The following is a 57,671-nucleotide window of genomic DNA, read 5'->3' as shown; positions in this document are numbered from 1 at the left end:
TTTCAGCAAAGATGAAGCCTTTGATTTTTTGACGGCTTTTTTCGACGTCGAGATGGACCGTTCCCGAATTGAAGATATCGAAGAACGCTTTTTGAATGAGCAAGTTTTGATAATCATCACGGCTTTCAAGAACGACACGCGCACTCGTTGCTTCTGTCTCATCGAGGAAGGAATAAAACGACTTCATCAGATGGGCGAAGGCAACGACATACGGATCCTTCGGTGTCGAGAAGAAGTCTTGTAGCTTCTGTTTATCGACTTCGACGCTGACGATCGTACAATCGATATCAACTAAAAATTCCGGCAAGGCGATCCAGAAATGACGTAACATATCGATCGTGATGCCATCTTCTTTACCATAAGGATGCTCAGCTTTTAAAATTTCCTTCAGATGAAGGGGAATATGCGGATCTTCAAAAACTTTTGCCTTAAAATCCATCAAACGTTGACGAAGCGGACTTGGTTCACCGGTCTCGTCTGAATCGATGGCATATTTATATTCCATCAAGACACCCGTTAAATTGAATTGTGTATTACCCTTCGGTGTCCCAGTTTCGTCGACGAACATGATGTATTTCTTCGGGGCAGGGGTCGAATTCTTAGGAAATCCTTTGACGTCAACGCCTTTGACGTTCGATTGTACCCGTTTGTTCAAATGAATCTCCTCCAATTGCACAATAATTACACAGTCTTTTCGAAAGAAATGCTCTTGATGCCACTTTACACGCTAGGCGGCTGAAAAGCCATAGCCTGATAAGTGAAACCGTAGAAACATTCTCTCGTATGATTAGGTGTTCGACTTAAGGAAGATAATTCCTGTTTTTAAATTGTTATTCTTCACCATTCATTAAGCGATCGATATAACGAACGGATTTAATCGTTTCATTGAAGCGTTTCAGACTCGTTTTCGGCTGAAATGCTTGGACGGAAATTTGCTTCAGTTGATCAACGGCGCTTTCGACCATGCTAGGTCGTAAGTAAGGACTATCTTGGGCATTCGTTTGCCACTGTGCAATCAGTTGATCCGCTCGTTCAACGAACGGTACGACGTCTCGATTGAAGTCATATTCGGTTCCGGAACGTCCTTCTTGATAAATACGTTCAATCTCTTGTAATAACGGTTCAATTGTCATTTGTTTTTAACTACTCCTCTCGGCCGATACGGTACAATCACATATCATGGTACAATAAACGCGATAGGAGGGGAATCGTTTTGAATTACCCGAATGGGAAAAAATTTCAAAAGCCACTCGAGTCGCATGGAACCCGAATCAAGAAGGCGCGATCAACCGATTCCACCTTTTCGAATCGAGGGATGACGCTCGAAAAATTATTGAATGAAAGTAATACGTTTTACCTGACTCATAATCGGGCAATCATTCACAAGAAACCCACTCCGTTACAAATCGTCCAAGTTGATTATCCGAAACGGTCGGCAGCGGTCGTCAAGGAAGCCTATTTCAAGCAACCGTCGACGACGGACTATAACGGTGTTTATCGCGGAAAATATATTGATTTCGAAGCGAAGGAGACGACGAATAAAACGTCCTTCCCGATAAAAAATTTTCACCCCCATCAAATCGCACACATGCGTCAATGTGTCGAACATGGAGGAATTTGTTTTGTCATCATTCGTTTCAGTCTGTATAATGTGCAATATGTGCTTTCAGTCGAGCACGTGTTCCCCTGGTGGGATCAGCTAGAAAGCGGACGAAAATCAATTCCGCTGACGGTCATTGAACGAGACGGTATCAAAGTCGAGACTGGCGCGTACCCTGCCATCGATTATTTAAAGGCAGTGGACGAACTATATTTCAATTCAGACACTTTTTGATTGAAGGAGAAGGATAGCATATGGAAAGAAGTCGTGTCGCACGTCGTGAAGAGACGAAGTCATCTGAGAAAAAGATGAAACGGACGAAACGTCCCCAAAAGAAAAAGTCAGGTGGAGGTTCCGGTGGGAAAGGTCCACTTTGGAAAAAGTTATTGCTGATCGCTACCGGATTATTCATCGTCATGATGTTAGTCGGAGGTGGATTTGCCGCTTACGCGATTGCTACGGCACCTGAGCTCGATGAGACAGAACTTCGAGATGCTTTGCCACTGAAAATCTATGCGAGCAATAAGGAAGAGATTACGAAAGGCGGAACGAGTCGAGAATACGTGTCAATCGATGAAGTACCGGAAGTCGTTAAAGACGCATTCATCTCGATCGAGGACCGTCGTTTCTATCAGCACAACGGAATCGATTTCCGTCGTCTGGGCGGAGCCATCATCGCGAACGTGACGGATGGTTTCGGATCGGAAGGAGCGTCGACGATCACACAACAGGTCGTCAAACAATCATTCCTTAGCTTCGATAAAACGGTCACGCGGAAAGTCCAAGAACAATGGCTCGCAATCCGATTAGAGCAGGACTATACAAAAGATCAAATTTTAGAGATGTACTTGAACAAAAACTACTATGGTCAAAACTCGTTTGGGATTCAGACGGCTTCAAAAGCTTACTTCAACAAATCAGTTGATAAGTTGAATTATGCGGAAGCCGCGATGCTCGCAGGACTGCCGCAACGTCCGACCGCATACGATCCAATTAAAGGAGATCCAAAACTGACGAAATGGCGCCAGACACAAGTTCTCGATGCGATGTTGACGACAGGCGTCATCTCACAAGCGCAACGAGACAAGGCAGTCAAACAACCGATCTCAAAATTAATCAATCCGGCGCCAAAGTCGACGAAGGATGAATCGTACGACAGCGTCATCTTCGATATGGTATCAAAAGAGTTAGAAGATGATTTTGGTTTAGAAGGAAAAGACATCTACGGTCAAGGGTTGAAGATCTATACTTCGATCGATAAACCGATGCACGACTATATGAATGAAGCGATCAAGAAAGACCAAATCGTTCAGTTACCGGAATATGCGGAAACAGCTGCGACAGCGGTCAACACGCAAACTGGAGAAATCCTTGCGGTCGTTGATGGTAAAAATCCAGGTAAAGGCACAGCGCGACGAAACTTTGCGAATGAACCGCATCAACCGGGATCGTCCGCAAAACCATTCTTCGCTTACGGACCAGCGATCGAAAATGATAAGTGGTCGACTGCGAAACAATTGACGGATAAACCGACAGAAGTCAACGGAAAAGAGATTGGTAACTATTACGATGGATACCGTGGCACGAATACGATCCGCCACTGGTTAAAAATTTCGGCAAACACACCGGCCATCCAAACGTATCAAGAAATCGGCGGTGATTCAGTTGAGGCGTTCGCTGAAAAATCTGGCTTAAAGATGAAAGACGATGAGTCGATTTCGCCTGCGTATGCGATTGGTGGGATGAAACACGGTTTCAATACGACACAGATGGCAGGAGCGTATGCCACACTTGGTAATGGTGGCGATTATATCAAGCCACACGTCATCAAATCGATTGAGTATAGTGATGGATCGAAAATCAAATCACCAATCAAATCGAAAAAGGCAATGGAAGACTATACAGCGTATATGTTGACGGACATGTTGCGTGACGTCTTAAAACCAGGTGGTACGTTCCCGAGTGCTGGATTGTCATTTGATGCAGCCGGTAAGACAGGAACGACGAATGCCTATAAAGATGTCTGGTTCGCAGGATATACATCGGATGTCTCAATCAGTGTCTGGACTGGGACGACGAAATCCGGAAACAACAATGGAGCCGGACTTAGCGGTCCGTACAACAGTACGATGGCACAGCAAATCTGGAAAGACTTCATCACGAAGACACGTGATCGTACGCCAGCACCATTTGAACAACCTAGTTCTGTCCTCAGTATCGGAAACGAATTGTACGTGAAAGGGACGAAGGAACCTGTCGTTGAAAAAAAGACGGTACCCGCTCCGACTGGATTACAAGCATCTTACGATGAAGACACAAAGAGCGGTGAACTGACTTGGAACTATAACGATGCTGCGCTTCGTGCCAATGGGTATGACGATGTATCGTTTGAAGTGACGATGACAGATGCTGACGGTGAATCATCAACGATAGGTACGAGCACGACGAATCGAATTGCCATCAATGGTTTGAAACCAGGACGGTCAACGTTCCAAGTCGTAGCGAAAGCGTCTGGAGAGGAATCAGGTCCGGTCTCGACGACGGTAACGGTTACCGATCCTGAAGCAGAAGAACCGACGACGGATGAACCATCGACGGATGAACCAACGACGGATGAACCGGCGACGGACGAACCATCGACAGATGAACCGACAACGGATGAACCGGCAACGGACGAGCCGACGACGGATGAACCAACGACGGACGAACCAGCGACGGATGAACCAACAACGGACGAACCGACAACGGATGAACCGGCAACGGACGAGCCAACGACGGACGAACCAGCAACAGATGCACCGAATTCGAATGATGGAGCAAACGCGCAAAATAATTCGAATGGTTCGACGGAACGAAACAACAATCCGAATAACAGTGGAGATGACTCTGAAGATTAATAAAGGAGCGTCACTTGTAAAGTAGACAAGACCAAAGACGAGTAGTTCGTTCTTTGGTCTTGCCTCTTTTTTTGTATAATGAGAAGTGGAAGGAAGTGAAGGCATGCAAGCGAAACAAACGCTCGTTGCATTTCTCGAAGAATTGAAACAGGACCGCTCGTTCATGGAGCGGATTACGTATATGAAAACGATGGAAGCGACAGCTGGGCGCTATGTCGATTTTCCAGAACGACTCCCGGAGCGTTTACGACAAGCCCTTCGCACACGTGGGATCACGCAATTGTACCGTCACCAAGGGTTAGCGTTTGAACGTGTACAAGCGGGAGAATCGACGGTCATCGTCACACCGACTGCCTCCGGAAAGACCTATTGTTTTAACTTACCGGTCTTATCGCACCTGCTCGAGCATCCGAATGCGCGGGCATTGTATCTCTATCCGACAAAGGCCCTCGCACAGGATCAAAATAGTGAATTACTTGAACTGATCGATCAATTAGAGGCACCGATCCGATGTTTTACCTATGACGGAGATACGTCACCGACGATTCGAACAAAAGTACGAAAAGCTGGTAATATCGTCATCACGAATCCGGATATGCTACATTCAGGCATCCTACCACACCATACGAAATGGATCGAACTGTTCGAGAACTTAAAGTATATCGTCATCGATGAGCTTCACACATATCGTGGTGTGTTTGGTAGTCATGTCGCCAATGTCATTCGTCGCCTGCGACGGATTTGTCGGTATTATGGTAGTGATCCCGTCTTCATCATGACGAGTGCGACGATTGCTAATCCGCAGGAACTAGCCGAACGCCTGACGGAAAAAACAGTCGGTTTGATTGATGACAACGGTGCGCCGACTGGTAGAAAACATTTTCTCGTCTATCAACCACCGATCGTCAACGCACAACTCGGCATTCGACGTTCAGCGACGCTTGAGACGAAACAACTGGCGATGCGCTTCATCAAGAAAAAGTTCCAAACGATTGTCTTTGCACGGTCACGCGTTCGCGTTGAAGTCTTACTGACGTATCTACGAAGCATCTATCCGCATGAGCTCGGTCCGCGATCGATCGAAGGGTACCGGGGCGGTTATTTACCGAGTGAGCGTCGCGATATCGAACGACGGTTACGTCAAGGAGAGATCACCGGTATCGTCTCGACGAACGCTCTCGAACTTGGTGTCGACATCGGTCAACTGCAAGTCTGTATCATGAATGGTTATCCGGGAACGATTGCTTCGCTTTGGCAACAAGCAGGACGCGCGGGACGTCGACAAGATGATGCGTTAATCATTCTTGTCGCTTCTTCCGGTATGCTCGATCAATATGTCGCAGAACGACCAGAGTTGTTCTTGAATCAATCCCCGGAAGCAGCCCGACTTGATCCAGATAATCTGATCATTGCCGTCGATCACGTCAAATGTGCAGCGTTTGAACTGCCTTTTACGAAAGGAGAATCATTTGGAACGCTCGAGACGGAAGATATCCTCGAATACTTAGTCGAAGAGCGTGTCCTGCACGAACGTAGCGATCGATTTTATTGGATGAACGATGCGTTTCCAGCTCATGGAATATCGCTTCGGTCGAGTGATCAAGAGAACGTCATCATCGTCGATCAGACCGAGGTACCGAATCGAGTCATCGGTGAAATGGACACCTTTAGTGCGATGACGTTGTTACATGACGAGGCCATTTATCTTCACGGAGCTGATCAATACCAAGTTGAGCATTTGGATTTTGAAGAGAAAAAAGCGTTCGTCCGTGCCGTGGACGTCGATTATTATACGGATGCTAATTTTTCAGTCGATCTTTCCGTGCTCGAAGAAGATGAACAGTATGCAGAGGGAGAATATAGTGTTGCGCGCGGTGATGTCAGCGTCCGGGGGATGGCGACGATGTTTAAGAAGATTAAGTTCGGTACGCATGAGAACATCGGGTCAGGTCCAATTCACTTACCGGAACGAGAAATTCATACGACAGGTGTCTGGTTCACGTTACCCGATCACGCACGCTCTTCGACAGAGCTCGAACAAGTATTAGAAGGGATTGCGAATAGTCTCAGACGTGTCGCGCCGCTTTATTTGATGTGTGATGCCAGTGATGTCTTCGTCGTGCCACAAGTCAAGGCGACACACACGCAACAGCCGACTGTTTATCTATATGATCGTTATCCTGGAGGTGTCGGTCTCGCGGAGTCGATTTATAAGCAACGCGGTGTCATGTTGCGTGCCGCCCGTGATTCGATCGTCACATGCCCGTGTCAGGACGGTTGTCCTGCTTGTATCGGTATGGTTGGCGTAGCAGACGAAAAAGAACGAACGATTCAGTTGTTAGCAGAAATGGAGAAGGAACTATCATGAAAAATCGTCTTAGACGTATGCTGAAATCTACATCAGACGCCGCACCGGAGGATCAAGTGTCTTCCGCTCCTGAAGTGGAGACGCTGAAAACACCAATCGGGTGGACTGACGAACAGCAAGCCTGGATTGATCGTGGGGCCGATATCTTGACGTTCGAAGAAGAGTGGATTGTCAGGATCGACAAGCGATATGCATTAACAGATCGACATGGAGACCGAAGCTTTGCTGAAGTGTATGAGTCCTTACAATTGCCGCATCCGCCGCTTGCGTTAGATGTCCCGCTCGAGCAAGTCATTTTCTTTGATACAGAGACGACAGGATTACGAGGAACCGGAACGACGATCTTTTTACTCGGGTTCGCGCGCTTTGAGCAGGGCGGATTGCTGATGCGACAATATTTCTTACCGCATCCGCACTTTGAAGCTGCCTTTTACCATCACTTCCTGCACGATATCGGAGATGATGTCCGCTTTGTGACCTATAACGGGAAAAGTTTTGATTGGCCGCAAATCAAGACACGTCATGTCTTCGTTCGGGAACGTGTTCCGCGTTTGCCGAAAGTCGGTCATCTCGATTTACTTCATGTCGCGCGACGAATCTTTAAAGGAATGTATGATTCCTATCGATTGACAGCGATGGAAGAGCGAATCGGATTTGAACGGGAAGGGGATTTACCTGGATTTTTGGCACCGATGCATTACTTTCAGTACGTCGAACACCAGCATCCGGATATCATGACAGGGGTCTTGCAACATCATCTGGATGATTGTCTGACGCTTGTCGGACTCTATGATGCGTGCAACCGACTCGTCACACATCGAGCAGAGGCGCCTTCCCCGATTCAAGAAAACATCGCGATTTGGCTGGCAGATCTCGGAATTCATGAAGGATCACACGCTCATTTTCAACAAGTCAAAGAACTATCAGCAGATGGATGGTTGCGCCAAGGATATTTGCATAAAAAAATGAAGAACCATGAACAAGCTCGAGAGTGTTTCTTGAAGAGCGACAGTTATTTAGGGTATGTTGAGCTTGCGAAGTGGGCAGAGCACATTGCAAAAGATCCAGTGCTTGCTTATGATTATACGGAACGAGCACGACAACACGTCGAGCGACATCATTGGTTGATTACTAAAAAAGAACGAATCTTAGCAGAGCTGGATCATCGAGGACGTCGGTTGAAAAGGAAGTGTGACGTGTGAAAGTTGTCGCCATCACAGGATACAAACCCAATGAACTAGGTATCTTTGATCAAAAACACCCTGGTATCCGGGTATTAAAGGCAGCATATCGTGAGCGAATGATTCGCTTAATTGAGGATCGAGGCACAGAGTGGTTTATCACGAATGCCTCACCGGGTTGCGAAATCTGGGCATGCGAGGTCGTGCTTGAATTAAAGGAAGAGTATCCCCATATTCGTCTCGGTATTCTTTTGCCTTTCTTGGAACAGGAAGCACGCTGGAAAGAGCCAGTTCAAGCGCAGTACCTTTCCATTCTTGAACAAGCTGACTTCGTCGAAGCAATCAGCCAGAAACCGTATACGGATCCATCGCAGTTACGTAATAAAACCGAGTTTATGATTCAAAAAAGCCAAGGATTATTGTCGGTTTTTGATGAAGAACATGGAGGATCAGCGAAATTTTTAGTAGAGCGTGCTAGAATAGAAATGGAACAATCCGATTATCAGTTGTTTTTAATTACACAAGATGATTTATCTTGGCTCGAACAAGAATTACAATACAATGATCAGTGGGAGTGAAGAGGATGTATAAGCCATTGTTGACAGCGGACGATATTTACAAAAAGGAATTCAAAACCGGCCTCCGTGGCTATGTCATCGAAGATGTCGATGGATATTTGGATCAAATCATTAAAGATTATGAAGGATTCGAACGTGAGATCGAACGTCTGAAGAAAGAGAACGAGGCGTTAAAACAAGCACCAGCTCAACCGGTAAAACGTGAAGAGCGCCGCGTCGAGCAAGCGGAGCCACAAGTATCAAGTTCATCGAACTATGACATGTTACGTCGTATTTCAAATCTAGAGAAGGCCGTTTTCGGACGTCCGCACCAAGATTGACGCATCAAAAAAGACATTTCTGTCAGATCAGAAGTGTCTTTTTTATTTCCTTCTTTTTGAAAGAATCGTCATCTGAATGAAAACGGTGTTAAGATAACTAATAATACATACTACAAAGGATGATGAACCATGTTACAAGTCATGACTGCTTTTGTTCCTCAACCACCGCGCCGTCGTTTTTTTGCAAGCAAACAAGTGAGTACGACGACGAGTGAAACGGATGCACTCTGTAATGAAATCCGTCATGTTTGCCGTTTTGATTGGATGTTGTTTGATCGGATTCGTCTTTCTGACACGATAGTCATTCCTTTTGCGCTGATCGGACCAAAAGGATTGTTCCTCGTGTTACAAAACGATGCGGTCGTAGAATGGATGACGGAGGAATCTTGCCATGTCATGGATGCTGAGCATGGAAGAAAAGTGTTTGCACCTCATCCCATCCATCAGTCGAAACAAATCGTTCAAGCGGTTCGAAAAACGCTAAAAAAAAAAGGGATCATCATTCCGATTCATGGCATTACACTTTTTCCGAATGCACCACAGATGCGGACGGAACGAATTAAATTCCCGACGGGGCACAGCTTTAAAGATGTGCGGGCGTTCATCATCTCAAAGAAATCCTCCCCTGTTCAAGAGCAAGAACGAAAAAAAGTTGCGTTTTATCTCGCGCAACAACAGGAATGAACAAAGGCAGTGAAGCGCCCGCTTCACTGCCTTTTCGTTTGAATTCATCGTCTTGGTCGAGACGCAAGAATGTCTTCAGCTTGATCCAAGTCTTCTTTCAAGACATACACCGCTACGCGATCATCCAAGTCTTTACTAAAACGTCGGAATAAAAACGAAGTTTTGATGCCGCGTTCGACTCGAATCTCTAAGTCAGCTGCTTCAAGTCGCGCAGCGTCCTTTAATAAATCTTCTCCTTTTTCACCAAATGCTTCCCCGATCAGTGACCATCGAAGGTTTTCCTTCGTTCGTCTGCTGACGATGACGAGAAATGCAATGACTAAAAAAATGATTAAAACCGTTCGAACTAGCTGTATATCCATCTTTGCCTTCACCTCACCTACTATCATACCGAGTTAACGCGCATAAAGTAAACGTTCAACATAGCGGGCGAACGATTTACTTTTCAAACCTTGTTGGCGATACGCGATATAACCGTCAGGGCGTATTAAATATAATCCGGATTGCTTGATGCCAAAGCGTCGTGCCAGTTCACCGCCTTGATCGACGACACCATCCTCTTTAAGGGATTGATGGATCGGTACTGTCTCAAATAGATCGGGATAGGTATAGGCGAGTTCCTTGAATGGCTCAAGAAGATCATCGGTTGCATTTTTTGGTAAGAACAGTAGTAATAAGAAATTCCGATCGGCACGACGTAACAATAGTTCGTTCTTTTTCGTCCGCGGGTGAACGACTTCACTGTAAGGCATCGGTTCGCCTGGTTTTGGTGTCAATGGACTAAAGTGTCCTTGTGTGACGAAGGTCGAACTCGCTGGGTAGTGGCTGTTAAGCTGTGCAATTCGGTTCGTCACGAAATGATGTAAGGGTGCGATCTTGAGACTATTTCGAATGACTTTTTCCTGCAAGGGCAATAAAAAAGGAATATTGATTTGCAAGAGTTCCGTTGCAAGATTGGTTGATCGTAAAATCCCTTGTGCCGCTTCTCGACGTTCGACGCTGTAAGAATCAAGTAATGGAAAACTCGCCTTGAACTGATGGACACACCATAGTTTCCAAGCGAGGTTCATCGCATCAGCAATTCCGGTATTCATTCCTTGACCACCGACGGGTGAATTGATGTGTGCTGCATCCCCAATCAAATAAATCCGGTGGTGACCGAATTTCTCGATAATCCGATTATGGACGCGAAACATGGAATACCAATGGACTTTTTTGAGCTCAAACGGTACTTTGGCTCGATTTTGTAAAAAGTCATCAATCGCTTTTTGGTCGGTCGGAACAGGTCCGCTCGTTAGATTGCCGGTAATCCGGAACAAGTTCGACTGGAGAGGGAATGACTCGATAACGCCATGATCAGAGAAAAAGATATGAACTTCCTCAGAAGAGAGCGGCCAGTCGACCTCGATGTCAGCCAGTGCCCACGATTCTTTAAACGACTTCCCGCTGAACGGAAGCCCGAGCTCACGACGGACGAAACTGTTTGCACCATCTGCTCCGATGATGAAGGAAGCGTCGACCGTCTCTGTTTCTCCTTTATGTTGTAAGGATGCTGTAACGAATGTTGGAAATTGAGCAAACCCTGTTAATTCTGTTTCGCGCTCGACTACGTGTCCATATTTGGCGAGTTGCGCTTCAAGAATCCGTTCGGTCTCACTTTGAGGCAACAGCGTGACGAACGGAAAAGGTGTATTCAAATCCGTAAAATCAAGTTTTGCCTGCCATGCACCATTGACATAGAGGTTTCCTTGATTGATTTTGATTGCATTCTCCATCAAGTCTTCTGCAACACCAAGCCTTGCGAACAACTCCAGAGAACGCGCTTGAATCCCGATCGCTTTTGAGACGACGGATGGTCCGCTTGCACGTTCGACGATGCGAAAGGATAATCCATAGCGTGAGAGTGCGAGTGCGAGTGTTAAACCGGTTGGTCCGGCACCGATAATGAGGACATCTAATTTTTTATTCACGGATAACCCCCCTTAATTTACATCTTAGCCAAAACTCGTTACCATTAAACTATTGATGACACGCTTGACGTGTGAAAGGATGAAACTTGTGAACGAACAACTTTTTACGACAGAACGATTGATTGCGAATTTTAAAGAATATATCCGTCAGAATGAGGCACATCTGACGAAACGACATGCGTTAAACGCCTATTACAAGACGGTAGCAGGATCGATTTTATCGGACCGGATTGCTAAGAATGCGGATCTCATCGTCCGTATGCGCCATCTGGAAGAGGCGTACCAACACGTTGCACAAGAAGGGCGATGAAACAGGTGAACTTAGCCGATATCCGAAAGCATTACGTAGATTCTGAAGAACGTTTACCTCGTCATGCGGCAGCTGTACTCGTTCCGTTAGTCGAACAGAATGGCGAAGTCTATTTGTTATTTCAAGTACGAGCTAAGACATTACGTTCGCAACCAGGTGAAATCGCTTTTCCGGGTGGTCGGATCGATGGCGGTGAATTACCGAAAGCAGCGGCTGTCCGCGAAACGGTTGAAGAATTAAATGTCAGTGCTTCTGAAATCGAAGTGATTGGAACGCTTGAACCACTCGTGACACCGAACCGGTCGATCATTTACCCGTATCTTGGTATTCTCCATGCGACAGACTTTAATCCTTCGCCGGCTGAAGTCGATCATGTGTTTCTCGTGTCATTAACGGAATTGATGACTTCAAAGCCGATTAAAGGAGATATGGAGTGGCGGATTCGCCCTGGTAAGGAAGTGCCGACCGAACGAATGGCGAATCGAGAAGCCTATCTGGATCGTACGTATACAGTCACGGAGCATTTTTATGAGCACGGGGACTATCTGATTTGGGGACTAACTGCTAAAATCTTGCGCCAGTTCTTAGCTCAATTGACGCGTGACTAGCTTTTTCGGTCGTTATTTTATATGATTAACTGTAATTGAACGTGTCAGGAGATGAGTCAAATGGAAGAAACAGAAGAGTTATTCGATTATATCGTTGGCGATATGGTAAAAACGAAAGAAGGCTGGGTGGCGGAAGTAACGGCAGTATTGACAAATACGGTCGTTGGTGATGTATCCCACACGAAAAACTTTGAGGCACTCGGCTTAGAGTTTGAAAAACAAGTTTTATTAAAGTCAGAGATTGAATTGCTAGAGCGCAAAACAAAATAATACATGAAAGCACACCACATAATTGGTTTGCTCAGACTTAAGACAAAGCGTAATTTTTCTCTTAACGAGAAAGATTGCGCTTTTTTGTTCATCTCGAATCGTTTTCCTGGGACAAGCATTTCGCCGCTTCACTTCGTTGCAGGGTCGCTCCTGCTTGTTTTTCTCTAGGAAGAGATTTCGATTGAACAAAACGCTTCTCGCCTCTTTCTTTCGGTATAAAAAAGTAGAAACGAAGAAGGAGGAAGACTTCCCATAATGGGTAAAAGAGATCACCATCATCGATTAAAACATACCACCATCATATTGGAACAACTGGTTCCGCAGGACCATCTTGTTTGCAAACTCAGCACACCACATAATTGGTATGTTTTTTTTATGTTCATCCAGCGAACTGAATAATAATGAAATCCTACATTCTTTTGATTTTTGAAGAATTGGACAAAATGACTGAAAACATCGAAAAGATACATTTATTACAAAAGAGTAACGAAGATTAATTCGTAACAGAACGGTTACAAAATATAAAAACGTTGATACACAACGATTGAGAGCGTTTTTTGTAAGCGTGTAACCATTTCGTTACTTTTTGACAGATATATTTCAATTCATGGTGTTCGCTTTTCAAACTATTTGTCACCGTGATACGTTGTGCGGGTCGTAAAACGGCGAGAAAGGTTGGCATCAACATGAAACGAACATCATTCCTTTTATCCCTTTGTTTAGCGGGATTCATATTTATTCTTTTGCCGCATCACGAAGCGTCGGCAGCACAAATCGGGATCGGTACGGAGAAAACGATCGTACAAAATCCATTAGAGATGAAGCGTCAAGCTGCGCAAGAGAAGCGTGAACAAGCAGAGGCGAAAAAACAAGCGCGTCTAAAAGCCTTGGCTAAGCAAAAAGCAGAAGCAGAGCAAAAAGCAAAAGCAGTACAAGAAGCCAAAAAGGAAACACGACAGGTAAAGAAACAAAGTCGAACACAAGCAAACGCTGACCGTTCCACAAAGCGTACGGAAACGTTTGAGACGACAGCATATACGACGAATCCAGAAAACAATGGAAGCCGTTTGTATAATGGTCGTGCCTTAACGGCATCTGGTTATGACGTCACGAATACGATTACATACGAAGGACGTCGCATCGTTGCTGTCGATCCATCGGTCGTACCGCTTGGAACTAAGGTACATGTAGAAGGTTTCGGCGATGCGATTGCGCTCGATACAGGTGGTGCGATTCGAGGAAAAATCATGGATCTTCTTGTCGGTTCAAAACAAGAAGCTTTAGAATGGGGTCGCCGTCATGTCACGGTGACGTTCGAGTAAGAGGCGTATATGGGTAGGCGATGGATAGTTTCCATCGTCTTTTTTGTTTTGATGAAGAATATAATAACGATCTGTTCGATGTTGGATTTAGAAAACAGGGGAAAGAGTGGACGGAATAGGTTTTAGAATGTCCAAGAAAGGGGAATTTTACAAAGATAATAAACCGGGAAACGAGGGATGGTTCGTGATTGAATTCAAGGATGTCGGCAAAACGTATGCAGACGGAACAAAGGCAGTGCAACACGTGAATTTTACGGTTGAACAAGGCGAGATTTTTTGTTTGATCGGTCCTTCAGGATGCGGTAAAACAACGACGATGAAAATGGTTAATCGATTGATTGATCATACGGAAGGACAAATTTGGATCGATGGTGAACCGATCATGTCGATCAATGAACATGAACTTCGTCGGCGAATTGGCTACGTCTTACAACAGATTGCCCTCTTTCCACATATGACGATTGAGGAGAACGTCAGCGTCGTACCTGAGTTATTGAAGTGGAATAAGGAGAAAGTAGTACAACGGGTCGATGAATTATTTCGGTTGACTGGGTTAAACACCTCACTTAAGAAAAAATATCCAAGTGAACTCTCTGGTGGACAGCAACAACGTGTCGGGGTTATGCGGGCACTCGCAGCAGAACAAGACGTCATCTTGATGGACGAACCATTTTCTGCGCTTGATCCCATTTCACGGGAACAATTACAAAATGATTTGTTGCATCTAAACGAAGAGCTTGGTAAAACAATTTTGTTCGTCACGCATGACATGAATGAAGCGTTGAAACTAGGGAGTCGCATCTGTCTGATGAACGCTGGAGAGATTGCTTTCATCGGTACGAAGGACGAGGTACTAGCAAGTAACGATCCGTTCGTTCAAGAATTCATGCGTCAAGTCAGGGGGAGTGTCGAATGAATGGATTGATCGAAACGTATCAAGACCGGAAGACTGAATTGCTTCAAGCGTTGATCGAACATATCCAATTATCTGTCATCTCCTTGCTCATTGCCTGTGTGATCGCTATTCCACTTGGGATTTACTTATCACGTAACAAGCGTTTGAGCGAGTGGTCGATTGGTGTGACCTCAGTCATCCAAACGATTCCATCACTCGCATTACTCGGCTTGATGATACCGCTTGTCGGGATCGGTACAGTCCCGTCGATCATTGCACTTGTCTTATATTCCTTATTACCAATCGTTCGTAATACCTACACGGGTCTTGCCGAAGTCGATCCTTCGATCAAGGAAGCAGCACGAGCGTGTGGGATGACTCCGATGCAGAGCCTTTGGAAAGTCGAGCTCCCACTAGCTTTACCTGTCATGATGGCTGGGATTCGAACAGCAATGGTACTGATCATTGGTACAGCGACGATTGCCGCCCTGATCGGTGCTGGGGGATTAGGCTCCATCATTCTCCTCGGGATTGACCGCAATGATAACTATCTATTATTGCTGGGTGCGATTCCAGCAGCACTGCTCGCACTTTTATTTGATGGATTGTTACGTCAAACGGAAGTAGCGACACGTAAACGACAAACAGCACGTCTCGTGACGGCAGTCGTATTGATGGTCGCGATCGTCGCCGCACCATTTGCGTTCGGGCGTAGTGAACGACCAGATCTCGTCGTCGCCGGAAAACTAGGTGTAGAACCGGAAATTTTAATGAATATGTATAAGATTGTCATCGAAGATGAAACGGACTTGACGGTGCAAGTCAAACCAAACTTCGGGAAGACGACGTTTGTCTACAAGGCGCTCGAGTCAGGTGATATCGATGCGTATCCAGAGTTCACAGGAACGGTGCTCGCTAGTTTGACGAATGAAAAACCGAAGTCGAATGATGCAAAAGAAGTGTACGAACAAGCAAAAGCCGGTCTTGAAAAACAAGAGTTAGCCTTGCTACCACCGATGAACTATAACAATACCTATGCTGTAGCTGTTCCAAAGAAATTAGCAGAACGCTACGATTTGAAGACGATCTCTGATTTAAAACAGGTCGCGAATCAGTTGACGGCTGGATTCACGTTAGAATTTAAGGATCGACAGGATGGGTATAAAGGGATTCAAGATAAATATGATGTCAACTTCCAGAAGGTCGTCACGATGGAGCCGAAATTGCGTTATAAAGCAATCGAATCAGGTGAGATCGATGTCATTGATGCCTATTCGACAGATCCGGAGATTGCGAAATACGACATGGTCGTCTTAAAAGATGATCAGCAACTATTCCCTCCATACGAAGGAGCTCCTCTTCTGCGACAAGAGACGATCGAGGAGTATCCAGAAGTAAAACAAGCACTTGAGCAATTGTCAGGTAAAATTTCAGATGAAGAGATGTCAAAAATGAATGAAGCTGTCGCATACGGCGGGAAGACGGCGAATGAGGTCGCTCGTGATTACCTGAAGAAGGAAGGCGTCATTCAATGAAACTTTTACTGATCAGTAACCCGTCAGCTGGGACAAACGGCACGGGGTTACTTGGAGAAGTCATCGAACCATTAAGTACATTATTCGATGAAATCGTCATCAAGAATACGAAGCAAGCTGGAGATGCGATGCAATTTGCGGAGGAGTCGTCCGCATTTGATGCGGTCGTCGTCATCGGCGGAGATGGAACGGTTTTCGAGACAATCAACGGGGTCGCAAAACTGGATGATCGCCCGATACTCGGCATCATTCCTGGAGGGACCTGTAACGACTTCGCTCGAACGCTTGGTTTACCGATGGCTCCTCGGCTTGCTGCGGAAGCGATCGCGATGCAACACGTTGTTCAGGTCGATCTCGGACAAGTCGAAAATAGCTATTTCTTGAATTTTCTTGGTGTCGGTCTTGTCGCAGAGGCATCGATTGGCATCGATACAGAAGAAAAAGCACGTCTCGGGAAGATGGGATATTATCTATCGACGATTCGCTCAAGTCTAGAAGCACAACCATTCGAATATGAATTAATTTTAGATGAAGGTCGTCACATGACCGGCGAAGCGGTTCTCATTCTTGCGGCAAACGGAGAATCACTCGGTGGAATCGAGACGAACTTATCAGATGGAGCCTATAATGACGGGAAACTTGATTTAGTGATCGTCGATGAAGTAAACTTGACAACCATTCGAGATGTGATCCTTCAAAAAATTGGTCTTGCTAATGATCCTTCCTTTATACATATCTTGACGAGTGGTTTTCAGCTGAAAACAAAAGATGCAAAAGTCATTGATACAGATGGTGAGAAAGCCATCCATACGCCGGTTACAGTTAAAGTGTTGCCGGAGTACCTGCGCATGTATGGAGGCACACAATAATAAATTACGAATGAAGAGAAGGTCGTCATAAAAAACGACCTTCTTTTTTATATTTCAGTACATATATGCGGTTATGCTTTGACGCTTTAAAGAAAATATTTGATAAAGGATGACTTTCACAGATTCTTTCTGTACAATGAAAAAGTATTTTGAAAAGGAGGTGAAGCACCATGAAAGGAAACGCATGGGCTTCAAAAATTGGATTTATTTTAGCAGCAGCGGGATCTGCGATTGGTCTGGGGGCCATCTGGAAATTCCCGTACACGACTGGAACGAACGGAGGAGGCGCCTTTTTACTCTTGTTCCTCGTGTTTACTTTGCTACTTGGACTACCTGTTTTGATTGCCGAATTTTTAATCGGTCGTACGAGTGGAAAAACGGCACTTCAAGCGTTCTCGGCACTTGGTCATAAGAAGTTCACATTCATTGGTGTACTTGGTGTCATCGCCTGCTTCTTGTTGCTGTCTTTCTACAGCGTCATTGGCGGATGGGTCTTAATTTATACCATTCTTGGGTTTACTGGTCGTTTAACGACGATGAATAGTGGTTCACTTGGTGAACTGTTCGGAACGATTTCCGCCTCACCGTTATATGTCATTTCAGGGCAATTGATTTTCCTCGCTTTGACATGTTGGATCGTCTTACGTGGTGTTCAATCCGGTATTGAAAAAATGAGTAAAATCATGATGCCATTATTATTCGTGTGCTTCATCATCCTTGTCGTTCGATCATTGACACTTGATGGTGCAATGGAAGGTGTTAAATTCTTCATACAGCCTGATTTTTCGGTCCTCAACCGAACTTCTGTCCTGAGTGCGCTTGGCCAAGCGTTCTTCTCCTTATCGCTCGGTGTATCGGCGATGCTGACGTATGCTTCCTACATGAAGGAACGTGGCGAGATTAATCGTTCCGCCGCATGGATCGTCGCGATGAATGTCGCCGTCTCATTATTAGCTGGATTCGCGATTTTCCCAGCTGTTTTTGCTTCGGGTCTTGACCCTGCAGAAGGACCGGCATTGCTTTTCATCGTATTGCCGACTGTTTTCAGTCAGATCCAGTTTGGCTCGGTGTTCTTGACACTGTTCTTCCTTCTATTTGCTTTCGCATCGATCACTTCATCGATCGCTATGCTTGAAGTCGTTGTTGCTTCATTAACGGATCGTAAGGAAAATGCGACATCGCGTGATAAAAAGCGGACGACATGGCTTGCGACACTTGCGATTGCGATCGTCGGAATTCCGTCCGCACTCTCGTTCGGTATGTTGAGTGATACTCAATTCATGGGGAAAACGTTCTTTGACAGCGTTGATTTCCTTGTCTCGAATATTTTAATGCCGATTGGTGCTTTACTGATTTCGATTTTTGCTGGGTACAAGCTCGATCGTGCTCTTGTCGAACAGGAACTCGTGACGAGTCCATTCATGAAAAAAATCGTACCTGTGTGGCGTGTGAGTGTTTGTTACTTGAGTCCAATCGCGATTTTGATCATCCTTGTATGGCCATTATTCGGATAATTGATTACTTTTTTAGGTAGTCGACAATTTTGTCGACTACCTTATTTGTTGTCAAAAGAATCATGCGAAAGAAAGAACGAATAGTTCATTCTTCGGTCTGATGCGATATTTTTAAAAGTATGTTGAAATATAAATACACGAGGCGTAACATTTCGGAAAAACGGGAAACTTTTTGTTAGACGTTACGTAATGTTAAAATAAAGACACGTAAACCTGATAGAAGAATCAGTACGAAGGAAGAGGGGATGACATGAAGTCTTCATGGTGGATATTTGGTTCCATCGGTATGATGTTCGTATTTCTACAATTGGCCGATACGTTCAACTTCTCGGGAATCTTCATCGCTCTTGGTTTGTGGTTCATTTGGAGCGGTTATCGAACAAAACCAGGTCGACGATATCGGACAGAACGGAAATCGACCGAAATCAAGCGGAAAAATGTGAAAAAGAAATTACTACTTGATGACGAAGATGAGTTCGTCGGAAGTGTCATTTTAAAACCGGAACGGGCGACACGCCGATTTGAAGAGACGGATGATTTAGAACTTCAAGTATTGCAACGGACGATCGAAGAAGGATTCACAAAAATCCAGACGTACGATCAAATCGTTCCCTCGATTCGAGATGGTGAAATCAGAAGTGAGATGCGGATCGTCTCACGGGAAGCACATGTATTGTTCGAGGAGTTATATGAAAGTCCACGCGACGTCAAAAAAGTTCGGGACTTCTTTACGTTCTATCTGGATTCCTTATTGTCGATTTCAGAAAAATATGCCGATTTGGAACGCCGTGGCGCTCAAGTTCAATTGGATACGAAAAATCAATTGATTTCGAACTTGAAAATGATCGGACAAAAATTAAAGCAACAACAAACCTTGTTGCTTGAAGGGGATACCGTTGATTTAGAACGGGAACTCTTGACGATTGAAAAGGTGTTGACGCAAGAGACTGAACAACGAAAACAGGAGGAGAGTTACCGACATGACCCATTCTGATAAAGATACATGGCAACAATGGCCTGATGAGCAAGATCAACCGACGATTTCTGATCCGTCGGTCGACTTAAACGTAGCGGAGACACCGCCCAAAATGCCGGCTCGCCCTGTCGAAGAAATGATTCCTTCGGATGTTCCGGCAGAACAACGACAAAAGATTGAACGTCTACTGCAGGTGATCGATCTACAAAAAACGGATGCCGTCATGCAATTCGGGGCGCCCGTCCAGCGTGAACTATCACAATTCTCTGATCAAGTCTTAAGTGAAGTGAAGATGAAGGACGGCGGGGAAGCAGGGAAATTGCTGAGTGACTTAATGCAGCGTGTCCGCCAAATGGATCCAGATACGCTTCAAGAAAAAAAGAGCTTCTGGTCGAACGTGCCGGTCATCGGTCGGGCGAAGAAAAAAGCGGAAACGTATTTCTTGCAATACGAGAAAATGAGCGCTTATCTCGAAGAAGTCGTACACAATCTTGATCGATCAAAATTTGGATTGATGAAGGACATCACGTTACTCGATCAAATGTATCAAAAGAACAAGCGTTATTTCGAAGAATTAAACGTCTATATTGCAGCTGGCGAGACGAAAATCGCTCACGTTCGTCAACATGAAATCGAACCGTTACGAACGGAAGTCGAGGTATCGCGGGATCAAACGAAGTTACAGGAATTGAATGACTTGATTCAATTGACGGATCGTTTTGAAAAGAAAATCCATGATTTAAAATTATCCCGAACGATTAGCTTGCAGATGGCACCGCAAATTCGTGTCATTCAACAAAATAACCAAATTCTAGCGGAAAAAATTGAATCAGCAGTCGTCAATACGATTCCACTTTGGAAGAACCAAGTTGTCCTATCTTTGAGTCTGTCGCGTCAAAAAGCAGCGCTTGAAATGCAGAAGGATGTCACCAATACGACGAACCAGTTACTTGAGCAAAATTCGAAGTTGCTGAAGGAATCGTCGATTGAAATTGCGGAAGAAAACGAAAAAGGTATCGTATCCGTTGAATCGTTAAAAGTGGCGCACCAAAACTTGATCGAGACACTGGATGAGACATTACGCATTCAACAAGAAGGAAAACAAAAGCGCCGCGACGCAGAGCATGAACTAGAGCGAATGGAGAATGAATTGAAACAAAAAGTCATCGAAGTCGCCTCAAAAAGCAGAGAATTACCGAATCGACCATACTAAGGAACACGACATTTCGTGTTCCTTTCCTTCATGAAAGGAGAGTTTGAATGAATAATGAAGAGAAGCAGTTGAAATGGGATACGACATGGTTATTATTCGCACGGATGATGGCAGACCGTCATTCAAAATGTGCCTCAAAATCCGTTGCCTGTGTCATCGTCAAAGATGAAAAGCCAATTTCAATCGGAATAAACGGAACACCTAGTCAGCATGTGAATTGCAACGAAATTTACTTAAAGCAAGATGGTATTCTCTATACATCGCGTCCTGATCACCCGATTGTTGAAGAATTGATTGAACGAAACGGGATTCTCTTTTATCGGTGCGAAAATCAGGAAGAACACCATGAATGGTCGAAGCAACATGAGATTCATGCTGAAATCAACGCGCTCGGTAAGCTAGCAGCTGATTCGACGAGCGCTCGTCATGCAACAGCTTATGTCACACATAGTCCGTGTCATGCGTGTAGTTTAGCGCTCATCGCTTCTAAAATCGATCGTGTCGTTTATTCGACAGGTTATGAATATGGGGACGGATTGAATCTCATGCGACAAAGTGGAATCGAAGTCATCCACTTGCCACTCGCAAACGAATATTTTCTTGAAAAAATTTAACGAAAAAGGGTTGTAAACGCTTCCATTGCATTGTATGATGAAATCAAGCATTGCCATGGTAATTATTCACTCTTCCATTCGGACTGATTTTCAATCGAAAATCGGTCCACTTTTTTTTAGAAAAGAATTGACAGACCTTGGATAGTTTGGCATGATGACTATAGAATATGACGAAGCGGAACGCCGCATTTTCATACAAAACCAATCAAGGAGCTGGAATGCCAGGTCGTTGAATGAAAAATCCTGACTCACATGAGTCAGGATTTTTTTTATGGATGAACAAGTGTCGCTTCCTTGAGGCGTTTAGCACGGATTGCACATTTTGTGGCGACCGCACCTGAAAGGATCGTCATGAATCGCTGACAGAGGATGTCTGGTTGCGATTGATGTAAGAATAGTTGATGTAATAGTCGGTTGAAGGCGGCGTCTAGCGAAGACAAGTGCCGTTTGATTGCAGTGGGAGACATATCTTGAATTTCCTCTGCTTGATAGCCGGCATCACTTTGGAAAGCAGAGAGGATGAGAAGCTCTGTTTGCGCATCAGCCAACGTTAGCCCTTGTTCTTGGACATAATGACAAACCTCACGCAATTCATGAATCAACAAATGTTCCAAAGCATACGACGTATGCATTTGATATGGATCGTACAACTGGGCAGCTTGCCGAATTTGATCGCGGGTCACGATTTCGGATACCGTCCATTGATCGAGTGTGCCAACAGCTTCACTATATAGTTGAGTAAGTGGTCGAATCATCGTTTCTCCTCCTTAAGCATAAAATGGACTTCCAGTTTCATCATAATTCATTTAGAAAACGCTTACAATATCTGTTTACTAGTAGTCGTGATGAAATCGTGTCTGCTATGATATGAGTGAAGAAAAAGGAGTGAGATGACGTGATTCAATTATTCAAAGCACTTCCGGAAGTGACGATGCTTTCTTATGGAAATGATACTTTTTCCATCCATCAATCGAATCAACCGATTGGACTTTCGATAGAGACGCTTGTTTCGGGTGAACGAATCGAAGAAGTGTTACTCGTTGCCTCGGGTGAAATCCGCACAGGTCAAACCGGACGAGAGTGGCTGCAGTTCACGTTCAATTCGCCCGCTGGATCTTGTAAGGGGAAACAGTGGATCAATCAAGGAACGGCAGAAGAAGCACTTCGTCCATATCTCGAAACACGAATCGTTCGGGTCGAGGCAAAGGTAGAGGAATATCCGCCGCAATCCGGAAACAAGTCATTGACAGTTCAGCGCGTCACTCCGATTCATGACGCCTCACCGACGCAGTTCCTACCACAATTACCAGCAGATGAATCGCTTGAAACGTATCGTGATCAGTTGCTTGGACTAGTCGGTCAACTTGATTCTCCTTACCAAGAAATCGCGCTCTCGATTCTGCGACAGTACTGGGCGGATTTTTCAACACGACCGGCTGCGCTGTTTCATCACCATGCCTATATCGGTGGGTTGCTGAAACATACTGCTTGTATGATGACGATTGGTCGAGGAATTTGTGATAGTGAACAACCATACTTGACGCTACTCAAATGTATTCAAGAAGCAGAAGCCGATCATAAAAATGAACTCTTCCAAGCAGCTGAACGAGAGATACGTCAATTTTCTTGGGATGACAGTTTTGATGCCCTCTATCAAGCGGCAAAAGGGATTGCTCTGTTAGATCAACGACCGAATCCGAATGAGTTGTTGCTCGGTATTTTATTGCACGACATCGGAAAGCTATGGGAGTATACGCATGCGGGTGCATCGACAGATCGTTTTTCAAGACTGTTGCACGTAACAGAAGAAGAGGAAGAACTGGCGGGTATTGCGCTTGATCCGGACGGTGTATTGATGGGTCATATGCCGTATGGTTGTTTTGTTCTCGAACAAACACTTCGAGAAGAAGATATCCGATTACCGCGTGCTGTTTATCACCGTCTCATGCATATGGTATTATCACACCATGGTAAACGCGAGTGGGGATCAAGTGTTACGCCGCAAACGACAGATGCTTGGTATCTTCATGCGATTGATCTACTCGATGCACGAAAAGAAAAATGGCGTCAGCAACAAGGACGCTAAGGAGTGAAATCATGCAAGACAAAATACGTACGACTGTCATTACTGGTTTTTTAGGTGCCGGTAAAACTACGCTACTCAATCATCTCGTTTCTCAACCGACAGAAAAGTTTGCCTTGCTCGTCAATGAAGTAGGTTCTGTTCATATTGATGAAGCATTGATTGAACGAAGTGACGAAGAGATGATCGAATTGACGAATGGTTGCATTTGTTGTTCGATTCGCGGTGATTTACGGGATGCGTTGCTACGGATCGCAAAACGCCGTCGAGATGGGGAGTTATCGTTTGATCGATTATTGATTGAGACAACAGGCGTTGCGGATCCAGGGCCGATTCTACAGACATTCTACTTTGAGCCGGCTGTTGAACAGTCCTATCAGATTTCCAGTGTCGCCACGGTCATCGATGCGTATCACTTGGAACGTCAACTGACGTTCCAAGAAAATGTGAAACAAATCGGCTTTGCTGACGTCCTGATCTTGAATAAAATGGATTTGATTGACAAGTCAAAGCGCGAATCGTTGTCCGCTTTACTGCGCGAACGAAATCCTTCTGCAGCTATCATTGAAACGGAACAGGCTCAACTTGAATCGGACCGACTGTTTGAAACGTTCCATTTTCCAAAAGAAGAGCAAGTACGACTCAGTCAACAAACGGATCAGATTCATCAATCGGTTGAGGATTTCACGGCATTGACGATTGTCGAGGAACGACCCTTGAACCGAAATCGATTTGGAATGGTCCTACGTGAGGTGTTAGAAGCGTATGCGGAAGATCTCTATCGCTATAAAGGAATCATTCATTTTGCAGATACGGATCGAAAGGTCATTTTACAAGGTACTGGCATGATTTATGGCACAGCAATCAGAGAACCATTTAGCGAACAACCAAAGACGACGCTCGTCTTCATTGGGAAAGGGCTAGATGAACAAGCGATACGAAAAGGAATCGAGGCGGCAATTGAACATGGTTGAACTTTATTTTGACGGTACGGTCCGTCCTTCAAATGATGAAGCGGCGGTTGGGCTTTTCAGTAAAAATTCCGAGGGCGAAGTCACGGAAAAAATGTATCAAATTCAAGCGATCAATAATCATGAAGCAGAATTTATTGCTTTTGATAAAGCCGTCGAGTGGGCGCACGAACTGATTGCACAAGGCGAGAGCGTCATTTCGTTTCGGACGGATTCAGAAGCCGTTGCACTCGCAGTCGAACGCGAATTCGTCAAGAACAAACGAACGCAGACGATTTTTGATCCTGCCTTTGCGCGTTATCAACTCTTACCACTCGCTTTCGTGAAGTGGATTCCACGGTCGGAGAACAAAGCAGATCGTGTCGCACGAGAGGCGTTACGATTATACGAAGCATGATTGACGACAAACACCCCTATCCTCACGGTAGGGGTGTTTGTTCATGTTCGATGCGCTCGATCAGAATTTGGTCGACGCGTCGTCCGTCTAAATCAACGACTTCAAACCGGTACGGTCCAATTTCGACAGTACTCCCACGGGAGGGGACATCACCTAACGTATATAGAATCAAACCAGCAACCGTATGATAGGCGTTCAACTGTTCACCGGGTAAGTCTTCTGTATAACCGAGCGTCCGCTTTAAATCATCGATGTGCAATAGACCATCCGCTAGGAAGGAGCCATCCTTTCGCATGACGAGTTCCGGTTCTTCCTCAACGCTTGAAATTTCGCCAACGAATGCTTCGAGGATGTCGAATAAGGTAATCATGCCGAGGAAACCACCGTATTCATCGAGAACAAATGCGATTGATACCGTCTCTTTGCGCATCCGTTCAAGCAAGACGGTTGCTTTTAATTGACGGGGAACGATCAGCGGTGATTGAATCAGCCGTTCAAGTTCTTGAACAGGTCGTTCCGTTGATAGCACCTCTTTCGCATCGATGAAACCGACGAAGTGATCCAAGTCACCATGACCAACCGGTAAGTTTCGATGTCGCGCTTGCCGGAGCTCTTGTAAGATCGTATCGGAGTCATCCGCTAAGTCAATCCATTCGGTAACGGTACGCGGCTCCATCAGTTCGTACGCGTACAAATCATGAAAATCAAACACACGAGAGACTTGCTCCGCTTCAGACCGATTGAAGGTTCCCTCTTGCGTACCACGAATCAGTAATTGCCGGACTTCGTCTTCCGTCTCGTCTTCTGTTTGCAGTCGATCCAGACCAATCAAACGGAAGATGGAACTCGTTGACTTACTTAGAACCCAAATGAATGGTCGAAGCATAATCGAGAAAAAACGCATCGGTGGGGCAAGCCACATCGTGACCCGTTCTGGACTGACAAGGGCGACACGCTTAGGAACGAGTTCACCGATGACGAGTGAAATATAGGTGATGATCGTTACGACTAGAATATAGCCGATCGTACTGGCATAAGGGGCGAGCCACGCGAATTGAGCAAGCCACTTGATGACAGGACCAGAGAGCGCGGCACCACCGAATGCACCATTGACGATTCCAATTAACGTGATGCCGACTTGAACAGTCGATAACAAATCAGTTGGTCGATCAAGTAACTCTAACGCAACATGGGCTGACTTTTTGCCATCATTCGCTGCTCTCTCTAATTTGGACCGTTTTGAGGAAAGCAAAGCGAGTTCGGTCATCGCAAATATACCGTTCGCCAGAATCAATAATAAAACAATTATTAAATTTATTAACCACATGAAATCTTCACTCCTTTTCGATAATAAACTATTCCCCAAAACTGTCTCCCTCATTCCCATTCTGCGAGCTTTCCGGTAAACTAGAAGAGAAGTAATCAAAAGGGGGAATTTGTTTATGGAATACCGTGTAGAACGTGACACGATGGGGGAAATTCGTGTACCGGAAGCGCAGGAGTGGGGCGCACAAACACAACGTAGTCTAGAAAACTTTAAGATCGGAACGGAAAAAATGCCGATTGAAGTCATTCGTGCCTTTGCAGTCCTGAAAAAAGGAGCGGCGCTTGCGAACCGCGACTTAGGCGTGCTTGAGGCAGAAAAAGCAGGTGTCATCGCTGAAGTATGTGACGAGATCATCGCGGGGAAATTCGATGATGAGTTTCCGCTTGTCGTTTGGCAAACGGGTTCAGGTACACAGTCAAATATGAACGTCAACGAAGTGATCGCTCGGGTCGCGACACGCAAGTTGAAAGAACAAGGCAGTGAGACGACGATTCATCCGAATGATGACGTCAACAAATCACAAAGTTCAAATGATACATATCCGACAGCGATGCATTTAGCGGCGAAGACAGTCTTGTTGGAATCACTATTCCCAGCAATCGATGCTTTGCATGCGACACTTGACGAAAAAGCGAACGCGTTTGCAGATATCGTCAAGATCGGACGGACACACTTGCAAGATGCTACACCCATCACACTCGGTCAAGAAATCAGCGGTTGGGTCCGGATGCTTGCACTTTCGAAGCAAATGATCGAACGGACGCTTGATCCGTTAACGGAATTAGCAATCGGCGGTACGGCTGTTGGAACGGGCATCAACGCACATCCGGACTTCGGTGATTTGGCTGCGCAAAAGATGAGTGAAGAAACGGGATATGAATTCACGAGTGCGGAAAACAAATTCCACGCCCTAACAAGCCACGATCAACTCGTCTTTACGCATGGTGCGGTCAAAGCGTTAGCGATGGACGCGATGAAGATCGCAAACGACGTTCGCTGGCTCGCATCAGGTCCACGAGCAGGGATCGGCGAAATCACGATTCCAGAAAATGAGCCAGGAAGCTCAATCATGCCTGGGAAAGTCAATCCGACTCAAAGTGAAGCGTTGACGATGGTCGCTGCGCAAGTCCTTGGAAACGATGCGACAATTGGTTTTGCTGCAAGTCAAGGAAACTTCGAACTAAACGTCTTCAAGCCGGTCATTATGTATAACTTCATACAATCCGTTCGCTTACTGACAGACGCCTTGCATTCGTTCAATGACCACTGTGCGATCGGAATCGAACCAGAACAATCTGTCATCGCTGAGAACGTCGAACGTTCGTTGATGCTTGTCACTGCACTCAACCCGCACATTGGATATGAGAATGCGGCGAAAATTGCAAAGGCAGCGCATCAATCCGGGTCAACTTTAAAAGAAGCAGCACTTGCGACTGGTCTACTAACAGAAGAACAATATGATCAATGGATTGTACCAGCAGATATGGTCCGTCCGAACTTAAAAGCGTGAGTTGAAAAAGCGGGGGAATTCCCTCGCTTTCTCTTTATCCGAGGACGATTCTTCGGATGTATGGAAAGAGAGGGGATTGGATGGAACGGAGTCGAAAACGGATAGAAAAACAACTGCAACAGACGATCATCATGGTGGAGACGTTACTTCGGATGCCGACCGTGCCACGGACAGAATTACTCGCATTAGCAAGCTGGCTTGAAGGGCTCGGGAGAGAGGAACTGTTTAAAGGACTTGCCGATCAAGTGAGTCGGGAAAAAGCGACGTGGGAACAAATGAATGCGGTCATCACGCAGCCGATCGTTAAAGAATTACTGCGGCCAATCGTCGATCAGTTGTCGGAACGCTCACGCGCCAATCGGATTCGAAAAGAATTGGTCGTCACTGTGACAAGACGTTTTCTTGAGAATATCAAATGGAAGAAATTACTCGAACAGGAGCGCTATATGTCACGATTCTTCAGTTCGGTGGAAGACACGTTGTCGATATCACATGATATTGCTATGGATGCTGTCATCATCGACCATGCATCTATCGCGGAATCCTTAGAGTTGACTCAAAAACTGATCAAACAAATGGAGTCAGCATTCGTTCCCGTCATCATCGTAGGTCCGAACCGGTCTGACATTCGTCAAGTCAGCTATGAGATGGGAGCCGATGACTACTGGGATGAGACAGTGACGAATGAAGAACGACATGTTCGTCTAGCGAGACTATTACGAAAATTAAGGGTCGTATCTTCGACGATCTTGGTCGATGAACTGACGGGAGCTTATAACCGGAAATACCTCCAAAATGCCTTTGATCGTCGCGTAGCACGTCTCGAACGTGAACAGCGGACATTTGGGTTAGCGATTTTTGATATCGATCATTTTAAGCGGATCAATGATTTACATGGACATCCAACGGGGGATTTGGTCCTCTCCGAACTAGCTACCGTCGTTCAACAAGCCGCTCGTCTCGATGATGAATTCATTCGTTTCGGTGGTGAGGAATTCATCTTATTGTTTTCAGCAGAAACAGTACCGCAAGCAGTTGCGAGTATGAATAAAATTCGCGAGCGTGTCGAGCGCCATATTTTTGCGAACGGATTAAAAGTAACAGTTTCGATTGGTCTCTCCCTTGCTTTTGATCTCCACACATCCTTGGCGCAAGCAACAGCAGAGGCAGATGAAGCTCTGTATCAAGCGAAACGTAATGGTCGTAATCAAGTGGTGTCCTATTCGACAGCGATATCGATCGAAAAAATACCAGTCTATATCCGTGTCGAGGAAGGATTCCTTAAACAGGTACATACGCTTGATATGCCGAATCATCCGAAATACCATATTGAGGTGATTCCGCTAGATGATCAACGGACGTCGCCAATACAATTGGCGATTCTTTCACTCGATCAGTTAGCAAGCGAGAACTTTGTACGATTAGAGGAGTGGAGACAACAACGGGAATCGATCATTGATGCTTTGGTCGTGACAAATCAAGAAAACGATCGTTTAGCTAATGCGCTATCATGCGGTGCGACGGACTATATCATGACCTCACAGTTCGATTCTGATATGGAGGAATGGATTGCTGAATGGATCATGCAAATTCCTTAAAAAAACAGCCACATTCGTCCGTCATACGGAGCAATGTGGCTGTTTTTTAGTTACTGATCATATCGACGAATGATGAACGGATAATCGTTTCCCTCGACCGCATCATAATGTGTTTCGGAAGTAATCTGAAATGAAGATGGGATTTCGGGATAATGTACATCTCCAGAAAGAACCGTATCAATTTCAGTGACATACAGGCGGCGAGCAAGAGGAAGCGTTTGAGCAAACAACTCTCCACCACCAATCAAAAAGACTTCTTCTTCTGAATCGACGTATGGTTGTAAAGCAGATAGATCATGCCATACCGTTACACCTTCGGCTGCAAACGTCTGATCGCGCGTAATGACGATGTTCTCTCGACCGGGCAACGGTCGTCCGATAGATTCGAACGTCTTTCGTCCCATGATGATCGGTTTGCCAATCGTCGTACGCTTGAAGTGAGCTAAATCAGCTGGAAGGTGCCAAGGCATCGCATTGTCACGACCGATGACATGATTTTTTGTATACGCTACGATATGTGTGATCATACGGCTACCACACCTTTAATGTGCGGATCAGGATCATAGCCTTCAATGATGATGTCTTCGAAGCGGAAGTCTTCGATACGATCGACTGTTCGAGCGAAGCGCAGCGTCGGTAATTTTTTCGGGGTACGCGTCAACTGAAGATTGACTTGTTCCACATGGTTCGAATAGATATGAGCGTCACCGAGCGTATGAACGAAGTCTCCGACTTCAAGTCCACACACATGAGCAATCATATGTGTCAGTAACGCATAAGATGCAATATTGAATGGTACGCCTAAGAAAACGTCAGCTGAACGTTGATACAATTGGCATGATAGTTTTCCGTCAGCGACATAAAATTGGAACAAGAGATGACAGGGCGGTAAAGCCATCTCATCGACTTGTCCAGGATTCCAAGCACTGACGATCAAACGACGAGAATCCGGATTCGTCTTAATCTGTTCAATGACTTGTGCCAGCTGATCGACCGTCGTGCCATCTGGACGTGGAAAAGAGCGCCATTGTGCTCCGTAAACAGGACCTAGATCTCCGTTCTCATCTGCCCATTCGTTCCAAATCCGCACACCATTTTCCTGTAGATAACGAATATTCGTATCACCCGAGATGAACCAAATCAACTCATGGATGATCGACTTCATATGTAACTTTTTCGTCGTAATGAGAGGAAAGCCATCTTGAAGGGAGAAGCGCATTTGGTGACCAAACACGCTGAGCGTCCCCGTTCCCGTCCGGTCTTCCTTTTTTGTTCCGTGTTCCAAAATGTGTTCGCAAAGTGCATGATATTGTTCCATCGGATGACAGCTCCTTTTCAAAAAATCCAAATTTCATTGTACCATAAATTAAGATTTTGAGGATGTCGGTAAATGTCTTGCGAATAGATAACGGAATAAGCCAAAGAGCGGAATCACGTCTTGCCACTTTAATGACTGTGCATTCCGAAGACGAATGCGCCGGAGCAAATAGACTTGTAGAATGTAGAATAATAACAAATCGACGGTCATCGTTCGAACGAATTGATTGGTCTCAAAGTAGATGCGGAATATACTCCAATCAGACCGAGCAAGAGCAATCCAAAGCAATAATGTCGTCACGACGCTAAGTAAGGCGACGACGGTCGGAATCCACCCGCGACGACGAAAAGGAAGAAACGTTTTCCTTGGAATAGCGAGGGCGACATAAGGCATCAACACGAAGGCACCTAAGAAGAACGATCCAATACTTGCGACGAGCGGTCCGGGGCGCATGAATCGTTTCTCATCTAGAAATAGTAAAAAGAAAGCGAACGGATAAATACCGAGTAAGGCAAATAAACTTAACGCGGATGTATCAAATTGACTTTGGTCGAAACGTAAAAACGAAATCAAGAAACCTTCTGGAAAGACACGATTATTTCCAAATAATAAGATGAAGACAATAGCAATCGCCCAGACAAGGAAGAGCAAATATCGACGATACATTTGTCCACACTCCTTTCTCATACCTTTCTTTCCCATCATCTTGGATGTAGTAAACACTTGTATTTCATATTTCATGATATCAAATATGTTAAGGTTCTTGCTTGAGCACCTCTCATGGACATGTTAAGATGACGTTGTGATAATTGAAAGCGCTTTTACAAATTGATGCAATCGTTTGCTCAATATGTAGCACGTTACGTACATAAAAGAGGAGAGTGTTGAGGATGGAACGTAAATGGTGGCATAATAGTGTCGTTTATCAAATTTACCCACGTAGTTATAATGATTCGAATGGGGACGGGATCGGTGATTTGAACGGAATCATCGAAAAGTTGGATTATTTGAAGACGCTTGGTATCGACGTCATTTGGCTAAGTCCTGTCTATGATTCACCGAACGATGATAATGGCTATGATATCCGTGATTATGAAGCCATCATGAAGGAATTCGGGACGATGGATGATTTTGATCGTCTTCTAGATGAGGCACATGCACGAGATATCAAAATCGTTATGGACCTTGTCATCAATCATTCGTCAGATGAACATCAGTGGTTCGCGGAATCGCGTCAAAGCAAGGACAATCCATATCGGGATTATTATATGTGGCGCCCGGCAAATCCAGACGGTTCTCTACCAAACAACTGGGGGTCGATTTTCTCTGGACCTGCCTGGGAATATGATGAAACAACGAATGAATACTATCTTCACTTATTCTCGAAGAAGCAGCCTGACTTGAACTGGGAAAATGAGCAGATGCGTCACGATGTGTACGGGATGATTCGTCGCTGGTTGGATCGAGGGATTGATGGTTTCCGAATGGACGTCATCAACTTGATTTCGAAGACACCTGGCTTACCAGATGCGACGGTCCATCCAGGAGCACTGTATGGAGATGGTGGAGAACATTATATCAACGGACCACGTGTCCATGAGTTTTTACACGAGATGAACGAAGCTTCCTTCGGTAAATACGATGTCCTGACAGTCGGTGAGATGCCAGGAGCGACGACGGATGATGCCATTCTTTACACGGATCCGGCACGTAAAGAGGTCAACATGGTCTTTACGTTCGAACATATGGATCTTGATTCAGGTCCGAACGGGAAATGGGACGTCATTCCATTTGATTTACTCAAACTCAAGCAAAACTTCACCAAATGGCAGACGGCCTTACATGAGACGGGGTGGAACTCGCTCTATTGGAACAACCACGATCAACCCCGCGTCGTCAGTCGATTCGGAAATGACACGACGTACCGCGTCGAGTCAGCTAAAATGCTTGCTACATTGTTGCATTTGTTAAAAGGGACGCCATATATCTATCAAGGCGAGGAAATCGGCATGACGAACGTCGCTTTTGAAGACATCGCGGACTATGAAGATATCGAAATTCGGAACATGTGGAAAGAACGTACGGAACAAGGGGCATCACCGGCTGAACTACTACGTTCCATCCATATCAAAGGACGCGACAATGCGCGGACACCGATGCAGTGGGATGCGTCGGAGAACGCTGGTTTCTCAACGGGAACACCATGGTTGAAGGTCAATCCGAACTATCCGGAAATCAACGTCGAACAGGCGCTTGCAGATGAGCAATCCATCTTTTATTACTATCAACAGTTGATTCGTCTACGACATGACCATGAGCTCGTCGTCTATGGTCGCTATGAACTCTTACTCGAAGATCATCCAAAAGTATACGCCTATTCACGAACGCTTGAAGGGGAGACATGGTATGTCTACTGTTCGTTTGCGGATCATGATGTGAATATTCCGTCTACGCATGATAAGTCAGACCGCGTCATCGGAAACTATGAGGAGTCCGTTGTTACCGATGAACTAACGCTTCGACCTTATGAAGCCGTCGTCTTCCGTACGTTTGACGCATAAATTGTTTCGATAAAAAATGGCATTGCCCTTACATATGTAGGGGCAATGCCATTTTAATCATTAAGAAGGGATCGTTCTGATTTCGCGATCTGTTTCACTTGTGAAATGATTTTTTCACGATCAGTTGTTGTCGAATTGAGATGGATACCGTACAACCGCCCAGGACCGGAAGGCTTCTCATGCAATAAAAACCCTTCGATGCATAGTGGCACTTGTCCTTCAATCAATGAGAATTCAACGACGATTTTCATTGATTTGAGGAGTGGAAGTTTTAGTTCTGTGCTGATTGCTAGTCCGTTCGGTGAGATATTATGAATCTTCATCAACCCTTTCGGTGTACGCTGTTCATCTTTGAGCAAGTAAAATTCACCAATTATAGGAGTCTTCAGCGTATATCGAAACGGTTCATTGCGTTTGATTTTCATGTAGGCACCTCCAATCCCATTATCCGACAATTTCGTCAAGTCTTCTAGTTTTTTAGGTCATGCGGCAGCGTCTGTCGATTGTTTCGTTGGGTGGATACGTTTTGCTAAATACATGAATGGTGTCGCGAACCAAGCGACAACGAATTTTGCGAGATACGTCGTAATGAAGATTTGCCACCATATGGAGAAGGGCATATCGTGGAAGGCGATCGCACAAAACGTCAATGTATCAAGCAATTGACTTAATACAGTTGACCCTGTCGTCCGTAACCAAAGCTTCCGTTCGCCTGTCTTCTGACGGATCTTTGAATAAATAAAGACATCGAATAGTTGCGAGACAAGATAAGCGGCAAGACTACCAACAGCAATCCATGGTAAGAGTCCGAACAATAAATGCAAGGAATCGGATGTTTCGAGTGCAGCCTTATCAGCAAGTGGTGTATATAAGAGACTGAACTGCATCAGGACGGTCGTCGTGATGAGGGAGAAGAACCCCATATAGACGCCTTTACGAGCGACTTGCTTTCCGTATTTTTCATTGAGGATATCTGTCGCTAGATAACAACTGCCATATACGACGTTCCCTAACGTAAAGACGAAACCAAAAATATCGACGGTTTGTGTGACTTGGATGTTTGCAAGGATTGTTGCGATGGCAATCCACATCAATAATCCTGTCTTACCAAATAAATAATAACTGAAAATCAATAATCCCATCGTTAAAAAAATGGAAGGGATCCATAACCATTCGTTCATGAGATGTACTCCTTTCTGTTCATACAGATGAAAATTGTACGCTGAAATTCATCAACTGTCAAAGGTGATGAAGCGATAAGGGCATTAAAAAAAGACCATGAGTTTCATGGTCTTTCGGATGTTCTTTAGCCCATTCGTTGCAGAGAGTACCGACGACGTCTTCCTTTGACGTAATAGTTCTCTGTCGACGTAAAATCATTCGCTTCCAAAATGCGTTTTGCAAACGAAGCGTGTGGTGATTGTTCAAGGACACGCGCGCGTACTTCGTGACGATCTAGTACCCCGGAATACGTCAATGCTTCAGCAACTGCTTGAGTAGCTAGACCCCGACGCGTATAGGGATCAAACACCATGAAGTCGAGTTGGAAGTAGTGACCCATTTTTAAGAGCAGAACCCGCCCCACGATCGTATCTGCTTCAACGATATCAAAGTAATAATCTTCAGGATAACTGTGCTCGACGGAATCAAAAGCCCGCTCTTCTCCAAGCTCATGGTCATACCCTTTGATTTCTTGCGGAGTCAGTCCATATGCTTGCTCGCCATACTTCAAGAAATGATCATACTCAGCTTGATCGACATGACGTAATGTTCGACGTCTCAATTCCATCACAAAATCCTCCCTCATCCCAATTGATGCTTCGTTTACATTATAGCGATACCCTCCGTGCAATTGCAAAAATTAACTGGAATCGATCCGCAGGAAGAAATCTAAAAAAAGTCATTCTGTAATCATCTTGTGATTGTTTTAATTACCTCGGAATATGGTAAAGTAATGATGTAGACAACTGCATACTGGAAGGGGCTGGAAAACGTGTTCACAGAACGTGACGGAATCAAATTGCGTCTAGAGCAAATCGAACGATTGTATTCGGACTTGAATCGTGAAGCGAAACAATTGACGGAACGCTTACGCCAATTAGATGAACAAGGGGATGAAGTTCAACATGATCTTTCCCTTAATAAAGAAGACCGCGATCATTTGAAATCAAGCATTGATGAGACGCTTCAGTCACTCATGAAGCGGACGACGGTCGATGCAAAAGTCGAACAGGAAAAGCAAGAAGACCTGATTTCGAAAAAAGCATTGATTGAAGATATCGAAGGATTATTGAAGAAAAAGAAATGAGCTAGCTCCGGCTAGCTTATTTTTTTGTGGAGGAACACATTATGAAACCAACCATTGGACTGACGACATGTCTTCGTCCGACTGACGACGTGCATCATCGTGTGAAGCAGTTGTTAGCGGATGAGACGATACATTTTATCTACGTCGTGCGTCAGAAAAAAAGCATAGAACACTTGCAACAGGAGACAGGATTACCGGTGCTTGTCGTCGATAAACAACGGCTTGATTTATATCCACTAGGCGAGGCGACATCGTTCTTTTTCCATCCTTCGAGTGCGGTGTTTCGCATCAAACAAATTGATGCAGGAGGAGGCGATCCTCTCGTTGCGATCGGACGCTTATCGGAAGGGATGCGTGTGCTTGACTGCACACTTGGTCTTGGAGCAGATGCCATCGTCATGAGTCATGCCATCGGAGAGCGAGGTCAGATTACCGGCTTAGAAAGTCGGGTTGAGACAGCATTTGTCGTCAAGAACGGATTAAAACGGTGGGAAGAATCCTACGAACCGATCAATCAAGCGATGCGACGAATTGAAGTGAGAGTCAAACACCATCTCGCCTATTTGAAAGAATGTCCGGATAATTCCTTTGATGTCATCTACTTTGATCCTATGTTCGAACAGACCGTCGAAGAATCGACGCATCTCGATGCTTTACGAACGCTTGCGAATTATGAAGCTTTATCCGAGGAAGCGATGGTGGAGGCGAAGCGTGTGGCACGTCAGCGCATCGTGTTAAAAGCACATTATGAGAGTCCCTTGTTTGAACGGTTTGGGTTTGAACGAACTAAGCGAAAGACGTCGAAGTTGCATTATGGCGTGATTGAACTGTAAGTCAAAAAAAGACCTCTGCCGATGTTTCGGCAGAGGTCTTACTTGTTATTTGCTGATTATTGAACTGCGTCTTTTAATTCGTCTTCCATCTCTTCAAACGTTTCCTGAACGGCATTGACCGGTTGTTTCGTCATCAAGCTGACAACGACCGTAAAGATCAAGCTTGTGAAGAATCCAGGTACCATTTCATAAAGCGTCGTACTAAGTCCGAGTTGAACCCAGATGATGACAGTCAAGGCACCTGAGATAATACCAGCTAGTGCACCTTGTTTCGTCATCCGTTTCCAATAAAGAGAAAGCAAGATGATCGGACCAAAGGCAGAACCGAATCCAGCCCATGCATAACCGACGAGTGCAAGAATCGTCGCTGACGGATTCCAAGCGAGTACACTTGCAACGATTGCTACGAGAAGCACAGAGATTCGACCAGTAAAGACGAGTTGTTTATCCGTTGCATCCTTTTTCAAGAACGTTTTATAAAAATCTTCTGTCAACGCACTCGAAGTAACGAGCAACTGTGATGAAATCGTCGACATGATTGCTGCAAGAATCGCAGCCATCAAGAACCCAGTGATATAAGGGTGGAACAGTACGTCAGAGAAGCGGATAAAGACCGTTTCCGGGTCGCCAAGTCCGTTCCCTTGACCTTCGAAATAGGCGATTCCAACGAGTCCTGTCATCATCGCACCAAGAATCGAGATGAACATCCATCCGATCCCGATACGACGGGCGCTTTTTAAATCCTTGACTGAGCGAATCGCCATGAAACGGACGATGATGTGTGGTTGACCGAAGTAACCAAGTCCCCAGGCAAGGAATCCGATGATTCCAAGAACTGTTGTTCCTTTAAGTGGATCAAACAACGAAGGGTCTAATTTTTCAGCGTAGTTGTATGCACCATCGACTCCGCCGACGTCTGTCAATGCGACGACAGGAACAAGCACGAGTGCGATGAACATGATACAGCCCTGGACGAAGTCGGTCCAACTAACTGCGAGAAAACCGCCAAATAACGTGTAGGCGATTACGACCGCAATCGTCAAGAGCATACCATAGTGGTAATCAAATCCGAATGAGCTGACAAATAGTTTTCCGCCTGAAACGATTCCAGCTGATGTGTAGAACGTGAAGAAGATGATGATGACGAGTGCTGACACAGTACGAAGCACGCGTGATTTGTCTTCAAAACGATTCTCTAAGAAATCAGGGATCGTAATTGAGTCGTTTGCCATTTCCGTATAGAGACGGAAACGTGGTGCGAGTACGATATAGTTTACGTAACATCCAATCAATAAACCAAGTGCGAGCCAAAGGGCTGATACACCTGTTGCATACATGGCGCCGGGAAGTCCCATGAGCATCCATCCACTCATATCCGATGCACCAGCAGAGAGTGCTGTTACACCTGGACCGAGATCGCGTCCGCCTAACATGTAATCTTCTGTATTCGTCGTTCGCTTGTAGGCAAAATAACCGATTGCCAACATGAGAACAAGATACAGGATGATCGAAATCCATTCTTGCGTCATAAAGTTAAATCCTCCAAATGCAATAGTTTTTTCAGCGATCAAGCATGTATTGACTTGTTCGCCAAATGATATGTTCCCAACCTTACAGGGGATAAAACGACTTTGCAAGTCACTCCATTTTCAGGAAAAGTGCCGCTACGCCTAGTGCCTTAAGGGATTGGGACGGTTTTAGTCCCTATTAAAGTTCTTCTAATCAAAATATTCCGAATAATTCACTGCATTAAAAAATGACCCTAATGATTTAAGGTCATTCGAGTCAAATTAATTGCTCCAAAATCGTTCGTACGCAGCGCTTAAGCGGTCTAGAGCTTGATCGAGCTGTGCGCGAGGGCAACCGATATTTAAGCGTTCAAACGTTTCTCCATGGGAACCGAATGAAGAACCGTGTGTCAAAGCGAGTTTTGCTTCCTTAACGAGCCAATCTGCTCGTATTTTACTATCTAGTTTGAGTGCTTTGAAGTCGATCCACAACAGGAAAGTTGATTCTGGAATGACAACGTCTAATTTTGGCATCTCTTGGCGAATCCGACGAATAGCATGGTCACGATTTCCTTCTAAATACACAAGTAATTGTGAAAGCCATTGCTCACTCGCAACATCACCATACGCTGCTGTAATAGCAGTTGAAGCTAATGCATTCGGGTGAACGAAATGACGCTGCTGGACACGCTCGATCCGTTGACGAATCGAAGTGTCTGGTACGACCAAATAAGACGCGTAAAGTCCAGGAATATTGAATGTTTTGGATGGTGCGCTGACCAAAATGATTTTTTCATAATCTAAGGCAAGAATTGGTGTGTGGACAGAACCCTTATAGACGAGATCCGCATGAATTTCATCGGATACAAGGTAGACATCGTTTTGTTTCGCGAGTGCTACGATGCGCTGTAATTCCTCTTTAGGAAAGACTTTTCCGCTTGGATTATGAGGACTACACAGAATCATCATCTGCGCAGTTTGCATTTGTCGTTCGAGAAGTGGAAAGTCGGTCTGGTACGTCTCACTGTCTAAAAGAAGCGGACTTTCAATGAGTTGTCGTTGATTAGACTGAATGATTTGATGAAATGGAGGATAGACCGGTGTTTGGATGATGATTTCATCACTTGGTTCAGTCAATGCTAGGACAGTATGCACAAGTCCAGGAACGACACCGCTTGAATAAAGAATGGAATCAGTAGTGATTGATACGTCATACCGCTTTTGAAACCAATGCTGAATCGCTCGTTTTGCTTCGTCTTCAAACATCGAGTAACCGAAATGACCTGTAGCAGCACGTCTTGTCAATCGTTCTGTCAAATGGTGTGGTGGACGGACGTCCATGTCGGCAACCCACATCGGAATCAGCTCATCTGATCCATACAGCGAAGGGAGCCCGTCCCACTTGACGGATCCTGTATTTCGTTTCTCGATCGTTTCATCGAAATTGATTTGTTCCATCAGACTTCACTCCTGTTCTTTAATAATTGAATGACTCCATTTCACCATAGCGGATAGGGAGAGAGTGGGGCAAGTCGAAAAAATAAAGGTTTAATATTTATACGATCAGGCAATTACTAAACTCGAACCTACCATAACGGAACGGAGTGATGATCATGTTGCATTCTAAAGTAGTCGTCGGGCGATCGCCTGAAGAATTAGAGGAAAGACTAAATGACTTTTTTGAAAATAATGGGGTCGGATCGAACGCCATCATTACATTAAAATTTTCAACATTCGTTGCGTCTAAAGCGGATGAACATTATTCAGTTTTAGTCGTTTATGATAACTCGCTAACGAAAACTACATTGTAAATTAGTGACAAGAAGTTGAGCTGAAAAAGCATCGACTTCTTGTTTTGTCTTTTTCTATAAGTTATACTAGAATCAGGTTTTGCAAGCTTCCGTAGGTTAATGGCAGACCTCAGCAATGGTAATGCTGCAGTGCGAGTTCGATTCTCGCCGGAAGCATAGACACGTCTTCCGTCTCAAGTGATATATACTTGAAACGGAAGACTTTTTTCATGAGTTCGATATTTTTGATTTGAGGAGTGACTTACATGCATCCAGTCATTCAATCTGTTGGTGATAAGATCAAGCAAGAACGAAAAAAACAAGGAATGACACAAAAAGCACTTTGTGAAGGAATTTGTAGTCAGGCTGAAATCAGTAAAATCGAAAATGGTCGAAATTCCCCGACGATTGATTTGTTGCAGCAGATTTGTCGAAGACTACGCATCCCGATTTCATTGTTTTTTGAAGATGAAATCGTGTCACATAAGTTAAACGAAATTGATCAACGAATGATTCGTCATTTACGCGAAAAAACATATTCAGACATGGCAAAGGACTTAATGTTATATGAAAAATCAAAAAACGCTGTCGAAACTCAAATTTTAATTCGTTATCATCAAGAATTACTTGAATATGAAAGAGGAAATGTTGATTTTCGGACCTGTATTGCGTCCTTGTTGCAAGTTGTCAGTGAGGAACGGGTGGAAGAAAAATCATTTTTACTTTATACACGAATTCAGATGGTGATAGCGGTACTTTATACGAACCATGAAGAATATAATCGTGCTCATCAAATCTACAAAGCATTATTAGAGTTGCCTTATCAAACGAGAGAATATAAAAAAATTCGAATGAAGATCATGTATAATTTCATTCGTAACTTAGTAGAGTTTGAACGATTCGAAGAAGGGTTGCAGAAAGTTGAGCAGGTAATTAAAGAAACGAAACAATTGCAAGATTTAACGTATCTTGGACAGTTTTATTTTCAAAAAGGCATTTTGTTAGAGGCGTTAAAAGCATCGGAACGAGATACAACGGAAGCCTATACGACCGCCTATTCCTTTTTTATTGCGACTCAGAATCACTCTTATTTAAAAATCCTTGAAACGTATTTTTCCGAACATCTCTTATTTCCGCTTAATGAAAGTGAGTGAGTAAACGATGGAGATCACTGCATTAACTTCATCGATTGGTACAAAAATCAAACAACTGCGAATTGAGAAGCAGATGACACAAAATGAACTATGTGAAGATATTTGTAGCCAAGCTGAAATCAGTAAAATCGAAAACGGCTTAAATTCACCGACTGTCGATTTGTTGCAACAAATTTCCAAAAGGTTAAAGGTGCCCATTTCTTTATTATTTCAAGAACATACGGATGAAGAACAATTTTTTCAAATTGATCAATTCTTATCCGATTTGCTTCGAGAAGAGAAGTACGAAGAAGCAATGGAGCGAATTAATCAGCAAGAAAAAAATATGATCACTGAAGTCGATATTTTAAAAAGTTACATTAAAACGATCATTGATCTAAAACAAAATCGGATTGACTTTCGAACAGCTGCGAGCCTACTCAGCAACTTGTTGAATGAAAAAGAAGTGTGGTCGCATTCCATTCAATTGTTCATTCGAATCAAAATGGCGATTGCAAATATGTATTCAGAAAAGGATCTATTTCATTTAACGGAATCCGTATATCAGGAATTGGAAAGAGAAATTGAAGCGCTCCAGTCGACTGCCCATCTGAATGCGTTACTGAAAATTTATTTTAATCATTGTCAGATTCTTGAATACCAAGAAAAGTCTGAGGACAGTATCGCCATCGCTAAGAAAGGATATAAACTATGTTTGCTGCATAATCATACATTTTTATTTGGACATTTTTATTATCAACTCGCGCACTATCACGAACAGTCAGGTGAAGATGAGATGTCACTTCAAAAACAGTATTCCGTCGCCTATATATTGTTTCACGCGTTTGAGCACGACGTTCGAAAACAGATGATTCTTCGCATGAAGGAAAAGTATATGTTATTTACCTTTGAGAAGTGATAAATAGGATGCGTAACCTTCTTGCCAAACAAGAAGGTTTTTTTATTAAAAGTGCAATCAAATGAGTAGTGAGAGGTGATAAGATGAAAAACGTACATCCAATTGGGGAGACACTGAAATTTTATCGACGTTTGAACAACGTATCACAAAAAGACATTAGTACAGGGATCTGTAGTCAGGCTGAAATTAGTAAAATTGAAAACGGTAAGGTGATGCCGACCGTTGAATTATTACAGCAACTTGCTATAAAGCTTTGTGTTCCTATATCCGAACTCGTTAAAGATGGTGCTGAACATCGTTTGGAACAAGCTCGTATTCTTGACCAAGCACTTCGTAAGCTAGTACGAGAAAATAAATTTGATAAATGCCTTCGTGTAATGAAACAAGTCTCATCCCGTCGATCTTCTGACGAAGTAAGGCGAATAATGAGATACTATGAAATCGTGATCGCCTATCGGCAACAGCACGTTGATTATCGAACGACCTCAGTCTTATTTGCACGATTGATCGATCAAGAAGGTTTACAGGTGCAGGATCCGATTCTTTACTTTCGAGTCAAGATGGCACTATCCATTTTATATGCGGAGTGCGAACAGTATCAACAAGCAGAAAAAATATATACTGACGTATTACAGTTCACGACAGAAATTAGCGGTTTAAAAGAAGAACGACTTAAGATTCTTTATAATTATGCGAAATTATTATATAAAGTTAATCAGCCAGAAAAAGGACTTCGTATCATCGAGGAAGGGATACTGCTCAGTCGAAAATTGAAACAGACATCCTATTTAGCGCACTTCTATTATCAACGTGGTGAATTTCATGAGCGAATGGGTGTAGATATCTTGCAGACGAAACATGATTATACGATGGCCTACGAATTATTCTCTGCCTTTCAGATGAAACAATATGCTGACATCGTTCTAGAGGTGAAACGTTCTTTTTTGCAGTCTATACCTGAATGAGGTCATTGCTTAACAAACGAGAAAAGAGGAGAAACGTTGCGTATTGAATCATTTGGTAAACAGATCAAACAACTACGGATCGAGAGGAAGTTGACACAAAAAGAATTAGCGAAGGATGTATGCAGTCAAGCTGAATTAAGTAAGATTGAAAATGGGAAAACTATACCAACAATTGATCTTGTTCAGCGTTTGTCTCAAAAGTTACATATTTCAATGGATCAGATTTTCATCGATTCAAATGAAGTAAAACTATTTCAGCGCTATGAGGTACAACTAGCGGACTTTTCTAGACAACGTCGTTATGATGAAATGCTTGATTTCATGAGATGTTTACCAACTAGTCTTCCTCCTTCCGTTCAGTTATTGATTCGTTATTTTGAATGGGTCGCTCGCGAAGGGAAAAAAGATATCGATTATCGAACATGTATCTCACAGTTGCTTCGGTTATCGGATGAACAACAAATGGAAACAGAGTACCCTGTTCTTTATTTACGTATCCGGATGTCTGTTGCAAACTATTATTATTTAAACAGTCAGTATCCGTACGCGAGAAAAATTTATCAAGAATTACTAACCTATGATTACTCGACGGATACGCTGAAAAAGTTACAATGTAAAATTTTATATAATCATGCGCAACAGCTCTATTTTCAAAATGATTTTGTAACAGGGTTAGAGATTACTGAAAAAGGAATCGCCTTATCCGTTGAGCGAAAAGATACAGCGATGTTAGGACACTTCTTTTATCAAAAGGGATGTTTCTATGAAGAATTGAGTTACGCAGAACGTGATATTCGTGACGCGTTTACTTACGCCTATTCTCTTTTTACTGCTTTTGGTAATGAAAATCATGCCGCGCTAGTATTAAAAGGAAAAAACCAGTTTCTCTACTTTCAAATGTAATCATGGAAGTAAAAGAAAGGAGTATAATTTGAATCATTTACCCGTCTCCATTGGCTATGAAATCAAGCGACTTCGAAAAGAAAAAAAGATCACACAAGCAGAATTATGTGAAGGCATCTGTAGCCAAGCTGAAATTAGTAAAGTCGAAAACGGTAAAAATTCACCTACCATTGATTTACTCCAACAAGTGGCAAAACGGCTGAAAGTACCATTATCGATGTTGTTTCAAGATCATTTACGAAGCGATGTTTTTCAATCGTATGACGAGCAATTAGCAGAACTATTGCGTACTAATCAATACGTTGATGCTTTAGAGATGATCGAACATGTTCTTTCAACGGTAGATTTTGAGGAAGTTCGTGATTTGGCAGCATATTATCAAGTCATCGTTCAGGAAAAAAGTGGTCAACTTCACTACTTAAAAGCCATTCAATTGCTCGAACGATTACTCAATAAAGAACACCTTTGGTTTGAATCAGCTATTCTGTATATAAGAATTCAGATGGCGATAGCGAATTTGTATGTTGAACACGGTGACTTCGATTTAGCGGAGGGTATCTTCCAGGCATTGATTCAATCGAATTATCCATCCATCGAATTGAAAAAGGTTCGAATCAAGATTTTATATAACTATGGACAACAACTTTCTAGGCAAAAAAAATACCTTGCCGGTCTAAAAATCACCGAACAAGGTATTCAAGAGAGTCTTCAAATAGAAGATGGTCATTTCTTAGGTCACTTTTATTATCAGCGAGGATATTTCACTCAACAACTGAATGGCGATCTTTCAGCTATCCAACGCGATTTTACGATGGCCTATTCCATTTTTCGAGTATTTGATATGCCAATTCATGAAAAACTGCTTCTGGAAGAACATGCAGAGTACGTTCTCTTCCCAACTTAGAACGAACGACCGAATTGTCGGCATTCTTGAAGTGCTTGTTCGATTAATTCAGAGGCACGTTCCGGATATTGCTGATGTCCCTCGAGAATGACAGTCGATACATCCTCAATGCCGAAAAATGCCAATAGATCGAGCATGTAGCGAACAGCGTGTTCACTCGGTGCTTTCTCTTTCGTCGAGTAATCACCACCGCGTGAATGAATCAACAGCACTTGTTTGTCTTCAACAAGTCCGATCGAACCTTCGGCTGTATAACGAAACGTTTGACCAGCCTGGGCGAGATAATCCATGTAATTGTGAAGCGGTGCCGGAACCGTTAAGTTCCACATCGGAAATGAAAAGACAACTTTATCGGCATCTAAGAATCCGTTTAAATACTCCTGAAGTCGCTGTGCATGTGTCGCATCCTCTCCAGTTAATTCCTCGCCTTTAAAGAGGCGACCTGCCGCGCTCGCCAGTTTCAAATCGAAGAAGGGAAGACGTTCTTCAAATAAATTTAAAACCGTAACTGTATCATCCGGATGTGTTTCACGATACGCGTTCAAAAAGGCATCGTTCAATTCAGAGCTAATGCCTTTTTTTTGATGTGTGCTATCGTTCGCTTCGATGAATAGTAAATGTGACATAATCATTACTCCTTTCTATACCTCTCTATTCCCATTCTACTTAAAATCATGACTTCCCAATATTTTATTATTTTTAGAAAATTCAGGTTTTATTTCGGTTCTGATAAGGAAAAATAAACGACAGGAATTAGAAAGAGGGGATGGCGGTGAATACACAGCGACGTTCTTCCAATAGTCTGCAATATCATCGAGAGATTCGAGCAAATTATCAATTGTTCGGGATGATCATTTTTGTATTGACGAGTTGTAGTGCCGTTTTATATATCGTTGCCAACGTATTTAGTCGTTCTGGTCTGAACGGGGAGGATTGGACACGTGCACTTGTCATTGCAAGTGCTGGAATCGTGCAATATTTCATCGGTAAAAGTTCGTTGTCAGATCGTTTAAAACCTCATATGATGTCGAGTATTTTTTTATTGATTCCTTATATTTATTATCCATTCATCGATCGGGGAGTCCAGACGGTTTGGGCATGTGCCCTTCTTTTCATTTTAGCGTCCTTAGTCGTCATCAACCGAACGATGCTACTGTATGCAACAAGCATCACGACGGTTTCTCTTCTTTATATTTGGTATCAAACTCCATCACTTGAAAACACTTCGATGTTTGTATCCGATCACATCGCGCGTATTGGACTTATCTTGATTGCGACGATCATTAGTTTACTGATCCATAATCAATATGTTACCCGTCTTGAACGAAATATTGACTACTTAGCCCGTTTACAGGAACAAGCATTTACGGATCCCGTGACAGGTTTACCAAACCGCTCTTCGTTTGTCATTGAAGTAGATAAGAAAAACAAGATGGCGATATGATTTGTCTTGTGGACCTGGACGATTTCAAAACAGTAAATGATGCATTCGGTTACCGAACCGGAGATCGTTCATTACACATCATTGGTCGGCGATTGATGAATCGTTTTCCGGATTGTACGATTGCGAAAGCGAGTGGAAGTGCATTCTTACTGCATGTGCCTCATCATCATGATGCACGAGTGCTCTGTGACGACATTTTATCGAGTGTAGCAGAACGTGTACAAATCGACTTTAAACAGATTAACGTCACTGCAAGTATTGGTGTTTCCTATATGAATGACGAAACGACGGACCATGTCATCAATGATACGGAGATTGCCTTGTTCACTGCTAAATCCAATCGTAAAAATACGTGTATGCGATTACAGATTTGGCGACACAAAATGAACGAAAACGGGCGCTTCAGTTAACACGCGACTTATACGATGCAGAGTTGGATCGCGACTTTTTTATTTTATTTCAACCTCAAGTCAATGCAAAAACGCGTCAAATTACAGGAGTCGAAGCATTGATTCGTTGGAATCATCCGGAATATGGTCTTGTTCCGCCAATTGAGTTCATTCCACTTGCGGAAAGGACACGTTTCATTGAGACTCTCGGAGGTTGGGTCATGCGTCAAGCCTGTTTCCAAGGAAAAGCATGGTTGGAAGAGGGGAAGGAACCTTTAACGATTTCCGTGAATGTCTCGCCGTGGGAACTGCGCCAACCCGATTTTACGGAGCGTGTATTAGCAATCTTAAAACAGTCAGGCTTTCCTCCATCATTACTCGAAATCGAAATGACAGAACACATCTTCATCGAAGGAACTGAGCAAATCATCGAGACATTAAATGCACTCCATTTATATGGGATTCGGATTGCGCTCGATGACTTCGGAACGGGCTTCTCATCCATGCAACCATTAGTGGAGTTACCATTCGATCAATTGAAGGTTCCAAAAGAAATCGTTCAAGAAGCCATTCATTCAGAGAAGAAACGAGCGATGATCGAGACGATCATTCAGTTAGGAAAGCGATTAGATATGACAATCGTAGCTGAAGGGATTGAATTAGAAGAAGAGGCGGCATTGCTCGAGCGATTGGGATGTCATACGTTGCAAGGATATCTCTTCCATCGCCCGTTACAACCAAGACAATTAGAACACTTTTTGACGATATATCGAGAAGGCTGACGATATGGTATATCAAAAAAAGAGAGTAAACAGGCGATGGACATAGTCCATCGCCTGTTTGTATAACTGTATATCAATGAATCACAGATACCGCGCAAAACGACGTTCGAGAACCTCTTGAATGACTGCGATACAAGAACAGATTCCCCAGTAAATGAACGCAACGACAAAATAGACAGTCATATAATCGAATTCGCGCCCACCGACGATTTTTGCCTTTTGAAAAATCTCAGGAACTGTAATCATGGCAGCAAGCGATGAAGCTTTAACCAGATCAAGCAAAACGTTTGAGAGTGGTGGGATGGCAATCCGGATCGATTGTGGCAAAATAATACCAACAAACGTCCGATACCTGGATAAACCGAGTGACGCTGCCGCCTCTTCTTGACCACGATCAATCGATAACAAAGAGGAGCGAATGATCTCCGCCATGTACGCAGCACTGTTCAAACTAAAACCGGTGATGGCTGCTGTTAACGCGTCAAGTTGAATATTGATGACCGGCAGTCCGAAATACAACATGAACAGCAACACGAGAATCGGAACACCACGCATGAACGAGATATAAGCGCTAGCTCCGATGCGTAAAAGTCGAAGGTGAGACAGACGGCAAAGGGCAAGGATTAACCCGATTCCGAGACCAATGGCCATACTGAGCAAGGAAATCCATAATGTTTGTCCCAGTCCACTCAAAATATAAGGAAACGATTCGACCGCCAATTCCGGATTGAAGACGGACCGCCAATCAATTGAAGACATCGTTAGTTCACATCGACGATCGTCGTTTTGACGTCAGGCATTTGGGAGACATCTTTTCCGGCATAGAATTGCTTCGAAATTTCCTTTAATGTGCCATCTTCCTTCATTTTATCGAGTTGTTCGTTAATGTTGGATTGAAGTTCCTTGTTATCTAAATCCATGATTAAACCAACCTGACTTGGATTATAGGCGATGTCCGGATGAATCGTGATATCGAAGTCTTTGAAGAAATCGACAGCGAGTGTTTGCAAGTAATAATCATTCAAGATGACGTCTGTGCGACCATTTGAGACATCTCGTAGATATTGATCGTTCGTCGCATTATCGTAAGTGACTTCTTTTGCACCGTATTTTTTAGCAATCTGCATATATGTCGTTGTTGCTTCTCCGGCAGCTTTTTTTCCTTTTAGATCTTCTAAAGACTTAATGCCTGACAAATCACTTTTACGGACGATTGCCGTACCATACGTATATTTATATGGTTTTGAGAACGCGAATTTTTCTTTACGATCATCGGTGATCGTAATGTCGTTAGCGGCAAGATCAACTTGACCCGTATTAACACTTGTCAACATACCGTCGAATGACATCTCTTTGAATTTCACTTTCAAATCAAGACGGTTTGCTACTTCTTTGACGACTTCAACGTCAAATCCAGTCAACTTATTGTTTTTCTCTTCATGATAAGATGTCGGATAAAGTGTACCAGCCGTAGCGACGACAATCGTTCCTTCTTTTTGAATCTTGTCATATGCGGTTGCCTTCTCCTCTTGCTGACCACATGCGCTTAATAAAATCGAGCTTCCTGCGATCAAGAGACCCGTAAATTGCATTGTTTTTTTCATCGTATTATTCCTCTCTTTATTTCCATGATCAATAACTCTTTTCATAGTTAAAAATACCACGGAATCATATGTTCGGGCAAAGTAATACGCGCACAAAGTGTAGAATTCAACCAAAAAAATATTGAATGAATATCCAAGTTTATGTAAGCGTTATCAATGTTGATATATGGTAATTCTACCTTCGAAGGTTAAATAAAATGAAGATTATGCATAGTAGCGAGTAAACATAAAAGGGTGTAAAGTATAATTTAACTGAATATACAGAAAATTAAGAAGGCAAGGAGAGTGCTACTATGACATTTCATCAATACCCTGAACAGCAGGGATTATACGACCCTCGTATGGAACATGATGCGTGCGGGATCGGGGTTTACGCACATCAAACAGGACGAGCGAGTCATGAAATCGTTGAACATGCATTGGCCATGCTTTGTCAAATGGAACACCGTGGTGGACAAGGAAGCGATGCGAAGACCGGAGACGGGGCGGGTATTTTAACGCAATTACCAGATCGGTTGTTTCGTGAAACGGTTCGTCACATTTCCTTTCCTAAAAAAGGGGATTATGGCGTTTTCATGATGTTCTTACCACGTGAGGAACGGGAACGGATGCGACTCGAACGAACGTTAGAGTCAATCATTTTGACGGAAGGACAAGACGTCTTAGGATGGCGTACCGTACCCGTCCAGTCCGAAGTGCTTGGGTCGGGTGCCCGCCGCACGGAGCCAGTCATTCGTCAATGTTTCATTGGTGCAAAGGCGATGGAAGGATTGACATTTGAACGAACACTCTTTTTAATTCGTCGCGCATTTGAACGTGAATCGGAGCAACTCGGTCTTGAACAATACGTCTTGAGTAGCTCGAGTGAAACAATCGTGTATAAAGGACTCGTGACGACGGATCAACTACGTGCGTACTTTGATGATTTACGAGACGAACGCTATCAGTCAGGCTTTGGTATTGTACATTCACGTTTTAGTACGAACACGTTCCCAAGTTGGAAACGTGCCCATCCAAACCGTTATTTGATTCACAATGGCGAAATCAATACGTTGCAAGGAAACATTCGGGCAATGCGCGGTCGAGAACGTCGACTTGCTGAGACGACGTACGGTAATCGGGCAGAGGAAGTGTTACCGATATTGGATGAGACAGGTAGCGACTCATCAATGCTTGATAATGCGTTTGAGTTTCTTCATCTGTCAGGTCTTTCTCTCGCTGAGACAGCACTGATGCTCGTGCCGGAACCGTTCGAACATGCCGAAATCAGACCGGCGAAGCGCGCGTACTATGAGTATCACAGTAGCATGATGGAACCGTGGGATGGTCCGTCTGCCATCGTCTTCACGAACGGAAAACAGATTGGTGCGACGCTTGACCGAAACGGTTTACGCCCAGCGCGATATGTATTGTTGCGCGATGGTCACTTCATGTTGTCGTCAGAAGCAGGAGTACTCCCTCTTCGTGAACAAGACATTCTGTACAAAAAACGATTAGCACCGGGTGAACTGCTTTTACTCGACTTTGCGTCCGGTCAGTTGATCGCAGACGAAGAGATCAAACGGGAGCTAGCGACACGTCATCCCTACGCGGAGTGGCTCGCGCAAGAAGTCGTTTCCCTTTCAAGTAACGACTTCAAGGAAACACTCGTTGAACTTGGAACGAAACAACGGCATTTTGGATATACGCGTGAAGATATCGATCAATACTTGATTCCACTCGTCGAAGAACAAAAGGATCCGTTAGGTGCGATGGGGACGGATATGCCGCTAGCGGTCTTAAGTGAACGCCCTCAATCCTTGTTCCGATATTTCAAGCAACTGTTCGCACAAGTCACGAATCCACCAATTGACGCGTTACGCGAAGAGATCGTCACCTCGACGCTGACATGGCTTGGTCGACAAGGGGAACTGCTGACGCCGAACCGCGCGAACTGTCGTCGTGTTCGCTTAGAGACCCCGATTCTGCGACCAGACGAAGCCCATGCGCTTAAACAAAGTGGACTTAAGCAAAAAACGATTTCGACGACGTTCACCAACTCGCTTGCAGAAGCGCTCGACATGATCGTTGATGAGGCTGTGACCGCTGCACGAAACGGGAATGAATTATTGACATTATCGGATCGTCTCGTACGCCCCGGCACATTGCCGATGCCCATCCTCTTAGTGACGAGTGCGATTCATCATGCGCTGATCCGCAAGGGATTACGTACAAATCTCAGCTTGATCGTTGAAGGGGGAGAGATTCGTGAAGTCCACCATGTCGCGACGTTGCTCGGATATGGTGCGGATGCGATTTATCCGTACCTGGCATATGCGACGCTTGAAGAAGCGGTAGGGGATCGTTTTACGGATGTAGACAAACGTTACCAAAAAGCAGTCACCGAAGGCGTCGTCAAAGTCATGTCGAAGATGGGCATTTCGACGGTCTTCAGCTACCGTGGTGCGCAAATCTTTGAAGCAGTCGGAATCGATCGCTCCGTCATCGACCAGCATTTCACTGGTACGGTCTCTCAATTGAGCGGGATGACGCTTGAACTGATGGAAGAAGAAGTCCGACGAGCACAACAGATTGCAGATGAACGGATTCATTTAGAGTCCGGCAGTGTCTTCCGGTACCGTCAAGCAGGAGAACATCATGCCTTTAACCCAGCAACGATTCATTTGTTGCAACACGCATGCCGTACGAATGATTACCGGCTCTATCAAAAGTACGCTCAACGCATTCAGGAGGAACCGGCAACGGTGCTACGACATCTGTTGACGTTCAAGGAGACGACGGCGATCCCAATCGAAGAAGTCGAGCCTGTCAGCGAGATCGTCAAATACTTCAAGACGGGTGCGATGTCATACGGCTCGTTATCAAAAGAAGCGCACGAGACGCTTGCGATCGCGATGAACCGCCTAGGCGGAAAGAGTAATAGTGGTGAAGGCGGTGAAGAGGAGGAACGATACGAACGGGATGAAAATGGTGACTTCCGGATGAGTCGAATCAAGCAGATCGCCTCTGGTCGTTTTGGGGTGACAAGTCATTACCTCGTTCACGCGGACGAATTACAAATCAAGGTGGCACAAGGTGCGAAGCCCGGAGAAGGTGGTCAATTGCCTGGTGAAAAAGTCTATCCGTGGATCGCACGGGTGCGTGCATCGACACCGGGTGTTGGATTGATTTCCCCACCACCACATCACGATATCTATTCGATTGAAGATTTGGCCCAGTTAATTCATGACTTAAAACGTGCCAACGATCAAGCCCGGATTAGCGTCAAACTTGTCGCAAAAGGTGGCGTTGGAACGATCGCGGCTGGAGTTGCGAAGGGGCTTGCGGACGTCATTGTCATCAGTGGTCATGACGGCGGTACGGGTGCCTCGCCGAAGACGAGTATTCAACATGCCGGACTGCCATGGGAGCTTGGTCTTGCTGAGACGCACCAAACGTTGACATTAAACGGGTTGCGCGAACGTGTCGTCCTTGAAACCGACGGAAAGCTATTGACTGGTCGCGATGTCATCCTCGCCGCGATGCTCGGAGCGAATGAGTATGGGTTTGCGACAGCTCCGCTCATCGCCGTCGGATGTATCATGATGCGTGCTTGTCATCTCGATACGTGTCCTGTTGGTGTCGCGACGCAAGATCCAGAGCTCCGTAAGAAATTCACGGGATCTGCCGATGACGTCGTCCATTTCATGACGTTCATCGCTGAGGAAGTACGAGAACATTTAGCGAAACTCGGTGTAAGACGGCTGCAAGATCTCGTAGGGCGTACGGATTTACTCGAACCATCGGAGCGACAACGGACGCATTGGAAAGCGAAGAGTCTTGATTTTTCGCGTCTCCTCGTCCATGTGACACACGGTCCGGCTGAACAACAACAGCATCATGTCGAGCGTTCCTTTGACGCTCGTGAAATATCGCCGTATTTGGAGGCGGCAGATTTCAGTCAGCCTCAGACACTACGTTTAACGATTCAAAATACAGACCGTGCGATCGGAACACAGACCGGTGCCATGCTGACAAGACGGTTTGGGGCACTTGGTCTGCCGACGGATCGATTGAAACTCGAACTGAATGGATCTGCCGGACAAAGTTTAGGCGCGTATTTACCACGCGGAGTAACGCTTGATGTCACGGGAGAAGCGAATGATTACGTCGGGAAAGGATTGTCCGGAGGTATCATCGCCGTTCATCCTCCACGTTCGATTTCGTTCGTCTCGTCCGATCAGTCGATCATTGGTAACGTCGCACTTTACGGGGCGACGAGTGGAGAACTCTATGTCAACGGTCAGGCAGGTGAGCGATTTGCGGTTCGAAACAGTGGAGCAGTCGCTGTCGTCGAAGGAATCGGTAATCATGGACTCGAGTATATGACCGGTGGATCCGTCGTCGTCCTTGGCGATGTCGGAAAAAACTTTGCTGCCGGTATGTCAGGTGGTGTCGCCTATGTCTTACCGCGTAATCCTGAACAATTTTTACAGCGCATCAACCGCGAACTCGTCACGACGGGACCCGTCATGCATGTCGAAGAGATTGCGCGACTGAAGACGTTCATCGAACGTCACGTTGCACGGACCGGTAGTGAGCAGGGCGATGCGATTCTAGCGAACTGGGATCATGTCATTCATTCGTTCATCCGCGTCATTCCTTCGACGTATGAGAAAGTGACGACGTTGATGGCTGATTTCGCAAAACAAGGACACAACACCGAAGAAGCGATGTTGCTCGCATTTGAGACACATCTAGGGCGCAGAACAGGAGGGGTACGATGAAACGACGCGATCAATTCATGACAGTTGCTCGTTTGGGTGGGACGGAACGACATCCAAGCGAACGGGTGGGTGACTTTAAGGAATATAAGACGGCTTTGACGGAAGCGGAAGCGAGTCAACAAGCAAGTCGATGTATGGATTGTGGCACCCCATTTTGCCATGTAGGGGAAGTATTTGATCAAGTGAAGATTGGTTGTCCAGTCTATAACTTGATTCCAGAATGGAACTTGCTCGTAGAAGAAGGGCGTTTTCAAGAGGCACTCGATCGCCTTCTTGAGACGAACAATTTCCCAGAATTCACGGGTCGTGTCTGCCCAGCGCCATGTGAAGGATCGTGTACGTTGTCGATTCATGAACCTGCGGTCGCGATCAAAGATATCGAACGGACGATCATCGACATCGGCTTTGAAAAAGGATGGGTCGTGCCCCGAATTCCAGCAATACGATCGACACGTTCGATTGCCATCGTTGGATCTGGTCCTGCCGGTCTTGCGGCTGCCGATCAGCTGAATCAAGCCGGTCACCAAGTGACGGTCTTTGAGCGGGAAGATCGGATTGGCGGATTACTCACGTACGGTATACCAGCCATGAAACTCGATAAAGAGGTCGTACAGCGCCGTGTTGATTTGCTTGAAGCGGAAGGGATTCACTTCCGAACGAACGTCACGATCGGCGCAGATATCACTCTCGAGACACTTGAAGCGGAGTATGACGCGGTGATCTTATGTGTCGGCGCGACGGAACCGCGCAAATTAACGGAAGCGCCAACGCGTGGAGTCGGTTATGCGATGGATTATTTGACAGGAGTGACACGTCACGTGCTCTCGCAAGAACCGTTGTCTCCTGATCACGATGCGAAAGATAAAGATATTCTCGTCATCGGTGGAGGCGACACCGGAGCGGACTGTGTGGCAACAGCACTCCGTCAACGCTGTCGCTCCGTCGTCCAATTCGGTAAACATGAACAACCAGGTACGACGCGTGCGACAGGAAACATGTGGCCGGATACACCGTCACTCTACTCAATCGATTATGGGTATGCAGAAGCTTTTCAACAATTCGGTCGGGATCCTCGTGAATACTTGATCGCCATCAAGCGATTCACAACAAGTGAATCGGGTCAAGTCACCGGTGTCTGGACGATTCAGACGACGAAAACAAAAAATGAATCGGGTGCAGTGATCTTTGAGGAAATCGAAGGGAGCGATCGTTATTTCCCAGTCGATCAAGTCTGGATCGCCATTGGATTCAGTGGTGTCGAAGAGAATGTACTCGAACATTTAGCGGTCGCTTCGGAACGCGGGAAAATCAAGACGACGCGTTATGCGACGAACCGGCCAGCTGTATTTGCTGCAGGTGACGCAAGACGTGGTCAATCATTGATCGTCTGGGCGATTCGCGAAGGTCGTGAAGTAGCGGAAGCCGTCGGACACTATTTAAAAGCAATGCAACAAACAGGCTAAATCACATGGTCTGGATTTCTGGCATCATCAGAAATCCAGGCTTTTTTGTGTTTGGCAAAGATATCTGCCAGTTCAAAAATAACTATTGATTTTGTTTCAAGATGAAACACCGAAAATATTTCTGCTATTCTTATAAAATGAAGAGGAGGTATGACAGATGAATTCAGAAATCATCTATTTCGTATGCGAGAGTGGAATGGCGAGTAGTGTCATGGGTGCTACGATTTTAAGAAAGCGCTTACTTGAATGCGGTATTACGACAGACGTTAAGACATGTCGGATCGCAGAACTACCTGATCAGGCATCTTTTATCGTCGGAGAAACGCAACTCGTCCATCGACACGTATGGAAAACACATTGTTCTGTGCATCCAGTCGATCGGGTTCTTGATCCGACTGCATATGATGTCATCCTCGAATCTTGGCAGAAAAGAGTGAGGCTGCATGACTGAATTTACACCACGGGAACATGATATCTTATTTTTCCTCTTATCACGCGAAGAACCTGTTCAAATACAAGAGATCGCGGAAACGCTCGAGACATCGGAACGAACGATTCAACGTGAACGCGATCATCTTGCCCAATCTTTAGAAGATCATGACTTGCGTTTGACATATGTCCGCGGCAGAGGTCTCTTAATTGAAGGAACAGACGAAGCCAAACATGTATTACGGGACCAATTATTGTTGTCACATAAACAATTACCGAACGCTGAAGATCGCCAAGTCGAGTTAGCGTATCGGCTACTACAAGAAGAAGGGATGGTCAAATTACAGGCGATCGCCCATGCGATGTATGTGGCTCCGAGCACGGTCAGCCAGGATTTAGAGCGGATTGATGAGTGGTTTCTGCAATATGACCTTGAAATCAAGCGCAAAAAAGGTATTGGTGCTGAAGTCATCGGTGAAGAAATCAACAAACGCCGTTTACAGATTTCATTGATTTTTACGCAATGGGATGTTCTCGCTTTCTATCGGTTGTTACAAGGCGCCGCTGGGCAATTACCTCATCTGTTACGCTTGAATCGAACATCTTGGCTTGAGATGATCAATCAAGCGTACGCGGTCATTGCGCCATTGACGAAAGAAGGGCGTCTCAATGACCGACAAATCATGCGTGCGACACTCAGCTTAGCTTTACAAGCGTTGCGCAAAGATCAGTTTCCGATGCGTTACGAGTTAAAAGCGTATCCGGTCGAAATCCTCAAATGGGTGGAACGTGTCGAAGAGCGACTACCTGACACATTGTCGATTGCCGAACGCCAATGGTTATCAGAAGAGTTGCGTGCTTTCTTTCAATCGGACGCAGGAGATACGGAAGAACTCGTCACGCGTCTTCGTGTGAAACGATTGATTGAACGTGTTTCCTTAATGTATGGAACGAACTTCACGAAGGATCATGCGCTAGAACGCGGACTCGTTTCGCATATTCAATCGTACACACGTCAAAATAGTGTCAATCCATCTTATGTCATCAAACAAATCGAACGGGAATATCCGCGCTTGTTTGATGCGGTCAAACAAGCAGCACTGTCGATCTTCACCGATGTTACATTCGAAGACGTGGATTTAGCTTTTTGGGTCATGCACTTCGGTGCCGTTCTCAGCAAACCGACACCAAAACTCCCATATCGTGTTCTAGTCGTCTGCTCTGCTGGACTCGGTTCCTCGAAGTTGTTGATGAATCGGTTACGGCAAGAATTCGCTGAACTCGAGCACATCGATAACTCGTCCTTGTTTGGCATCGAACGGTTACCAATCGATTCGTACGACTTTGTATTGTCGACTGTACCGTTGCCTGACATTCGTCCACCACATCTTCTCGTCAACCCGTTGCTTCCTCAGGATGAGGTCGAACGGATTCGGAAATTAATTCTCGCCTTGCCTAAATCCTTTCAACCGGCACCGCGAAAGATGAAAACGGAATGGCTCGATCTTGAGCAATTGCATCGGCTCGTTGCATCGTCCATTCAAGTATCGGACGGATTCCGAATGGAACGGTTAGAGCGGGTGGGCGATGGGATTGAATCGCTCTTGTTTGAGATCAGTACACGCATGGTCGAGCAAGGATTGGCGAAGTCAGCTGTTTCGCTCTCTGGACAATTGTTACGTCGTCATGAGATGTCAGGTCTTGGTATTCCGGGAACGAGGCTTGCGCTGTTTCACGGACGTGATGCGACGATTCAACGAGGGGGATTCCTCATCTTTGAATTGCCTGAACCGATCGACTTGCTCGGAATGGATCAACAGTTACAATCCGTCGAACGGCTCCTCGTCTTGGTCGCACCGGAAGAGACCTCGAACGAACTGCTTGAATTACTCAGTTCGATCAGTGCTGCGATCATCGAGAGTCCCGAACAAATGGATCAATTCGAGTTCGGGGAGGAACAGACGATTCGTCTGCTTTTGAATCGAACGTTTCGAACGGTCATTGATCAATTCCTAGGTCACACGTGAAAAAATCCCTGTCAC

55 protein-coding genes and 1 tRNA gene (1 of these 56 only partly in view) are annotated in these 57,671 nt (G+C 44.7%); 39 read left to right on the top strand and 17 right to left on the bottom strand.

All coding sequences use genetic code 11. The features are described 5' to 3' along the window. Positions 1–655, bottom strand: the 5' portion of a protein-coding gene (locus B4C70_RS04780) for a DUF3800 domain-containing protein (protein WP_290777277.1). 260 nt of this gene lie to the left of the window's left edge; only the first 655 of its 915 coding nucleotides appear in the window; its start codon is at positions 653–655; its stop codon lies beyond the left edge, outside the window. A gap of 175 nt (positions 656–830) precedes the next feature. Next, positions 831–1,133 (bottom strand): DUF1798 family protein, encoded by a 303-nt coding sequence (locus B4C70_RS04775; protein ID WP_290777276.1) that lies wholly within the window; start codon positions 1,131–1,133, stop codon positions 831–833. Positions 1,134–1,207: 74 nt separating this feature from the next. On the opposite strand from B4C70_RS04775, the gene recU reads away from it, so the two are divergent. The 7 genes from recU (at position 1,208) to B4C70_RS04740 (ending at position 9,628) form a co-directional block, all read left to right on the top strand. Continuing rightward, entirely contained in the window at positions 1,208–1,834 is a 627-nt protein-coding gene (recU, locus tag B4C70_RS04770; protein ID WP_035396916.1) for a Holliday junction resolvase RecU, read from the top strand. A 20-nt stretch (positions 1,835–1,854) separates the two neighbouring features. Beyond that, positions 1,855–4,497, top strand: a complete 2,643-nt coding sequence (locus tag B4C70_RS04765; RefSeq protein ID WP_290777274.1) for a PBP1A family penicillin-binding protein — start codon at positions 1,855–1,857, stop codon at positions 4,495–4,497. A 103-nt stretch (positions 4,498–4,600) separates the two neighbouring features. Then, positions 4,601–6,865, top strand: coding sequence for a DEAD/DEAH box helicase (locus B4C70_RS04760; RefSeq protein ID WP_290777272.1), 2,265 nt, complete (start codon positions 4,601–4,603; stop codon positions 6,863–6,865). Further along, positions 6,862–8,067, top strand: a complete 1,206-nt coding sequence (locus tag B4C70_RS04755) for a ribonuclease H-like domain-containing protein (protein WP_290777270.1) — start codon at positions 6,862–6,864, stop codon at positions 8,065–8,067. The genes B4C70_RS04760 and B4C70_RS04755 overlap by 4 nt, the downstream gene beginning before the upstream one ends. Beyond that, positions 8,064–8,624 carry an SLOG family protein gene (locus B4C70_RS04750; protein WP_023468608.1) on the top strand — a complete coding sequence of 187 codons (561 nt, stop codon included), beginning with the start codon at positions 8,064–8,066 and terminating at the stop codon, positions 8,622–8,624. Before B4C70_RS04755 ends, B4C70_RS04750 begins: the two co-directional genes overlap by 4 nt. Before the next feature lie 5 nt (positions 8,625–8,629). Next, the gene (gene gpsB, locus B4C70_RS04745; RefSeq protein ID WP_023468607.1) at positions 8,630–8,944 is read left to right on the top strand and encodes a cell division regulator GpsB; all 315 of its coding nucleotides are present in this window, start codon (positions 8,630–8,632) and stop codon (positions 8,942–8,944) included. A 129-nt stretch (positions 8,945–9,073) separates the two neighbouring features. Beyond that, positions 9,074–9,628: a nuclease-related domain-containing protein gene (locus tag B4C70_RS04740; protein ID WP_290777266.1), complete on the top strand. Its 555-nt coding sequence runs from the start codon at positions 9,074–9,076 to the stop codon at positions 9,626–9,628. A 44-nt stretch (positions 9,629–9,672) separates the two neighbouring features. On the opposite strand, the gene B4C70_RS04735 is transcribed toward B4C70_RS04740, so the two are convergent. Together B4C70_RS04735 and B4C70_RS04730 are read right to left on the bottom strand one after the other, a co-directional pair. Continuing rightward, positions 9,673–9,990, bottom strand: coding sequence for a hypothetical protein (locus tag B4C70_RS04735; protein WP_214746220.1), 318 nt, complete (start codon positions 9,988–9,990; stop codon positions 9,673–9,675). A 33-nt stretch (positions 9,991–10,023) separates the two neighbouring features. Then, positions 10,024–11,598, bottom strand: coding sequence for an FAD-dependent monooxygenase (locus tag B4C70_RS04730; RefSeq protein WP_290777262.1), 1,575 nt, complete (start codon positions 11,596–11,598; stop codon positions 10,024–10,026). Between the two features lie 88 nt (positions 11,599–11,686). Between B4C70_RS04730 and yvfG the strand changes: the two genes are divergently transcribed. From yvfG to B4C70_RS04675, 11 genes are all read left to right on the top strand, one after another. Then, positions 11,687–11,908, top strand: a complete 222-nt coding sequence (gene yvfG, locus B4C70_RS04725; RefSeq protein ID WP_023468603.1) for a protein YvfG — start codon at positions 11,687–11,689, stop codon at positions 11,906–11,908. Beyond that, positions 11,905–12,516: an NUDIX hydrolase gene (locus B4C70_RS04720; RefSeq protein WP_133207477.1), complete on the top strand. Its 612-nt coding sequence runs from the start codon at positions 11,905–11,907 to the stop codon at positions 12,514–12,516. The genes yvfG and B4C70_RS04720 overlap by 4 nt, the downstream gene beginning before the upstream one ends. Before the next feature lie 60 nt (positions 12,517–12,576). Then, complete coding sequence (locus B4C70_RS04715) at positions 12,577–12,786, top strand: hypothetical protein (protein WP_023468601.1); 210 nt, start codon at positions 12,577–12,579, stop codon at positions 12,784–12,786. A gap of 686 nt (positions 12,787–13,472) precedes the next feature. Then, positions 13,473–14,108 (top strand): 3D domain-containing protein, encoded by a 636-nt coding sequence (locus B4C70_RS04710; RefSeq protein ID WP_290777260.1) that lies wholly within the window; start codon positions 13,473–13,475, stop codon positions 14,106–14,108. Between the two features lie 184 nt (positions 14,109–14,292). Continuing rightward, positions 14,293–15,024 (top strand): ABC transporter ATP-binding protein, encoded by a 732-nt coding sequence (locus B4C70_RS04705; protein WP_035396921.1) that lies wholly within the window; start codon positions 14,293–14,295, stop codon positions 15,022–15,024. Further along, on the top strand, positions 15,021–16,538 hold the full coding sequence (locus tag B4C70_RS04700) for an ABC transporter permease/substrate-binding protein (protein ID WP_050677416.1): 1,518 nt from the start codon (positions 15,021–15,023) through the stop codon (positions 16,536–16,538). The genes B4C70_RS04705 and B4C70_RS04700 overlap by 4 nt, the downstream gene beginning before the upstream one ends. Continuing rightward, complete coding sequence (locus B4C70_RS04695; protein WP_290777258.1) at positions 16,535–17,407, top strand: diacylglycerol/lipid kinase family protein; 873 nt, start codon at positions 16,535–16,537, stop codon at positions 17,405–17,407. Before B4C70_RS04700 ends, B4C70_RS04695 begins: the two co-directional genes overlap by 4 nt. Before the next feature lie 170 nt (positions 17,408–17,577). After that, positions 17,578–18,921, top strand: a complete 1,344-nt coding sequence (locus tag B4C70_RS04690) for a sodium-dependent transporter (protein WP_290777256.1) — start codon at positions 17,578–17,580, stop codon at positions 18,919–18,921. 250 nt (positions 18,922–19,171) lie between these two features. After that, positions 19,172–19,915, top strand: coding sequence for a 5-bromo-4-chloroindolyl phosphate hydrolysis family protein (locus B4C70_RS04685; RefSeq protein WP_050677413.1), 744 nt, complete (start codon positions 19,172–19,174; stop codon positions 19,913–19,915). Continuing rightward, a complete protein-coding gene (locus B4C70_RS04680; RefSeq protein ID WP_023468594.1) occupies positions 19,902–21,110 on the top strand; it encodes a toxic anion resistance protein in 1,209 nt (402 codons plus the stop codon). Before B4C70_RS04685 ends, B4C70_RS04680 begins: the two co-directional genes overlap by 14 nt. A 47-nt stretch (positions 21,111–21,157) precedes the next feature. After that, positions 21,158–21,724, top strand: coding sequence for a deoxycytidylate deaminase (locus B4C70_RS04675; RefSeq protein ID WP_064299687.1), 567 nt, complete (start codon positions 21,158–21,160; stop codon positions 21,722–21,724). Between the two features lie 269 nt (positions 21,725–21,993). Here the strand turns inward: B4C70_RS04675 and B4C70_RS04670 are convergent, their stop codons facing one another. Continuing rightward, a complete protein-coding gene (locus B4C70_RS04670) occupies positions 21,994–22,479 on the bottom strand; it encodes a hypothetical protein (protein ID WP_290777253.1) in 486 nt (161 codons plus the stop codon). 140 nt (positions 22,480–22,619) lie between these two features. Here B4C70_RS04670 and B4C70_RS04665 point away from each other — a divergent pair, with 140 nt between their 5' ends. From B4C70_RS04665 to B4C70_RS04655, 3 genes are read left to right on the top strand one after another with little or no spacing between them, the layout of a single operon-like run. Next, a complete protein-coding gene (locus tag B4C70_RS04665) occupies positions 22,620–23,810 on the top strand; it encodes an HD domain-containing protein (protein WP_290777251.1) in 1,191 nt (396 codons plus the stop codon). 11 nt (positions 23,811–23,821) lie between these two features. After that, positions 23,822–24,781 carry a CobW family GTP-binding protein gene (locus B4C70_RS04660; RefSeq protein ID WP_290777249.1) on the top strand — a complete coding sequence of 320 codons (960 nt, stop codon included), beginning with the start codon at positions 23,822–23,824 and terminating at the stop codon, positions 24,779–24,781. Then, complete coding sequence (locus B4C70_RS04655) at positions 24,774–25,175, top strand: reverse transcriptase-like protein (protein WP_290777247.1); 402 nt, start codon at positions 24,774–24,776, stop codon at positions 25,173–25,175. Before B4C70_RS04660 ends, B4C70_RS04655 begins: the two co-directional genes overlap by 8 nt. A 22-nt stretch (positions 25,176–25,197) precedes the next feature. Here the strand turns inward: B4C70_RS04655 and B4C70_RS04650 are convergent, their stop codons facing one another. Continuing rightward, entirely contained in the window at positions 25,198–26,502 is a 1,305-nt protein-coding gene (locus B4C70_RS04650) for a hemolysin family protein (RefSeq protein WP_290777246.1), read from the bottom strand. Positions 26,503–26,617: 115 nt separating this feature from the next. Here B4C70_RS04650 and fumC point away from each other — a divergent pair, with 115 nt between their 5' ends. Together fumC and B4C70_RS04640 are read left to right on the top strand one after the other, a co-directional pair. Further along, on the top strand, positions 26,618–28,012 hold the full coding sequence (gene fumC, locus B4C70_RS04645) for a class II fumarate hydratase (RefSeq protein WP_035396940.1): 1,395 nt from the start codon (positions 26,618–26,620) through the stop codon (positions 28,010–28,012). Between the two features lie 80 nt (positions 28,013–28,092). Next, on the top strand, positions 28,093–29,610 hold the full coding sequence (locus tag B4C70_RS04640; protein ID WP_290777244.1) for a GGDEF domain-containing protein: 1,518 nt from the start codon (positions 28,093–28,095) through the stop codon (positions 29,608–29,610). 50 nt (positions 29,611–29,660) lie between these two features. Here the strand turns inward: B4C70_RS04640 and B4C70_RS04635 are convergent, their stop codons facing one another. From B4C70_RS04635 to B4C70_RS04625, 3 genes are read right to left on the bottom strand one after another with little or no spacing between them, the layout of a single operon-like run. After that, positions 29,661–30,137 carry a dihydrofolate reductase gene (locus B4C70_RS04635; RefSeq protein WP_064299692.1) on the bottom strand — a complete coding sequence of 159 codons (477 nt, stop codon included), beginning with the start codon at positions 30,135–30,137 and terminating at the stop codon, positions 29,661–29,663. Then, a complete protein-coding gene (locus B4C70_RS04630; RefSeq protein ID WP_029341960.1) occupies positions 30,134–30,928 on the bottom strand; it encodes a thymidylate synthase in 795 nt (264 codons plus the stop codon). The genes B4C70_RS04635 and B4C70_RS04630 overlap by 4 nt, the downstream gene beginning before the upstream one ends. A 48-nt stretch (positions 30,929–30,976) precedes the next feature. Further along, entirely contained in the window at positions 30,977–31,594 is a 618-nt protein-coding gene (locus B4C70_RS04625; RefSeq protein ID WP_047395521.1) for a hypothetical protein, read from the bottom strand. A 224-nt stretch (positions 31,595–31,818) separates the two neighbouring features. Between B4C70_RS04625 and B4C70_RS04620 the strand changes: the two genes are divergently transcribed. After that, the gene (locus B4C70_RS04620; RefSeq protein WP_290777241.1) at positions 31,819–33,489 is read left to right on the top strand and encodes a glycoside hydrolase family 13 protein; all 1,671 of its coding nucleotides are present in this window, start codon (positions 31,819–31,821) and stop codon (positions 33,487–33,489) included. Between the two features lie 53 nt (positions 33,490–33,542). On the opposite strand, the gene B4C70_RS04615 is transcribed toward B4C70_RS04620, so the two are convergent. The 3 genes from B4C70_RS04615 to B4C70_RS04605 all read right to left on the bottom strand — a co-directional run bounded on the left by B4C70_RS04615 (position 33,543) and on the right by B4C70_RS04605 (position 35,278). Next, positions 33,543–33,914, bottom strand: a complete 372-nt coding sequence (locus B4C70_RS04615; RefSeq protein ID WP_214747276.1) for a PilZ domain-containing protein — start codon at positions 33,912–33,914, stop codon at positions 33,543–33,545. A 57-nt stretch (positions 33,915–33,971) separates the two neighbouring features. Then, positions 33,972–34,670 carry a queuosine precursor transporter gene (locus tag B4C70_RS04610; protein WP_290777239.1) on the bottom strand — a complete coding sequence of 233 codons (699 nt, stop codon included), beginning with the start codon at positions 34,668–34,670 and terminating at the stop codon, positions 33,972–33,974. A 125-nt stretch (positions 34,671–34,795) separates the two neighbouring features. Continuing rightward, positions 34,796–35,278 (bottom strand): GNAT family N-acetyltransferase, encoded by a 483-nt coding sequence (locus tag B4C70_RS04605; RefSeq protein ID WP_064299696.1) that lies wholly within the window; start codon positions 35,276–35,278, stop codon positions 34,796–34,798. A 204-nt stretch (positions 35,279–35,482) separates the two neighbouring features. On the opposite strand from B4C70_RS04605, the gene B4C70_RS04600 reads away from it, so the two are divergent. Continuing rightward, positions 35,483–35,797: a hypothetical protein gene (locus tag B4C70_RS04600; protein WP_290777237.1), complete on the top strand. Its 315-nt coding sequence runs from the start codon at positions 35,483–35,485 to the stop codon at positions 35,795–35,797. Between the two features lie 41 nt (positions 35,798–35,838). Beyond that, positions 35,839–36,630 carry a class I SAM-dependent methyltransferase gene (locus B4C70_RS04595; protein WP_290777235.1) on the top strand — a complete coding sequence of 264 codons (792 nt, stop codon included), beginning with the start codon at positions 35,839–35,841 and terminating at the stop codon, positions 36,628–36,630. Between the two features lie 56 nt (positions 36,631–36,686). Here the strand turns inward: B4C70_RS04595 and putP are convergent, their stop codons facing one another. Both putP and B4C70_RS04585 read right to left on the bottom strand, forming a co-directional pair. Next, a complete protein-coding gene (gene putP / locus B4C70_RS04590; RefSeq protein WP_290777233.1) occupies positions 36,687–38,159 on the bottom strand; it encodes a sodium/proline symporter PutP in 1,473 nt (490 codons plus the stop codon). Between the two features lie 261 nt (positions 38,160–38,420). Next, the gene (locus B4C70_RS04585) at positions 38,421–39,596 is read right to left on the bottom strand and encodes a MalY/PatB family protein (protein WP_290777231.1); all 1,176 of its coding nucleotides are present in this window, start codon (positions 39,594–39,596) and stop codon (positions 38,421–38,423) included. A gap of 438 nt (positions 39,597–40,034) precedes the next feature. On the opposite strand from B4C70_RS04585, the gene B4C70_RS04580 reads away from it, so the two are divergent. The 6 genes from B4C70_RS04580 to B4C70_RS04555 all read left to right on the top strand — a co-directional run bounded on the left by B4C70_RS04580 (position 40,035) and on the right by B4C70_RS04555 (position 44,752). Next, positions 40,035–40,105, top strand: a tRNA-Thr gene (locus B4C70_RS04580). An 89-nt stretch (positions 40,106–40,194) separates the two neighbouring features. After that, positions 40,195–41,082 carry a helix-turn-helix domain-containing protein gene (locus tag B4C70_RS04575; protein ID WP_290777229.1) on the top strand — a complete coding sequence of 296 codons (888 nt, stop codon included), beginning with the start codon at positions 40,195–40,197 and terminating at the stop codon, positions 41,080–41,082. A gap of 7 nt (positions 41,083–41,089) precedes the next feature. After that, the gene (locus tag B4C70_RS04570) at positions 41,090–41,980 is read left to right on the top strand and encodes a helix-turn-helix domain-containing protein (RefSeq protein ID WP_290777227.1); all 891 of its coding nucleotides are present in this window, start codon (positions 41,090–41,092) and stop codon (positions 41,978–41,980) included. A gap of 83 nt (positions 41,981–42,063) precedes the next feature. Further along, entirely contained in the window at positions 42,064–42,945 is an 882-nt protein-coding gene (locus tag B4C70_RS04565; protein ID WP_290777225.1) for a helix-turn-helix domain-containing protein, read from the top strand. Positions 42,946–42,981: 36 nt separating this feature from the next. After that, on the top strand, positions 42,982–43,848 hold the full coding sequence (locus tag B4C70_RS04560) for a helix-turn-helix domain-containing protein (protein WP_052018999.1): 867 nt from the start codon (positions 42,982–42,984) through the stop codon (positions 43,846–43,848). A gap of 28 nt (positions 43,849–43,876) precedes the next feature. Continuing rightward, on the top strand, positions 43,877–44,752 hold the full coding sequence (locus tag B4C70_RS04555) for a helix-turn-helix domain-containing protein (protein WP_290777223.1): 876 nt from the start codon (positions 43,877–43,879) through the stop codon (positions 44,750–44,752). Here B4C70_RS04555 and B4C70_RS04550 read toward each other — a convergent pair. After that, entirely contained in the window at positions 44,749–45,378 is a 630-nt protein-coding gene (locus B4C70_RS04550) for an FMN-dependent NADH-azoreductase (protein ID WP_050678294.1), read from the bottom strand. The genes B4C70_RS04555 and B4C70_RS04550 overlap by 4 nt on opposite strands. A gap of 146 nt (positions 45,379–45,524) precedes the next feature. Here B4C70_RS04550 and B4C70_RS04545 point away from each other — a divergent pair, with 146 nt between their 5' ends. The 3 genes from B4C70_RS04545 to B4C70_RS04535 are packed head-to-tail and all read left to right on the top strand — an operon-like array spanning position 45,525 to position 47,367. Then, on the top strand, positions 45,525–46,196 hold the full coding sequence (locus B4C70_RS04545; protein ID WP_290777220.1) for a hypothetical protein: 672 nt from the start codon (positions 45,525–45,527) through the stop codon (positions 46,194–46,196). Further along, complete coding sequence (locus B4C70_RS04540) at positions 46,193–46,606, top strand: GGDEF domain-containing protein (protein ID WP_290777218.1); 414 nt, start codon at positions 46,193–46,195, stop codon at positions 46,604–46,606. The genes B4C70_RS04545 and B4C70_RS04540 overlap by 4 nt, the downstream gene beginning before the upstream one ends. After that, positions 46,549–47,367 carry a putative bifunctional diguanylate cyclase/phosphodiesterase gene (locus B4C70_RS04535; RefSeq protein ID WP_290777216.1) on the top strand — a complete coding sequence of 273 codons (819 nt, stop codon included), beginning with the start codon at positions 46,549–46,551 and terminating at the stop codon, positions 47,365–47,367. Before B4C70_RS04540 ends, B4C70_RS04535 begins: the two co-directional genes overlap by 58 nt. Before the next feature lie 81 nt (positions 47,368–47,448). Here the strand turns inward: B4C70_RS04535 and B4C70_RS04530 are convergent, their stop codons facing one another. Further along, complete coding sequence (locus tag B4C70_RS04530) at positions 47,449–48,126, bottom strand: amino acid ABC transporter permease (protein ID WP_290777214.1); 678 nt, start codon at positions 48,124–48,126, stop codon at positions 47,449–47,451. A 2-nt stretch (positions 48,127–48,128) separates the two neighbouring features. Next, positions 48,129–48,971 (bottom strand): transporter substrate-binding domain-containing protein, encoded by an 843-nt coding sequence (locus B4C70_RS04525; protein ID WP_290777212.1) that lies wholly within the window; start codon positions 48,969–48,971, stop codon positions 48,129–48,131. 293 nt (positions 48,972–49,264) lie between these two features. Between B4C70_RS04525 and gltB the strand changes: the two genes are divergently transcribed. The 4 genes from gltB (at position 49,265) to B4C70_RS04505 (ending at position 57,656) form a co-directional block, all read left to right on the top strand. Then, positions 49,265–53,737, top strand: coding sequence for a glutamate synthase large subunit (gene gltB / locus B4C70_RS04520; protein ID WP_290777210.1), 4,473 nt, complete (start codon positions 49,265–49,267; stop codon positions 53,735–53,737). Continuing rightward, positions 53,734–55,200 (top strand): glutamate synthase subunit beta, encoded by a 1,467-nt coding sequence (locus B4C70_RS04515; protein WP_290777208.1) that lies wholly within the window; start codon positions 53,734–53,736, stop codon positions 55,198–55,200. Before gltB ends, B4C70_RS04515 begins: the two co-directional genes overlap by 4 nt. Before the next feature lie 157 nt (positions 55,201–55,357). After that, positions 55,358–55,651, top strand: coding sequence for a hypothetical protein (locus tag B4C70_RS04510; protein WP_050678288.1), 294 nt, complete (start codon positions 55,358–55,360; stop codon positions 55,649–55,651). Then, a complete protein-coding gene (locus B4C70_RS04505; RefSeq protein WP_290777206.1) occupies positions 55,644–57,656 on the top strand; it encodes a BglG family transcription antiterminator in 2,013 nt (670 codons plus the stop codon). Before B4C70_RS04510 ends, B4C70_RS04505 begins: the two co-directional genes overlap by 8 nt. Positions 57,657–57,671 lie beyond the last annotated feature (15 nt).

This window comes from Exiguobacterium sp. UBA5002, from assembly GCF_002396765.1.
In the GTDB taxonomy this organism is placed as follows: domain Bacteria; phylum Bacillota; class Bacilli; order Exiguobacteriales; family Exiguobacteriaceae; genus Exiguobacterium_A.
The sequence above is the reverse complement of the archived record's forward strand: the minus strand, read 5'-3'. Positions and strand labels throughout refer to the sequence as shown.

Coding starts and splice junctions, on each gene's coding strand:
- B4C70_RS04570 (WP_290777227.1), top strand. CDS start 41,090: ATGGAGATCACTGCATTAACTTCATCGATTGGTACAAAAATCAAACAA.
- B4C70_RS04575 (WP_290777229.1), top strand. CDS start 40,195: ATGCATCCAGTCATTCAATCTGTTGGTGATAAGATCAAGCAAGAACGA.
- B4C70_RS04620 (WP_290777241.1), top strand. CDS start 31,819: ATGGAACGTAAATGGTGGCATAATAGTGTCGTTTATCAAATTTACCCA.
- B4C70_RS04610 (WP_290777239.1), bottom strand. CDS start 34,670: ATGAACGAATGGTTATGGATCCCTTCCATTTTTTTAACGATGGGATTA.
- B4C70_RS04670 (WP_290777253.1), bottom strand. CDS start 22,479: ATGATTCGACCACTTACTCAACTATATAGTGAAGCTGTTGGCACACTC.
- B4C70_RS04675 (WP_064299687.1), top strand. CDS start 21,158: ATGAATAATGAAGAGAAGCAGTTGAAATGGGATACGACATGGTTATTA.
- B4C70_RS04755 (WP_290777270.1), top strand. CDS start 6,862: ATGAAAAATCGTCTTAGACGTATGCTGAAATCTACATCAGACGCCGCA.
- B4C70_RS04525 (WP_290777212.1), bottom strand. CDS start 48,971: ATGAAAAAAACAATGCAATTTACGGGTCTCTTGATCGCAGGAAGCTCG.
- putP (WP_290777233.1), bottom strand. CDS start 38,159: ATGACGCAAGAATGGATTTCGATCATCCTGTATCTTGTTCTCATGTTG.
- B4C70_RS04585 (WP_290777231.1), bottom strand. CDS start 39,596: ATGGAACAAATCAATTTCGATGAAACGATCGAGAAACGAAATACAGGA.
- B4C70_RS04510 (WP_050678288.1), top strand. CDS start 55,358: ATGAATTCAGAAATCATCTATTTCGTATGCGAGAGTGGAATGGCGAGT.
- B4C70_RS04700 (WP_050677416.1), top strand. CDS start 15,021: ATGAATGGATTGATCGAAACGTATCAAGACCGGAAGACTGAATTGCTT.
- B4C70_RS04630 (WP_029341960.1), bottom strand. CDS start 30,928: ATGGAACAATATCATGCACTTTGCGAACACATTTTGGAACACGGAACA.
- B4C70_RS04635 (WP_064299692.1), bottom strand. CDS start 30,137: ATGATCACACATATCGTAGCGTATACAAAAAATCATGTCATCGGTCGT.
- B4C70_RS04650 (WP_290777246.1), bottom strand. CDS start 26,502: ATGTGGTTAATAAATTTAATAATTGTTTTATTATTGATTCTGGCGAAC.
- B4C70_RS04760 (WP_290777272.1), top strand. CDS start 4,601: ATGCAAGCGAAACAAACGCTCGTTGCATTTCTCGAAGAATTGAAACAG.
- B4C70_RS04505 (WP_290777206.1), top strand. CDS start 55,644: ATGACTGAATTTACACCACGGGAACATGATATCTTATTTTTCCTCTTA.
- B4C70_RS04740 (WP_290777266.1), top strand. CDS start 9,074: ATGTTACAAGTCATGACTGCTTTTGTTCCTCAACCACCGCGCCGTCGT.
- gltB (WP_290777210.1), top strand. CDS start 49,265: ATGACATTTCATCAATACCCTGAACAGCAGGGATTATACGACCCTCGT.
- gpsB (WP_023468607.1), top strand. CDS start 8,630: ATGTATAAGCCATTGTTGACAGCGGACGATATTTACAAAAAGGAATTC.
- B4C70_RS04605 (WP_064299696.1), bottom strand. CDS start 35,278: ATGGAATTGAGACGTCGAACATTACGTCATGTCGATCAAGCTGAGTAT.
- B4C70_RS04565 (WP_290777225.1), top strand. CDS start 42,064: ATGAAAAACGTACATCCAATTGGGGAGACACTGAAATTTTATCGACGT.
- B4C70_RS04735 (WP_214746220.1), bottom strand. CDS start 9,990: ATGGATATACAGCTAGTTCGAACGGTTTTAATCATTTTTTTAGTCATT.
- fumC (WP_035396940.1), top strand. CDS start 26,618: ATGGAATACCGTGTAGAACGTGACACGATGGGGGAAATTCGTGTACCG.
- B4C70_RS04690 (WP_290777256.1), top strand. CDS start 17,578: ATGAAAGGAAACGCATGGGCTTCAAAAATTGGATTTATTTTAGCAGCA.
- B4C70_RS04655 (WP_290777247.1), top strand. CDS start 24,774: ATGGTTGAACTTTATTTTGACGGTACGGTCCGTCCTTCAAATGATGAA.
- B4C70_RS04765 (WP_290777274.1), top strand. CDS start 1,855: ATGGAAAGAAGTCGTGTCGCACGTCGTGAAGAGACGAAGTCATCTGAG.
- B4C70_RS04550 (WP_050678294.1), bottom strand. CDS start 45,378: ATGTCACATTTACTATTCATCGAAGCGAACGATAGCACACATCAAAAA.
- B4C70_RS04515 (WP_290777208.1), top strand. CDS start 53,734: ATGAAACGACGCGATCAATTCATGACAGTTGCTCGTTTGGGTGGGACG.
- B4C70_RS04695 (WP_290777258.1), top strand. CDS start 16,535: ATGAAACTTTTACTGATCAGTAACCCGTCAGCTGGGACAAACGGCACG.
- B4C70_RS04775 (WP_290777276.1), bottom strand. CDS start 1,133: ATGACAATTGAACCGTTATTACAAGAGATTGAACGTATTTATCAAGAA.
- B4C70_RS04615 (WP_214747276.1), bottom strand. CDS start 33,914: ATGAAAATCAAACGCAATGAACCGTTTCGATATACGCTGAAGACTCCT.
- B4C70_RS04625 (WP_047395521.1), bottom strand. CDS start 31,594: ATGTATCGTCGATATTTGCTCTTCCTTGTCTGGGCGATTGCTATTGTC.
- B4C70_RS04720 (WP_133207477.1), top strand. CDS start 11,905: ATGAAACAGGTGAACTTAGCCGATATCCGAAAGCATTACGTAGATTCT.
- B4C70_RS04680 (WP_023468594.1), top strand. CDS start 19,902: ATGACCCATTCTGATAAAGATACATGGCAACAATGGCCTGATGAGCAA.
- B4C70_RS04595 (WP_290777235.1), top strand. CDS start 35,839: ATGAAACCAACCATTGGACTGACGACATGTCTTCGTCCGACTGACGAC.
- B4C70_RS04660 (WP_290777249.1), top strand. CDS start 23,822: ATGCAAGACAAAATACGTACGACTGTCATTACTGGTTTTTTAGGTGCC.
- B4C70_RS04530 (WP_290777214.1), bottom strand. CDS start 48,126: ATGTCTTCAATTGATTGGCGGTCCGTCTTCAATCCGGAATTGGCGGTC.
- B4C70_RS04540 (WP_290777218.1), top strand. CDS start 46,193: ATGATTTGTCTTGTGGACCTGGACGATTTCAAAACAGTAAATGATGCA.
- B4C70_RS04715 (WP_023468601.1), top strand. CDS start 12,577: ATGGAAGAAACAGAAGAGTTATTCGATTATATCGTTGGCGATATGGTA.
- B4C70_RS04685 (WP_050677413.1), top strand. CDS start 19,172: ATGAAGTCTTCATGGTGGATATTTGGTTCCATCGGTATGATGTTCGTA.
- B4C70_RS04710 (WP_290777260.1), top strand. CDS start 13,473: ATGAAACGAACATCATTCCTTTTATCCCTTTGTTTAGCGGGATTCATA.
- B4C70_RS04640 (WP_290777244.1), top strand. CDS start 28,093: ATGGAACGGAGTCGAAAACGGATAGAAAAACAACTGCAACAGACGATC.